The sequence below is a fragment of the Balneola sp. genome (genome assembly GCA_003712055.1).
Lineage (GTDB): Bacteria > Bacteroidota > Rhodothermia > Balneolales > Balneolaceae > RHLJ01.
Genome location: RHLJ01000003.1, coordinates 461,371 through 519,041, shown reverse-complemented (window position 1 = coordinate 519,041; position 57,671 = coordinate 461,371). Strand labels below are relative to the sequence as shown.

Below are 57,671 nucleotides of genomic sequence, written 5' to 3'. Positions count from 1 at the left end.
AATCTGAAGCAACTGTAAACATGGTTAATTGAGACCAGGTACCATCATTTGCTTGCGCAAAAATATAAGCACCGCCCTCACCGTCGTTTCTGTCAGGCGCGCCAACCATTAACAAGTTTCCGTTTGCAGATAATGATGATCCAAAGCTATCACCGATATCTCCATCTTCGGCTTTGATCATATTGCTTTGTATCCAGTTGTCTCCATCTTTGGTAAAGATGTACACAGCCCCGGGAATGTGAATATTATTAGGTTCCCCGATGAATACGTTTCCGTTTGAAATTTCAACTGCCTGTCCAAACCCTTGCATTTGCGATAGTACCCCATCTGGAGTGGTTTGTGCAAAAGCAAATTGAACAGTCAACGCAATGAAAAACGTGTAGAATAAAATTGAAATGCGTTTCATGGATTGGTTGTATTTATTTAAAAGTTTGCGGGTTGAATATACTAGAAGCTACCCAGAATAGATTATACTAGTTACAAGTGTAATTTTTTTTAAAAGTTGATAAGAAAAAACCACGTATCGATTAAGCGGTCAATTTGCGGAAACAGTTCGGGTCTTTGCCCACTCTCTTAGCGTCTGGATTTTATGTTCAAAGGTTTGTGACAATGGGTAGGTGCTCCTGATTTCCTCTTCTATATCTTCCTGGGTAATTTCAGTTTTATTGGAGAATGAAGAATAAAGAGCCCCAATAAGTACTTGTTCCAGTTCTGCGCCACTAAATCCTTCGGTAAGCTCTGCTAATCTTTCTAGATTTAAGAGGTTCAGAGCCATTTCCCTTCTTTTCATATGTATATCCAGAATAGATTTTCTGGCTTCATAGTCAGGCAAATCCACAAAAAAGATTTCATCAAACCTGCCCTTTCTTAAAAACTCGGGCGGTAATTTTTCTACATCATTTGCGGTAGCGATTACAAAAACGTCTCCTTTGCGCTCCTGCATCCAGGAAAGGAAGCTGCCAATTACACGCTGAGATAGCCCGCCATCGGCATCACCTCCGCTTGCAAAAGCTTTTTCTATTTCATCAATCCACAAGATAAGCGGGGACATTTTCTCTGAAATCTCCATCGCCTTATTGAACTTGCTCTCCGTTTCCCCAATATATTTACTGTATAATTTTGCAGGATCCATTTTCAATAAAGGTAATCCCCATTCTTTAGAGACTGCTTTTGCACACAAGCTTTTTCCGGTTCCGGGCACACCCAATAAAAGGATGCCTTTTGGAAATATTAACCCTGCTTTTTTCGCCTGATCCGGTTTTTCCACAAAAATCTGACGTTTTTTTAGCCAATCCTTTAACCCGTCAAGAGCAGCGATATCACCAAAGCTCTCCTCAGCAGTATAATATTCCAGAAGGCCTTCTTTCTCGATTAGCTTCTTTTTAGAATCTATGACAACCTGAATATCATCCTTAGTAAGTGTACCATCTTCAACCATAATCATGGTCAATATTTTCTTGGCTTCAAAAAGAGTGAGGCCCCTCAGGTTCATAATGAGTTTGTCCAAATCAGGCTTAGAAATATTTATCTCGATGCGTTCTTTTCGTTTTAAATCTGTATAGATCTGCTTTAATAGCACAACAAAGTCGTCTTCAGAAGGAAGGGGCAATTTGATGGAAGCTACATGTGAACGAAGGGGATCTTCTAATTGGGCATCTTTTCCGGTAAAGAATAAAGCGCTTCGGTCATTTTCGAGCCGATCAACCAGACTGATTAAGTGAGTATTTACTTTTATATCATCAAGAAAAGGTTTGAAGCCCCTCAATAAATAAATCCCTTCTGAAGTGGAACCACTGATATGTGACAATAAATTGAACACGTCTTCGGTATCCGGGTGAACGTCCCGCTCTGTATAATTAAATAGCCCCCGGTGTACAGACCATATATAAAAGGGTATCTGAATCAGGTCTGAAATCTCTTTGGCGATTGCTTCAGCACGGTCATCATCAATGGTTTCAATATTAATGACGTGATAATGGGACTTAAGAAGAACGGATATCTCGTTCAGTATTTGATCATTCATTTTGCGTGGAAAAATTTTCGATGCTTTACATATAAATGCTCCAGGCTTGGGATATCAAAAGCTAATAAGAATGCCCAAAAGAATAATTCCAACCATTAGAATAGGAGTGCATCCAGAGCCACTCGATCCTGTCAATTCAATTTCTTTCCAGCTATAGTTCTCTTTGAATGCAGTTTCGCCTAGGAGAAACTGTTTAAAGATATCTTTTACTTGGTGAGCCATTAGAGATTGAGAAACCGATTGAAAATGCTTTCCATCTATTTGATACTCAACAATTAGTTTATCCGGTAACTCTCCGGCACATTGTATGAATCCATTGTTAGTATCCAGAATTACAAAGCTGCCGTTTTTGTCCTCTATATCATCAATAGCATGATTGATCTGTTCATTAGTGGGGTCGGAAAATTTTTTTCCGTGGCTTGCTGATAATTTCAAAATTTGTAGGTTTTTTCGAAAGAAACAGAATAAACTTTTTCCTTCCAATAAATACTATAAAACCTTTCTCATGTCATCCGGGGGTAGACCCGGGATCTGTAAAAGATTTCTCTTGGTTGTTACTCCTTGCTTTTTCAAAGTCTGTCTTATCACAGATCCCGCAACATGTGCTGAACTTGATTCAGTATCAAGTGCGGGATGACGTAAAAGGAGATAAAGAAGAGATGTGGTTACCCGGAACTTCTTACCTCTTTATTCCTTGTTGAATATTCTTACTTGAGAAAATAGATCGGCTACAAACTCCCAGCCAATCTAACAAACACATCCATAGCATCGGGGTTTCGGCTGGCATCCCGGTTCATGTGTTTTGAAACATCTAATCCCATCAAGGCTTTTTTGACCGGTACTTCCATTTTTTTGCCACTTAACGTGTATGGGATGTCATCAACCTGGATGATCTGATCGGGAACATGGCGTGGCGAGCACTCTTCTATTAATCTTTGTTTAATAGTTTCGGATAAAGCCTCCAAAACAAAACCGTCCTCAACTACCACAAACAAAGGCATGATGTCCGATCCATCTTTCTTTTCCAGATTTACAATAAGGGAGTCTGCCAATCCAGTAATACGATCCAGCACAGAGTAAATTTCCGCAGTTCCAATTCGAATGCCTTTTCGGTTCAGGGTGGCATCTGATCGGCCAAAAATCTGGAGGCTTCCATCTTCATCTAATTGTATCCAGTCTCCATGGCACCATTTACCCGGATAAGACTCAAAGTAACTGCTGGTATATCTGGTATAATTTTCATCTCCCCAGAAATGAACAGGCATCGAAGGCATCGGATTAGCAATAACCATTTCACCAAGAGAATTCACCACTTTCTGACCTTCTTCATCAACACTTGTTAAAGCGCACCCCAAAGCCCGCCCCTGGATACGACCTCGCTTAACAGCTTTGGAAGGAATTCCGCCAACAAAAGCAGTACACACATCTGTACCTCCGCTCATACTGCATAACCAAACATCCTTTTTTATATGTTCATATACCCAATCAAAAGCTTCAGGAGGTAGAGGAGCTCCTGTAGAGCCAATAGACCTAAGCGCGGAGAGGTCGAAGTCTCTACCAGGGCTAAGTCCTTTCTTCATACAGGCAATAAGAAACGGGGCACTGGTTCCGAAATGATGAATTGGAAGCTCGGAAGTAATTTTCCAAAGCGCATTTAAATCCGGTGTTCCCGGGCTTCCGTCAAAAAGTACCGGAACCGCTCCGGCCAGTAGAGAGGCCTGAAGGAAGTTCCACATCATCCAGCCAGTGGTGGTAAACCAGAAAAAGTGCTCACCGGGCTTTACATCATTGTGGAAATGCATGTATTTCAAGTGCTCAAGTAATACTCCGCCATGGGAATGGGTAATAGCCTTTGGTTTTCCCGTAGTTCCTGAGGAGTAAAGCACCCAGATTGGGTGATTAAATTCGACAGGTGTAAATGAGAGTTCCTGGAATGGTGTAGCTATAACTTCTTTCCATAGTACTGAGTTTGCCAGTTTAGCATCCCCATTCAAAGTGGGAATCAAAACCACGGTTTCTATGGATGAGATAGCCTCAGAAATTTGTTGTGCCTCAGAAAGCCTGTCGATTCGTTTTCCTCCATATTGATAGCCATCGCAAGTAAAAAAGAGCTTAGGTTCAATCTGGGAAAACCGGTCAATAACGGTATTCACCCCAAAATCAGGAGAGCAACATGACCAAATTGCACCCAGCGAGTTAACCGCTAAAAAGCAGATAATAGCTTCAGGGGTATTGGGGAGATATCCCGCAACCCGATCTCCTTTTTTAATTCCCTGCTCCACAAGGTAGGCTTGAGTAGCAGAAACATATCGTTTAAGACCTCCCCACGTAAGGGTGCCAATTTCATTTTCCTCATTTGTAAAAATTAGCGCTGGCCTTGAATCAGAACTATTTCGGAAGATATGTTCAGCATAATTAAGGGTAGCTCCATTAAACCATTTAGCCCCGGGCATATCGTGGCTATCAATCACAGATTCATATTCGGAATGGGAGATTATGTCAAAGTACTGCCAGAGAGATTCCCAGAAGTCAGCGTAGCTATAATTAGACCAGTTCCAGAATTCTTCATAATCAGCGAATTTGAGGCCGAAATGCTTTTCAACCCATCGCTGATAGTTCATTAACCCGCTATTGTTGGTGAACTCCTGACTTGGTTCCCACAGTATCTCGGATTGATTACCCATTCAACGTGCACAATAATGTTAAAGCTTTTTCCGCATTGCCCGCTTCGATTTCAATTTTTGCGAGGCGGTGAACCTCATTCCTTAATTCTTCTCCTTCGAACTTGGTATAAGCCATCGCAACCGTCCGAAATGTCCTGGCTTCAATAATGCTTTCCTGTGATGGTAATTGTTCAATATTTCCGAGTCTACCCAAGTTGTTTGCTGATAACACTTCACTTTCCCGGACATGTTTAGGCAGTTGATCTACACCAATCCCTTTTGTTAAAAGAGGTTTGGGAATTTCAAACAGTGAATCGGTATTTGCTCTGGTATACCAGTTGGCACCCATCCTACCAACCAGATCCAGCTTAGCGTTGTCCAGTTTTCCTTCTTCGTTTAAAAACTCGGTATTAAGATGAATGCGTTGTATGCGCGCCAGCACTAAATTACCTGCCCCACCTTCTGAACCCAATTCAATCACCTGATCAACGGTACATTCAAAAGAAACCGGACTTTCTTTCACTCGTGGTGGTTTGATGGTTTCGGAAGCAACCTCCGTAAAACCAGCTTTCAAAAATTCATTTACACCCTTTCCATATTCCGTACTTGAAAGCGACATTTGCTCTACCATGGGATAGTTCACAATATTGATGCAAACCTCGGGTACTTCCTTAATATTCTCATAGGTGTGCTTAGTGGTACCATCTCTCCCTCTTCTTGACGGCGAAAAAACCAGAATCGGAGGGTTATTAGAAAAGGCATTGAAGAAGCTGTATGGACTGAGGTTTACATTCCCCTCTATGTCAACAGTGCTTGCAAAACATATGGGGCGAGGTCCGATAGCAGCGGTTAAGATTCCCTGTCTTTCAGGAATGCTTATGTCATAAGGATCAAATGACTTTACCGAACCCATTATTTAGCAGGTAATAGTTTAGATCGGACTTCACCAAAGCCAACACGAATACCATCTTTTTCGGCATATCCTTTCATAATAACCGTATCACCGTCCTTAAGGAATTTTCGTTCTTCACCATTATTCAGAGTAACAGATTTTGATCCCGCCCAGGACAATTCAAGCATTGAGCCAAAGGAGGAGGGATCTTGTCCGGAAATAGTTCCTGAAGCCATAACATCCCCAACCGCTACATTGCAACCATTTACGGTATGATGTGCCAACTGCTGAGCCATATTCCAATACATGTACTTGAAATTGGAGTTAGATACCGAGGTTGGACTGTCAGCATTTTCAGAGCGGATTTGCACCTCGAGGTTGATATCGTAATTCTTTTGTCCTGAATACTCCAGGTAAGGAAGCACTTTCGGATCCTGGTCGGGGCCATCTACCCGAAAAGTGTCAAGAGCTTCCAGAGGAACTATCCATGGAGAAACTGATGAGGCGAAGTTTTTACCAAGGAATGGACCTAAAGGGACATATTCCCATTTTTGAATATCTCTTGCTGACCAGTCATTAAATAGCACCATCCCAAAAATATAATCTTCAGCCTGATCGGTTGAAATGGAATCACCTATGTCTGAGTTTTTCCCGATCACAAATCCCATTTCCAGTTCAAAATCCATACGCTGAGAAGGGCCATAAACGGGTGCGCCTTCAGGAGGTTTAGTTTGACCTTTTGGTCGATGAATATCTACACCTGAAACAACAATTGAAGAAGCCCTACCGTGGTACCCAACGGGTAAGTGTTTCCAGTTTGGTAGAAGTGCATTCTCCGGATCCCGGAACATTTTCCCAACATTGGTAGCGTGCTCTATGCTCGAATAAAAGTCTGTGTAGTCTCCCACTCTAATGGGAAGATGCATCGTTACTTCTTCCATTGGGATAAAGGGAAAGGACTTGAACAGTGGCGAAGATTCATCACATAAATGTTCTCTTAAAATAGCACGAACACCGTTAGTAACCTCTTTTCCTTGATCGATGAAATCATTCAGATACTCATTAACTAAAGTATCACTGTCCAAATTTAGAGACCGAAATAGTCGAAGTGAATAGGCAGAATTCAGGCTCAATACATAATTTCCAACAGCTACTCCAACCCGTTTAGAAAGGTCACTGGTTGAGAATATTCCAAAAGGGAGATTATGAATTGAAAAATCTGAGTCTTCCGGGATTTTAATCCAGGGTTTAAGCGCTTCTGACATTCTTTTAAATACTTAGAAAATTAGTGTTCTAACCAAGACTGATAGTATGTACCGTCATCAATATCGAGAGCATTTTGTGTGACCATTAATGGTTTGAAGGTATCAACCATAACTGCCCATTCTTTGGTTTCCTTTTTGCCAATACTTCCTTCATAAGCACCAGGATGTGGTCCATGAGGTATTCCGGCAGGGTGTAAAGAAATAAAGCCTTGTTCCACATGTTTCCTGCTCATGAAATCACCATCAACATAATAAATTACTTCATCCGAATCGATGTTGGAGTGATTGTAAGGAGCTGGGATAGATTGTGGATGATAGTCATATAGTCTTGGCACAAAAGAGCAAACTACAAAAGCCGAAGTCTCGAAGGTTTGATGTACTGGAGGTGGTTGATGAACGCGACCTGTAATCGGTTCAAAATTCTTAATAGAGAATCCATATGGGAAATTGTATCCATCCCATCCAATTACATCAAAAGGATGAGAAGCATAAGTTAGTTGATGGATCATATCTCCTTTTTTGATTTTCATCAAAAACTCACCAGTCTCATCATGGGTTTCCAACTCAGTGGGGAGTTTTAAGTCCCGCTCGCAGTATGGTGAATGCTCCAGGTATTGGCCAAACCAGTTTCGGTATCTTTTTGGAGAATAAATAGGCACCCTTGATTCGGTAATGAAATGTCGGTTTTCCTCGCTATCAAATCGGATTTGATAAATTATTCCTCTTGGAATGAGCATGTAATCACCGGGCTCAAAATCGATGTTGCCGATAAAAGTACGCAATGTACCGCTTCCTCTATGGATGAAAATGAGTTCATCGGCGTCGGTATTTTTATAGTAATACTCCGTCAAAGATTGTTTTGGGGCTGCCAGGTGAAGTGTTACATCGCTGTTGGTGAGTATAGCCTCCCTGCTTTCCAGATAGTCATCTTTTGGGGTAATATCCAGGCCTTTAAGCATCATGGATTTCATGTTATTTGGAACAGCAACTTTCGGGGCAACATCAATAGGAGCGCCTACTTCCTGTACCATAGTTGGCCGATGGACGTGGTAGGAAAGGGTAGACATCCCGTCAAAACCGATGGTACCAAAAAGTTGTTCGTAATATAAATTCCCATCAGGTTTCCTGAATTGGGTATGCCTTTTTTGAGGAATTTTCCCAAGACGATGATAAATAGGCATGGTGCTAAAATGTTGGTTTGGCGTTGCTGAATGATAGACAATTCCAGCTTTTATCGCTGTTAAAAAAGTTGTTATGACAACTAGTTTTTCCGATTGATAGTTCTTCTTTTTTTAGGTCATCCCGGGCCCAGACCCGGGATCTGTAATACGAGAAGCGCTGATCTAAATAAAATTTCATCACCGTTGATTTCTTTACAGATCCCGCAACCTGTGCTGAACTTGATTCAGTATCAAGTGCGGGATGACTAATAAATACCCTAGTTACCAAGTAAATATCTATATTCACGGAAATTTGATAAGAAAATGAGCGAAAGCGTTAAACCTCCCAAAAAGAAAAAACTAGGATCGGTAAAACGGGGCATCTCAGATATGTTCCGCACCAGCTATCGAACTCATATGGATTTGAGCGGGATAGCGGATAACAAATCCAATATCATGATCAGTATCAATGGGATAATTATTTCCATTGTGATTGCCTCCATATCTCCTAAGATAGATTCTAACCCATGGCTGCTCATCCCCACAGCAATATTGCTGATGACCTGTCTGGGCTCTATGGTTTATGCAGTGTTATCTGCTCGGCCAAGGGTTAGTAAAGAGGTAGTTACCCTTGAAGATGTCCGAGCCAATAGGGCTAATATCCTTTTCTTTGGAAATTTCTACACCATGGAGCGTGAAGAGTATGTGGAAGGAATGGAGGAGTTGATGCAGGATAGCAAGCGGCTTTATGATAATATGGCTCGAGATGTGCATGGACTGGGAGTTGTGCTTGCCAAGAAATACAAACTCCTTAGAGCTTCTTATAACATATTCATGTTTGGGCTTATCCTTTCGGTACTAAGCTTTATCGTAGTTTTCGCGCTGGTAACTTCTTAATCCCGTTCCTTAGCATAAGCTTCTGTGATGCGCTGATTCATCAATCTTCGATAATTGGTGAATTCATATTCGCTCACAGTAAATGAGGATTTAAATTCTCCATCAAAGCATTCAATAAGCAATTTGTTGGGTCGTTCGGTTGGAGTAACGGTAACTCTGATAGCACCTAGTTTGTAAGAGTCTATAGGCTCTGCCATGATGAAATAAAGTTCGTTTAGCAACGTCAAAGATAGTATTTTTACCGGGTAAGAATTCTACAAGAGAAAGAATCTTCATGAAGAAAAAAACTATTATCACCGCTGTAATAACTGCCTTTATAGGAGTTTTTCTTTTTAATGCACTAAGAAGTACAGCTCCCATCGAAATTGATAATGCCCCCGCCTGGAGGACATTAGCTACTGCGCAAGAAGAAGCCAGGGAAACTGGAAAATTAATCTTAGTAGATGTTTATGAAGTAGGCTGTAAATATTGCCGGGCTATGGAAAGAGAAGTGTACCCTGATTCAACAGTGCGAGCGGTGCTTGATGCAGGATATATTCCTGCTAAAGTAGATGGCAATTCTGAGGAGCTTATCACCTTTAACGGACAGCAGGTAATGGCGAGGGAATGGGCCCAAGGCCAGGGGATTTATGTATTTCCTGGAACGCTAATTCTGGATGCAGATGGAAACCAGGTTAAGCAGCGAACAGGTTTTATGAATGTGGACGAGCTTCGTCAATTTTTATACTAATGAGCTTTCAAAACGAAGCTATTCTCTTAATCCATTGTGAAGACAAACCGGGCATTATCGCTGCGGTAACCCAATATATTTTAGATCACAAAGGAAATATTCTGGATTTGGACCAGCACACAGATTCTGAAAAGCAGAAGTTTTATATGAGGGTATCCTGGGATTTGGAGCATTTTGATCTTGAGAGAGAAGAGATCAGATCGAGTTTTAACAAAGAAATAGGTGACCCATTTGAAATGAAATGGGAATTATATTTCGCAGATCAAACACCTCGAGTAGCGTTATTTGTATCCCGGCAGCAGCATTGTTTATTCGATATCCTTGCCAGATGGCAAAGCGGGGAATGGAAAGTTGAAATCCCGCTAATTATCAGCAATCACGAGCAAGCCAGTGAAACGGCAGAGAAGTTTGGTATTCAGTTTTATCATCTTCCAATATCAAAAGAAAACAAGGCCGAACAAGAAGCAGTCCAGCTAGAACTTTTAAAAGAAAATGGTATTGATTTGGTGGTTCTGGCCAGGTATATGCAAATCCTTTCAGGTAATTTTATTGATCAATTCAGAAACAGGATTATCAATATCCATCACTCCTTTTTACCAGCTTTTCCGGGTGCCAGGCCTTACCACTCTGCTCATGAACGAGGGGTGAAAATTATTGGGGCCACCAGTCACTATGTAACCGAAGATTTGGATGAAGGTCCGATTATTGAACAGGAAATAGTACATGTTACCCACAGAGATGACGTGCCAAGTTTAGTAAGAAAAGGTCGTGATCTGGAAACGATTGTGCTTTCCCGCGCTGTTTGGAAACATATTGAAAGAAAGACATTGGTAACGGACAACCGAACTATTATTTTCAACTAAATTTTTTATTAGTCATTTCGACCGAAAGGGAGAAATCTAATGGTTGCAGTGAAAGAAAGATTTTAGTTTTCCCGCTCCGCTCGAAATGACAATACCCTAAAAACCGTATCACCGCTATGAAAAAAATACTACTCCCACTACTACTCTTAGGACTCATCGTAAATCAAAGCCAGGCTCAGTATTCCTATGAATTATATGTTGAAGGTATTCAGACTCCCTGGGGGATGGACTGGCTACCTAATGGAGATATGCTGGTTACTGACCGGAGTGGAGAGCTCTACCTGGTTAAGGATGGTGAACTACAAGACGAAACAATTGCAGGTTTACCCGATGATATATTAGCTCAACGCCAGGGAGGGCTACTAGACGTGAGAGTCCACCCAAACTATGCGGATAATGGATGGATTTATTTGGCCTATTCTTTCAGTGAAGGCAGAAATGCGAGTACAAAAATCGTACGGGCTAGGCTAGATGGTAACGCACTTACTGATATGGAAACTATTTACAAAGCAGATCCTAATTCAAATCGCGGAGTTCATTATGGGGGTAGGATCGAGTTTGATAATGATGGGTATTTATTCTTCACAATTGGCGATCGTGGCTATCGAGATGATTTACCCCAGGACCTTTCCAAAGATGGGGGAAAAGTTTATCGGTTAATGGATAATGGAACAGTGCCATCCGATAATCCTTTTGTAGGATCAGACAATTCGGTAGAAGCTACCTATTCTTATGGTCACAGAAATCCACAAGGAATGGCAATGAACCCAGCTACCGGGGTAATCTGGACGCATGAACACGGTCCAAGAGGAGGAGATGAATTGAACATTATACATCCAGGAAAAAATTATGGGTGGCCAATTCTAAGCTATGGGATAAACTATAGCGGATCTTCTTTTGCAGAAGGAACAGAACGAGAAGGGATGGAGTCTCCAATTAACTACTGGGTTCCTTCTATTGCTCCATCCGGAATGGCCTTTGTAACCAGTGATAATTACCCGGAATGGAAAGGACATCTTTTAGTCGGTTCTCTAAAGTTCAACAATGTAGAGCTTCTTAAACTGGACGGCGATTCGGTAACCGGAATAGAAAAAGTTCTGGAGGGAATCGGAAGAGTTCGAAGCGTTGAAGAAGGCCCTGATGGCAATATCTATATAGGAGTTGTAGGCCAGGGAATTTTTAAGGTAGTTGCTGATTAGTATTAATCGGCTTCTGCTCCTTTTCTTGTAAAAACTTTTTTAAACAGTATGATTTTGTAGTAGGAAATATATCTTTGTTCTGTATACATAGATAATATATGTATATCGAATCTTAAAGTATTTCCTATGTTTTCAAAATCCCTTGTAGCAGCTTCATCAAAGCCATTAATACTGTGCATTCTTAAAAGAGAGAAGAGCTACGGCTATGCAATCACACAAAAAGTAAAAGAGCTATCTGGTGGTGCAATGGAATGGTCAGATGGAATGCTTTATCCAATTCTGAAGAGATTGGAAAAGGACGGCCTTATACAATCAGAGTGGGTTCTTTCAGAAGAAGGCCGACATAGGAAATACTATTCCATAACTGAAAAGGGAATAGAAGAAATAGCCATAGAACGTGAGCATTGGTTTAGTGCACATGCCACAATGGGCAAACTTTGGGGATTGAAACCAGAACTCAATATTTCTTAAAGAGGGCGCATGAAATTCGATTTAGAAGCAAAAATTGCAGCCTGGAAAAAAAAGCTTAAAGCTAACAGGGTCTTCGATGATGGAGATATAAAAGAATATGAAGAGCACCTTAGAGATGAGGTCAATTTTCTGGTCGATAATGGAATGGATGAAGAAGAGGCATTTTATAAATCCGTAAAGAATTTTGGTGAGCCTAAAAATTTAGCAAGGGAATTTAAAAGCGTTGTACAAATCAAAAACCCTGTAAAGAGAAGATTACATTTAGCGGAGTTATCCTTTTTAAGCCTGCTGCCGAATTACCTCAAATTGTCGGCTAGAAGCATGTTGAGGAATAAATTCTACACAACGATAAATATAATAAGCGTGGCTCTTGGGCTTATCGTAAGTGTGATTATTCTACAGTACTATTTTTATGAGACAAATCAGGATACCTATGTCGAAGATTATGATAGGGTTTATCGAATTAATGCAGGAAGGGTAAATGATAGTGGAGAAAGGACACTAAAGACGGCGATAAATTTTCCAGCTTTAGCAGGAACATTACGAGAAGAAAGTGAATCGGTTGAAGAGGTTGCTCAGCTAGTTGGAAATGGTACCATATTTAGAAAAGACGAAGCTGTATTCCAGGAGAATGGGATATTTTATACTGATGGCTCTTCCGTCTTATGCGTGTTTTCAGTTGAGCTAATTATCGGGTCGTCAGAAGACCTGGATAAACCTAATACAATCTTTTTATCAGAGGAGCTGGCTGAGAAGTATTTTAATAATGAGAATGCAATAGGTCAGGCTATAGAAGTAATTGATGTAGTAGGTAATTGGGAGTTGTTTGAAGTGAAAGGGGTTTATAAGGAGTTTCCTGAAATTTCTCATATACAACCAACTGCATTGCTAAACAATACGGATATAGTTCAAAAGTTGGTAGATAGCGGAAGCTTTGGTCCTATTCCTTATGACGATATCGTTTGGAGATTGAGGAATAATTATACCTACGCAAAACTAAAACCAGAGAACAATGCTGGTCTTCTTGAGGAAGAACTGAATGCTATTATAGACAGATACCGTGCTGGATTTGATGCCAGGCAGGGAATAAATACGATTCTATGGCATCAACCTATTTCAACCATTCATACCACTCCCGACATTTTGAATGAGCCAAAGCAAGTAGCGGATACTCAGTCTCTTAAATTCATTTTTTGGATAGGAATAGCAGCCCTATTGATTGGTTGGATTAACTACGTGAATTTATCGACGGCTCAATCAATTAAGAGGGCTAAAGAAGTAGGAATTAGAAAGGTGATGGGTTCCTCGAAATCACAATTGATTATTCAATTTATTCTGGAATCAATTCTAGTGAATTTAATAGCCATATTTATATCTATTGGGCTATTGATGGTACTAAGTCAGCGCTTTGAGGACTTAATCGGGTTAAATGTATTTGATTATGTTCTGGAGTTTAAACCTTATTGGGCCGCTTTTTTAATGGCATTATTTATTGGGATACTTTTTTCAGGTTTCTATCCCGCCCTTATATTTTCGAGGTTTAAACCCATTTCAACACTAAAGGGAGCATTCAAAAATTCTAAAAGTGGTATAGCGTTAAGGAAATCTTTGGTCCTGCTACAATTCTCATTATCACTCTTCCTGATCATTTGTATTTACGTTGTCTTTAATCAAATTCACTACATAAAAAACCTGGATAAGGGATTGGATCTTGAGAATACCTATGTAATCAATGCGCCAACTTTTGTTGAAGGAAATTCACTTTCAAGATTCGAAGTTTTTAAAAGAGATTTAGAGGCTATTCCCGGAATTAGTAATGTCACAAATTCATCCATAATCCCCGGGAACTCGGCGCTTCCATCAATGATGGCCGAAAAGCTTGTCAAAGAGGCTAACGAGGAACGCATAAGATTAAATTATGCACGAGCAGATCACGCATACTTCGATCACTACAAAATTACACTTTCGGAAGGCAGGTATTTTGAAGAAGAAAGGGGAACAGAAGACCAGGCTGTTGTAGTAAATGAAAAAGCTCTTGAGTTACTTGGTTTTAATAGTGTAAGTGATGCAGTGAATAAAAGAATCGTTACTAGTATTGGGGACACCTTAGAAATAATAGGAGTAACCCAGAACTATGCCCAACAAAGTATGCAAATGGAATACATTCCCTTGATGCTCCAACTTCCTGTAGAGTCGGGGTATATAGCGGGAATGGGGGCCACATCACTTAAGATTGATTCAGGAAATCTTTCTGGCATTACCGAACAAATTGAAGGCGTATTTAATACCCACTTCCCGGGCGATATATTCAACGGCTTTTTCCTTGAAGACCAATTTAACCAGGCATATGCCCTGGAAGACCGATTTCAGAGAATTTTTGGTGGCTTTACTATAATCTCCATTCTAATAACCATTCTGGGACTAATTGGTCTTTCTTCCTATATGAGTAGACAAAGAAAAAAAGAAATAGGGATTAGAAAAGTTCTGGGGTCTTCTGAAATTCAGATAGTAAAACTGCTACTGAATGATTATTTCAAGCTTATCATATTTTCGTGTGTGCTAAGTATACCGGTTGCAATATGGTGGTTTAAAGTTTGGCTGGATAAGTTCCCGTTCAAATATGCACCAGGGGTTTTAGCCTTTCTTATACCAATCACCATTCTCTTAGCGATAACAGTTATTTCTGTTAGCAAACAGTCGATACAGGCAGCAATTGTGAACCCTGTGAATAGCCTGAAAGAGGACTAATGAATCCCTGATAAGTTTACTCTATAATTTTTAATAAAGCCTATTCAGACGACTGATATACTCTATTTCGCTTACAGTATCATCCTCATCTATGAAAATGATGATTTCTCCTTCTTTTGGATCGGTCACACAAACAACATCTTTATGTTTGCTTGTTTTATTAAAGATGGACTTAAAGCGAATATGAGGCCTTCGAACCCACGTTTTTCGCTCAAGTTTTTGAAGTGCATCGATAGCAAATATTAGATCTGGTTCCTGCTCTCGAACCAAAGCTACTATGGTATCAACCCGGTCGAAATAGTCCTTTTTGTTTGTATCAGTCACTAAACTCCCAAACTCCAGCCTTCTCGGTATTCTCGTTTCACGAACTGGTTTGCCGGGTCAAAATTAATGATGCGCATATTTGGTCCATCCCAACGTAACTGAATACCACGACCCGGATAGCGATGACGCTCCCTTCCTTCGCTGTCGGTATACACTTCACGATAATCATGACTTCGAATAGCGAGGTTCCCCATAAGAATACTTTCGGTTAAAGGCCCGGCAATATCGAATGAAGAACTCAAAGTTGTATTTCCATATCCGGCAATACATCCGTTTACCCACTGCAGATAATGGCCTTCAGGAACACGGTCGATGGTTTGAGGAACTACCGTTTGTTCCGTTAGAGAAGTAGGCAACAAACGCGGATCATAACCATATTCGCTACACATCATTTTCCCTTTAGTCCCAACCAGGATAGCCCCGCTATTTCCATCACCCATAACTTCGCTAGGGCCGAGCTCTTCGGGCCGAGCCGGCTTAATACCACCATCCATCCAATGTAAGGTTACTGGGGGCTTGCCATCCCGTTCCGGGAAACGGAGAATGATATGTGATGAAGGAGGACAGCTTTCCGGGAAGTACCCTCTCCGGAAAGCCCCGGTATATACACTTCCAACACTGCATTCAACGGCTTCCGGGTATCCAAGGCCTAGTACAGTAAATGGTGCTTCCATTAAATGGCAGGCCATATCACCTAAAGCACCGGTTCCATAATCCCACCAGCCTCGCCAGTTAAATGGAACCAGGTTGTCTACATAGTTTTTTTCCGGGGCGGTACCCAGCCAAAGATCCCAATCCAGTCCGGCAGGAATTTCAGCCTTCTCGGTTGACCAAGGCACACCTTGTGGCCAAACCGGTCGGTTTGTCCAAACGTATACTGTATCCACTTCCCCAATCTCACCGGCCTGGTACCAGTCTATAAGTTGGCGAACACCATCCCCAGAAGAGCCCTGATTTCCCATCTGAGTCACTACTTTGTACTTCTCGGCAGCTTCGGTAAGCATCCGAGCTTCGTAAATATCATGCGTCAACGGTTTTTGTACATACACATGCTTGCCAAGCTGCATGGCTGCCATCGCCTGCACTGCGTGCATATGATCTGGGGTTGAAACACTAACTGCATCAATGTTTTCCCGCTCCTTATCCAGCATCTCCCGGTAGTCTTTGTAATAAGGGGCATCGGGGTAATCTTCCCGTGCACCCTGTGCTTGTCGATCGTCTACATCACACAGGTAAGCAATTTTAACCTGCTCATGTTGAGCAAAGGCCCTTAGATCACCTCTTCCTTTCCCCCCTGAGCCAATACCTGCAATATACAATGTATCGCTAGGGGCTACATAGCCGCTACCTCCCAGCACATGTCGGGGAATTATGGTAAATGCCGTGGCTGCTAGGCCGGTTTTTTTGATGAAGTCCTTTCTGCTCAGCGAGTTATTGGACGAAGAGTTGTTGTTATCAGGCATAGTAGGTTGGCTTGGCTAGATAGTTAGTTGGATCGGAATTAACTCAAAAAGAAAGAGAATGACCAATGGAAAAAAATGGAGCTAAGAATATTTAGTACAGAATTAAGAATAGCGATTTAGGGCACTCCTCAACTTCCTCCCTCTCTATTCCTTGTTGAATATTCTTACTCCAAGAAGAGGTAACAAGATAAAATATGATAACAGACAGTCACCCTACTTTCTCCATGTCAAAATACCCAGCGATCAGGGTAGCGATACTGCTGGGGTTTGGAATAGGGGTGGGCAATAATTTGGATGCTACGCTTTGGTTAGTATCAGTTATTCTCCTCGCGGTAATAGCAATTCGGTCATGGTTAGATCGAAAAAACAGGATTTGGTTGAGAGCGGAAGTAACCAGGCTAACAACACTTCTCTTTTTATTTTCTATTGTTCTTGTAGGTACTTTTCTGATCAATTTTAGCAAATCATCCAAGGTATCAGAAATAGAAAAAGTGCTGGAAGTTTCAGCATGGGAACAGGTTGAGATAAATGCAGTAGTGGAAAATGAATGGAGAAATTCGGCAGGTAAGCAACGAGCAGATATAACGGTGATTCAAACTTTTATAAGTGAGATAAAAGCTCAACAAAGTTTTAAAGCCAGATTATTACTTAATAATCCTGAAAATATTCAACCAGGAGATACCATTACATTTTCTGCAACACTTATTCCGGTTGGGGAAAAGAGAAACCCATATCAGTTCGATTATAAAAAGTACCTGCTTGATCAGGAAATTCGAATACAAGTCAGGTTAGATAGCCTAATATCTACTACAATTAATTCGGACAAAGCCAACTGGTATTGGTGGAGAGCTCACGCACTTAGATTGATAGAATATAACTTTAGTGCCGATACAGCCCCTATTGCTAAAGCATTACTACTGGGCTATAAGCAGGATTTAGAGGGAGAGACAAGGAAAGCGTTTGCAAGATCAGGCTTGTCTCATATCATGGCCGTTTCAGGGTTACATGTTGGCTTTATTGTAGCTCCATTCTGGATCATCATCCCTTTTTTTTGGACCAATAAACAAGGGAGGTTAATAGGGCTTATACTCTTAGGAATTATTCTTTTTTGTTACTCTGGATTGACTGGATTTTCGACATCGGTGATGAGGGCTTCTATTATGGCTGTTCTGTTTACTTTCGGTAAGCTTTATAACAAAGCTCCTAACTCTATTAACCTCACCGGGGTGGCCGCAATAATAGTACTAGTGATTGATCCGCTTCAACTTTTTGAGATCGGATTTCAGCTTTCCTTTAGCGCTGTGCTGGTAATTCTTTTGGTATTACCCGTAGTACAAAGAGCCCTTCCTTATTGGCTTAGGGTTAGATGGTATGCGGTACCATTAATGACCATCATAGTTTCTTTTATAGTCCAGCTTGGACTATATCCTTTACAGGTTTACTACTTTGGCGAGGTATCTTTGATAGGGCCTTTCGCTAATGCTCTTTTTGTTCCATTATTAGGACTAACAGTGCCTCTTTCTTTGCTTTGCGTATTAATATCATCGGCATTCCCAATACTTGGTTTTTGGCTAAATATCCCATCCGATTTTTTTCTTAGGATTATGAATGAATTCGTTCTGTATTCATCGGGACAATCATGGGTTTGGACGCATATGGATTTACAAAGCCTGTTGCTATTTCCGCTATGGATATCCGCAATGTTGGTTATAGCTTGTTGGAGGATGCCTAAGTTAAAGTGGAAGTGGTTGATACTTTCTTTGTTGCTAGTTAGTGTGGTTAAACTGGAATCAATTTTTAATGAGCTAAAACCGAAAGACTTAGTAGTAACAGTATTTGATGTCGGACAGGGAGACGCATCCCTGATTGAAACTCCAAATGGTAAAACAGTATTGATTGACACAGGAGTTTGGAACCCGGGGTACAATAGCGGAGAGTCGGTAATTCTTCCTCACCTGAAGGCTAAGGGAATCGACAAACTTGATGCAGTTATCCTGAGCCATCCGCACTCCGATCATATAGGTGGGATCGTCTCTTTATTGAATACAGTAGAAGTAGAAGTGATTTATAATTCAGGGTATGAATATGATTCAGGATTGTATCGGAGGTACATAGAAAATGCCTCCAAGGAAAAGGTAAAAGTGGAACAAGTAAAGAGTGGGGAATACCTGGAAATCGATCCTTCAGTTTTGTTCCTGGTTCTCGGTCCTGAGCCAATAAGCTTTGGTGGTGATCCTAACGAACACTCAGTAGTAGTAAATCTTATTCATGGAAGTACAGAGTTTTTGTTTACTGGTGATGCAGGTAAAGAGCAGGAAGAGAGGTTGATAAAAAATTATGGGGAGTTCCTGGATATCGATTTTCTAAAAGTTGGCCATCACGGAAGCAGAACTAGCTCTGGCGAAGGATTTCTTAATTACGTTACTCCTGAAATAGCGGTCACATCTTTAGGAGAACAAAACAGGTTTGGGCATCCACATTATGAAGCGGTATCCAGGCTAATGGAAACAGGAAGCGAGTTATACTTTACCAGCAGAGATAAAGCACTGGTTTTTAAATCCGATGGCAGGAACATTCAAAGAGTTGAATGGGATAAGTAAGTGGGTTAAGTTCTTTTTAATACTGTCATCCTGAGCATACTTGCGAAGGATCAAACCTACTTTTAGTTTAACCCGATTAGATTCTTCGGCAGAAGCTTCAGAATGACTTAAGAAAAAACATGCATGCACTAATCATCGCGGGTGGAGTGCCGCCTACCAAAAAACTGATAGAAAAGGAAATCGAAAAAGCTGACCTCACCATTGGTGCAGATAGTGGCGGGCATACCTTTTTGGGCTACGGCTTTACTCCTGATATCGTAATTGGTGATATGGACAGCTTTGTATACACCCGGCACAAAGGCGTAAATATTCTCGAAGATCCCGACCAGGAATCCAACGACCTGGAAAAAGCTTTGAGCTATGCCTTAACAAAGGGAGCCAAAACCTGTGTTATTCTGGGAGCCCTCGGAAAGCGCATCGATCACGTTATGAAAAACTTCTCGGTGCTACAGCAATTCCAACCTAGATTTGACTCCATCTTATTCCGGGATGATTATGGAGACACTTTTTTGGTGACCTCTCCATACAAGATCGGCTTACCTGTTGGGAGTATCATCTCCTTTTTCCCGGTTCGAAATCCTGTAGAAGCATTCACTTCATCGGGAGTGCTGTATCCTCTAACCAATAGTATTCTGGAGATGGGCGGTCAGGACGGAACGTCCAATGAGATAACAAGCGCAGATGCAGAGCTTAGGTTCAAAGAGGGATATTTGGGAGTATTTGTAGGCAATGGCTCCAAGATGAAGTAGATAGGCTTTTCTTTGTCATTTCTCACTTCGCTCGATATAATTCGATAAGCGTTATTATCTAACCAAAGGAGTCTTTGCGAGGAGTTCAAAAGTGGTATGTTCAATAAGTAATCTTATCGACGAAGCAATCTCCCGGAGCGAGGCTTTATCATGGGATTGCCCGCCTTCCGAAGTCACGAAAGGAGGACAGGCTTCAGGACTAACTATCGTTACGCCCTTCGCAAAGACGATGTTTTATGAGATTCAACACTAAAATACAAAACCACTAATTATTGGCGTTTCAGTGGTTTTGTGGCTAACAATCACATTACAAATCTTCCTCTCGAATTTAGAAGAACAATTCTCTATTCTTCGAGCCATTGAATAATTTCTAATTGAACGACCATGCATCATTTACACCGTAAAAAACTCTTCTCCTTATTCGATGACAATCAAAACGGAGTGGTTTTTATCCAGGGTGCGGAAAATATGTACCGCTATAAAACCGACTATGAATTTCCCTTTCGTCAGGAGTCTAATTTCTGGTATCTAACTGGTGCAAACGAAGCAGATTGCGCATTAATCCTGGATTTGAAAAAAGAAGAGTATCATCTTTTTGTTCCTAAAAGAGATGCCCAGTATGCGGTATGGCATGGTTATGTGAAATCCAGGGAACAATACCAAGAGGAGTATAAACCTGATCATCTGCACTATCAAAATGAAGTGCTAAGTGTGTTAAGAAATCTGGCTCCGGATGTAATCTACTGTTTGAGCGACGAACAGGCAGAGTTCATCGAAGACCTGGATCGAAGCCTGGTTGTAGAAACAGATACCCTTGTTGATGCGCTCACCTATTGCCGCGTGTTGAAAACAGACTGGGAAGTAGACCAGATGAAAGAAGCGTGCCGCGTAAATGATGAAGCATATAAAGCGGTAATGAAAGCCATCAAGCCCGGGATGTACGAATACGAAATGAAAGCAGTATTCAATAAAGTACAACTCGAAAATGGCTTACTCCAGGATGCCTACAATGGAATCTTTGCTTCAGGAGTAAATGCATCCATCCTCCACTATGTGGAGAACACCAGTCAGATTAAAGATGGCGATCTTTTCCTGATGGATGCCGGATTTGAGTGTAATGGATATGCAGCAGATTACACCCGTACCTTCCCCGCAAATGGAAAATTCACCGAAATTCAGGCAGGAATTTACCAGGCAGTATTAGACGCGCAAAACAAAGTGATTGAAGCTGTAAAGCCCGGCGCCAAAATGGAAGATTTGCACATGCTGGCTTCGCGAACTATGATGGAGGGCTTGATAAAACTGGATATTATTCGTGGCAGTATTGATGAGATTATGGAAGAGGATATCTTTGCTCTGTTCTTCCCACATGGTTTAGGTCATTTTCTAGGCTTAGATACTCATGATGTGGGTGGTTACCCAAAAGGTGTGGATCGCATAGACCGCCCGGGGATTCAGTTCCTTCGTGCACGACGTGAACTCATGCCCGGAATGGTTATCACTATTGAGCCCGGAATCTATTTTGTACCAGCTGTACTGGAACCCGCTATCGAAGATGAAGAAAAGGCCAAATACCTGAATGTAGAAAAAGTAAAAGAGCTACTCAGCTTTGGAGGTGTTCGTATTGAAGATGATATCCTGGTTACGGAAGATGGATATGAGAACCTAACCAATGTGCCCAAGGAGATCGCTGAAATAGAAGCATTGATGGAGCGTTAGGCCAACTAGTTAATCAAATCATAAATAGAACATGAGATACTATATTACATTCTATCTAGTCATCTGTTTTTCCATGATCGTTAATGCCCAGGAAGCCAAAAATAGCCACTTTATAGAAGTAATTGGTGAAGCCAAACTCGAAGTGGTACCAAATCTTATTTATCTAACGGCTACAATAGACGGAAGATCTTTTAAACAGGAAGATATTTTAAAAAAGGAAAATGAATTACTTAAGGTTCTTCAAAATTCGGGGTTGGATCTTGAAGAAGATCTGTATGTCTCTGATGTACAAAGTGAGCTTGTAAAATATTGGTTCAAATCAGATAAGTTCGTTCCAACTAAAAACTATCAGATAACCGCCCATAGTTACAAACAAGCAATTGAGGTGATATTTGAACTAAGTGAACTAGAAATTTACATCTCGATAGAAAAGTTTGACCATTCAGAAATAGAAGAGTACAAGAAGAACTTAGAGATAAAAGCGATTCAAGATGCTAAAGAGAAAGCTGAGTATTTAACGGAGTCTATAGGTCAAAGTATAGGAAAGGCCATTTATATAATTGATAATAACTCGAATTTTGGCTTTGTAATGAGTGATTATGATTCCTTTGGACTCAATTCTCATAGAGAAAACATTCGGGGTTCTAGAGAAAGATACCCGGAGTTATCTTTTAAAAAGATCAGTCTTAATTCGAGAATTTTAGCAAGGTTTGAACTGGATTAGGATATAAAAGTGAAATAGTGCTCAAAAAATTTTCTATGATAATTCTTTATGTACTAGGAGCTTTTCTGCTCCTTTTCTTTGGCATTGGCTGGTGGACATCAGCTCCGGGCTATTCAGGTCCAAAAACGGATCACTTTAATGGTTCCAAATTTCTTAATGGAGAGGGCTATGAAGCGCAAAAATTCGGGGATATTATAAAATGGGCCACTACTCGAACTCCTGGAGAATGGACAGAAATAGGCGAGGATGAGGCTGGATATGGAAGTAAGCCAATAGCAAATGTTTCTGATTCAATACAGGTCATTACTTTCATCAATCATTCTACGTTTTTAGTACAGACTGATGGACTAAATATTATTACTGATCCGGTGTATGGTAAACGTGTATCGCCATTTAGTTTTGCAGGCCCTAAGCGAATGCGCCCACCAGGTATAAAGTTTGAAGACTTGCCGGAAATTCACGCGGTATTACTAAGCCACAATCATTACGACCACCTCGATATTTCTACATTAAAAAGAATTCAGCAGGTTTTTGATCCGGTATTTATCACTCCTCTAGGGATTGATTTATACCTTAATAAAAATGGAATCACTAATACAGTTCCTTTAGACTGGTGGGAAGGGACACAACTTTCTGATTCGGTAAAAGTGGACGCGGTTGAAGCTCAACACTTTTCAAGCAGAGGAATGTTTGATCGCGACAAGACACTATGGGCGGGTTTTGTGATTCAATCCCCAAAAGGAAATATCTACTTTGCTGGAGATACAGGATACAATACGTTTTTCAAAGAAATTGGAGAACGATATGCTCCAATAAAAACATCCATCATTCCAATTGGTGCTTACATTCCCCGGTGGATTATGAGCCCGGTTCATGTAGATCCCCAAGAAGCCATTCAAATCCATCAGGATGTGAATTCGGAACTAAGCATAGCTATGCATTTCGGTACCTTTCCTCTTGCCGATGATGGATACGATGATCCGATCAAGCAACTCAATGAGTTAGTGGGAGATATCCCGTTTATAATGCTTAAAGAAGGCGAGCGAATCGTTAGAGAGTAGTTGAACAAGCAGAACATTGAGCAGCAGAACTTCGAAGTTCAACTGTTCCTTATTCAGCGTTCAAAGTTCAATTCTATACAGCCTTCTTTTACTAAATAATTTGAGCTTGACAATAAGATGCTCCCACTGGGTCATCCTGAACTTGTTTCAGGATCTTGGTAAAGCCAAAAAGCAATAATTGAATGGAAGCTTAATCAACGTCTTGTCAAAAGATTCCGATGCTTTCGAGTATGAATCTAAAGCAATATTAAAGACAAAGTTCTAGCCATTCCTTAAGATCCCGAAACAAGTTCGGGATGACTCAAAAGCTGATAGATTTCTCATCTCAAGCTTACAATAAATAGCAGTTGAAGTTTTTTTTAGTAATCGTTTATTTAAGGCCTAAGGGGACTTTATTATGCCTGTACCTTTTACCAAAAAGCTACTTTTCTTTTTTGGGATTCTCATAATTCCACTGGCAAACTCCTATGCATTTCAGTCTAATTTCTCCGGCAAGATTATTGATAAAGACACGAAAGAACCGATAGCCGGGGCTAATATTTACTTTTCAGGTACTACTATTGGTGATGCTTCAGATGCTGACGGATCGTTTCTGTTTGAAGCCCCGCTGCAGGGAAGATTTAATCTGATCATTAGTTTTATAGGTTATAAGAAAATTGTACTTCCCATCCTGGTTAAGGACAAACAAAATGTGTATGAAGAGATTGAGATGGAAGCTGATATACAGCAAATGCAGGAAATTCAGGTCACGTCAAAAGATGACCGCAGATGGAGAAAAGCGTATAGAGATTTTAAGGAGTTCTTTTTAGGGCGAGATGAATTCGCCTATTTCTGTGAAATTAAGAATCCCTATTCCCTGGATTTTGAATGGAATTCAAAAGAAAACATATATACCGCCTCTTCAAGTGAACCCCTTATCATAGAGAACAAGGCCTTAGGGTATCAAATAACTGTTGAAATTGTCGATGTGTTCTTCAATCCACGAACAAACGGCGGATATTACGTTATCCTGCCAAGATTTGAAGAGATAGTCAGTCCTGATAGTTTAACAATGGCCGTTTGGAATGAAAATCGCAGGAAAACATACCTTGGCTCTTCAAGACATTTCTTTAAAAGTCTGGTAGATGGAGAAATGGATAATGCCGGATTTTCAATTGTTTCAGGGGATTCCTTAATACAACCCATAGAAGACCAGGGCTTAATGGAGCTTTATTATCCTAACAACTGGCAATTTTTAACCAGGAACTACACTCCCTTCAAAATAGACAGCCGAACATTTAAAGTAGGCTATGATGTAGAATTCGATCGAAAGGGGAGAGCCAAAAACAGGGGAACACTTAGCACGGTTGATCTTCGTGGGATCTCCGATGTGATTCTTGTTGACAGATACGGTGAGATATATAACCCCGAATACATTCAGTTTTTTGGTAAATGGGAATCAGACCGATTTGCCAGACATCTTCCCCTCGAGTATGGTTTGGCCCTTAAGGATTAACACAGCTCCTTCTGGTTTGTTTAACTCAAAAGATTTTTAAACCAGTAGGATATATTCAAATAAAGCCATTAGACCCATAATCAGGGCAGTAACCACGGCGTTCAAAAGGTATATCAGACAATGTTCCTTCATGGCTATCAGTTAAACCAATAATTCATTTTGAAAACCACACCTCGGTTTTTAATTCCGAAGTTTTCGGTTCCGTAATTGTCGTTGAAAACAAGAAAAATATCGCTCATAGGAGCGTATCTCCATTGCAAACGACTATTGATATTAAAGTTTTCAGCTTGAGTATTGTACTGGAGAAAAGTGGTCCAATTCAAATTGTTTGAAAAACTGATCTCGGATTGAGGTCCAATCAAATGGAGGGTTGCTTCCCCGTAATTATCGGGAAGCTCTACCCTGTTTCCGACATATCGTACTCCAAAATTCCCCCAGGGTTGGGTCCTGTAGTTTAGCTCTCCTCCAAATTGCAATCGGGTTCCATTATAAAACCCACCATAAGAAGAATTAACTCCGGCGCTTAGAACACCCCTTGAATCCGTTAAGTAATTGAGAGAAATAGTATTGTAGATGTAGGTTTCCGCAGGAAGGAAATCATCACCCCCAATCAAATCAGTAGGGAATAAAAGTCTAACGCGGTTATTTCTGGCGCTAATTCTCACGAAGCCATGATTAAAGGTGCTCAGTTCATAATTTAAGGTAATTACCCGGTCGATAAGCTCTCCATTAGTTTCCCAGCTCATAACCGTCCAGGTGCTGAACTCATGAGAGTTAACAAAATCGGACTCAGGTCTTATTACGAAGCCCGCCCAAGGGTTCAGATAATTAAATCCTACACGAATAAGGCTGTCTCGTTCAGCATCATATTGAAATGATCTCATGGAAAAACCAAGATCATTGATGTAGTTATCGCCTACCCTGTCCGCAGTAATTCCAAAGTACTTGTCGCCATCATTGTACATTAAGGTAGCACCTACAAAGGAGGCGTCGTTTAAACGATCTTCAGTTTGAGACCAGTGATATCTTGCATTGCCTGAAAGTCTCCCACTTTCAGAAGCGTAATGAAATTCCAGCCCCATAGTTCGGTTAAAATCTTCATTAAATGAATTAGTGCCATCAAAGCCAGACCGGTTTGTGAACAGGCCTTTAATACTACTTCTGCCAAACACGTTTTGCTGGAAAGCACCTACTGTATAGTTGTTGGCAGAGATGTCGTCAATTCCTTTAGTTTGAACATTTAAAGCCCCTACACGCAAATCGTCTGTTACATTTCCGGTTACGCGAGTACCAAAAAGGATAGGAACCAGATTGCCGTCGCTAATTCCTATTTGTCTTGAGAAAAACGGGCGAACTCCCCAAGTTCCAAAGCTGGAGAACAGGTCACTATTCTCCAGGAAGAAAACACGTCTTTCCGGGAAAAAGATGCTAAATCTGGAAAGGTTGGTTACTTGTTGATCTACATCAACTGTAGAAAAATCCGGGTTCACAGTAAGATCCATTTTTAAGGAGGAACCAAGAGGGATTTTTGCATCCAGTCCCAGATCAGCATCACCGTTATAAGAAGAAGATTCTTCAAAATCACGATTAACCGAAGAGAGCATATATGGCTGAACAGCGATACGTTGGCGACGTTTTTCCAAAGGTTGCTGTAATTTTAGGGTTCCCAGATAACCAAGATCTATTCCCGGAAAGCCCTGTGGAACATGGGTCCACGTTGAATACTCATTCCGCAGCATATCATTCCGCACAAAGTTAATGCCCCACTCATCACTTTCAGGATCAAAATTAATGGATTTGAATGGTATCGCTAGCTCCGCAACCCAGTAATCGTCATGTACTTTAACAGAGCTCGTCCAGGTATTATTCCAGTTGAAATCAGGTTGAGTTCTGGAGTTTTGAATACTAACAATGCCGTCTACTTCAGCTCCAGCGGCATTAACACCAAAGATAAAACCAGTTGTTTTCTGATTGTAAGGATCAAGAACTACTGTAAATGCATCGCTCTCCCAATGATATGACGAATTATCTCTTTTAAGGGATTTGATAACCAGGTCTTCTTTCTTCTGATAGTTAATAGCCCCGATGTACAAGTATTCATTATCGTATAAGATCCATGCTTTCGTTTGCCCGATAGCATATCCTTCGTCTTTAGGCCATTTATTTAAAAAATCTGAGGTAATAACAGCATTATTCCATGCCTCTTCATCGAGATTACCATCAATTCGAATGGTTATAGGGGATTTTTGAGCCTCAAGAATAAACTCTTCGATAATGGGCTGCTCCTGGGCTGAGGTATTTTGGAATGCCAGAAGAAGAACAAGAATGGAGATTAAGCGCTTCATAGAATCTTATTTAGTTCCTGATTTCGGGCATAGATAAAGACTCTATTCTTATGTATTGGGGCTCAACGGTATACGACGGAAAAAAACCCACAAAGCTCATTCGCAGAAAATTCAATTACATTCGCAGTGCCAAATACGACCCTTGCAGTACTTGGCGGGGAGTGTGCAGAAATGCTAAAGTTTTCGTTCACATCCTTTTACAAGGTTGCGTACTTTATCCTGTTCCATGGAAGGTTTTTTAAAAAAATATCAGTCTACTGGCACAAGGGTAATGTGGCACATACTCTTTTGGATTTCCATAATCGCAACATACACGGTTATTTATGGAAATTTTGAAGAGAGCTACGACGTAGAATTCTTCTGGGCAATGGCCTATCTGCCCTTGAAGATGATGGCAACGTATTTCACACTTTATTTCATTATTCCAAGGTATTTTCTGCAAAAGAAATATGTTACTGCCACGATATTATCTACCCTCGCGATACTGGTAGCAGCGTTCATCCAGCGCTTTTTAGATTATTATGTGTTCTATCCCATTTATAATTATGAGTGGTTGTCGGGTGGGGCCTGGAATGTGGCGAAAAGCTTAAAAACCACCCTGTCTATTTATCCGGTTGTAGCACTGGCTGCATTCATAAAAATTACTAAGTACTTTTATAGTGAGGAGAGTAAATCGCAAGAGCTTCAGCAGCAAAAACTTCAGGCAGAGCTCAACTTTCTGAAAGGACAAATCCACCCTCATTTTTTGTTTAATACGCTCAATAACCTGTATGCACTCACTTTAAAGAAATCTGAGTCTTCTCCGGAAGTGGTGTTAAAGCTCTCTGAATTATTGAGCTTCATGCTGTATGAATGTAATTCAAGAACGGTTTCGCTTAGCAAGGAAATTAAGCTGATTGAGAATTATATTGCTCTAGAGAAGATCAGGTATGACGATCGATTGACTGTTACTTATGATACCGAAGGGGATGTTTCTCAAAGCGAAATTCCACCGATGCTCCTTCTGCCATTTGTTGAGAATGCCTTTAAACACGGCACTAGTGACTCCCTCGAAGAGGTATGGGTAGAAATAAAAGTAGCGATCCGAAACCAAGGCCTATCCCTTTCCGTGAGAAACAGCAATGGTCACGATGATCAGAAAGAGGAATTTGAATACCAAAAAGGAATTGGGTTGACCAATGTGAAGCGACGCCTTGAGTTGTTATACAATGGTCACTTTAACCTTGAAATCGAAGACGATAGTGATACTTATTCTGTTCATCTTGAAATAGAATTGGACGAACTACTAAATACCCAATAAGCGTGAACTTGACTTGTTTTATCATTGATGATGAGCCACTAGCTATCGAGGTTATCGAGTCTCATATATCTAAGATTGACGGGATTGATGTTGCAGCAACTTTTCAAAATGCGGTTAAAGCCTTTCAGGCACTCAGAGACAATTCAGTAGACGTTCTTTTTCTTGATATACAGATGCCTCGTTTAACCGGGCTCGAGTTTCTGCGATCACTCAAAAACCCTCCTAAAGTAATTTTTACTACCGCTTATCGGGAATATGCACTGGAAGGTTTTGAATTAGATGTAGTTGATTATCTCTTAAAACCAATCTCATTTGAGCGCTTTTTGAAAGCAGTAAACAAAGTGTTTGATTCTGCACCTCCCCATTCAGCTGTTCCTTTTCCTCCGGTCGAATTTCATAAGGAAAAGCGATTCGTTTTTGTGCCTTCCGATAAGAAGAACGTTAAAATTTGTCTGGATGAGATGCTTTTTATAGAGAGTAAAAGAGATTTTATTCTCATTAAAACCCAGCAAAAGGAAGTTAATACTTACCAAACCATTACTTACATGGAGGAGCGCTTACCAGGCGATGAGTTTGTTCGGGTTCACAGATCGTTTATTGTAAACCTAAAAAAAATCGAGAGCTGGAACCAAAATGAAATTGAGGTTTCAGGAGAGACTATCCCCATTGGCAGAACTTATAAACGAGAAGCGCTGAAAAAGCTGGAAGAGCATACGAAAGTTCTGTAGGCAATTAAGAATTAGGCGTAATCACGAGCTAATAGTCCTATTCTTAATTGAACAATTACCAATTGAATAATTCTTAATTGACAAATTTTGTACATTCCACACGTTAGCAAAATGAGCTATCGAATGTCTGAACACTACCGCGCTCTTACCAGAAAATATCGACCAAATAGTTTTGAGGATATTGTATCTCAGGATCATGTAAGTAGTACTCTACTTAATGCTATAAAACAAAAGCGCCTTTCTCATGCCTACATGTTTTGCGGTCCACGAGGAGTTGGTAAAACTACTATGGCCAGAGTATTGGCAAGGGTAATTAATGAGATTGATACCAGTGTTGATGGAGAAGCTTTAAACCAGACACTCAATATCATAGAGATGGATGCCGCTTCCAACAATAAAGTGGAAGATGTTCATCATCTTAGAGAAAGTGTTCGCATCCCGCCGCAAAATGGTCGTTATAAAGTGTTTATTGTGGATGAGGTTCATATGCTTTCAAAGGCTGCGTTTAATGCGCTGCTTAAAACATTGGAAGAGCCTCCTGAGCACGCCATTTTTATATTTGCAACAACAGAGCCCCACAAGGTACTCCCCACTATTCTTTCCAGGGTTCAGCGGTTTGATTTCAAAAGAATTTCAGTAGAGGAGATAGTAGCTCGTCTCCGAAAAATATCATTGGATGAGCAAATTGCTATTGATGAGGAATCACTCCATGTAATAGCTAAGAAAGCGGATGGAGCACTGAGAGACGCATTGGGATTGATGGATCAGGCAATTGCTTTTTGTGGTGATACCATCACTCATAACGAACTATTACTGGCACTAAATGTGGTTGGCACAGATCGACTATTCCAATTCATGGACTGTGTAAAAGAGCATGACGCAAATGCGGGCCTCGATTTAATCAATACCTTGCTTCAAGAAGGATATGACATCCAGGAATTTTTGATTGGGCTAACCGAGCATCTTCGAAACCTGTACATCGCTCACCATAGTCCTCAACTCTATTTGGTTGAAGCATCTGACGAAACCAGAAAAAAATATCAGGCTACAGCTCCGGGATTTTCAAGAGACGACTTAATGCGAATGATGCATATTGTAAGTGAAGCTCAAATAAAGCTAAAGGATGCAAGCCAGCCCAGAGTACAATTTGAGATAACATTGCTGAAGCTCATTCATATGGAGCGCTCCGAAAGTCTCAAGCAGCTTTTATCAGACCTTGAAGAGGTAAAAAAAAAATTTAAGAGCGGAGCAAGTAGTAGTTCAAGCTCAATAAAACAGGAAGCTCATCAACAAATAATTGAGTCGCAAAAGCCTGTTCAGGAAGCACTAAACGGAATCCATAAAGAAGAGGAAGCTCCGGAAAATCCCATTGTTCAGGAGAAGCCTGTTTCATATTCACCTAAGCCAGATGAGCAGGAACCAGTACCTGTTCTTGATGAATATGATTTAGGGCAGCCAGCCTTAGTAACCGAAGTGACTCAAAAAGCTAAGGTACTTCATTTTAAAAATGGAAATGGAGCGATTGAAAAAAAGGAACAGTCACCAGTACCGGCTCAAGAAACAGTAGTTAAGCTTACACTTGAAAAAGTACATGAAATTTGGAGTGACTTTCTAAGCTCTCTCGAAAACAATGTTCCGAAAACACTGGAGCTACAGGTTCAGAGAGTAACTCTTTCATCATTATCGGGTAATGAGCTCACAATAGAATGCGAAAATGCTTTTGCGGCAAAAATGATGAACGAGCAAGCTCATGACCTTTGTGTGAAATTAAAAGAACATGTAGGAACTATGCTTCGTTTTAAAACGGTAGTTAAGAAAGGAGAAGTTCAAAAAACTTCTTCATTAAGCAATTATGATCGATTTAAAGAAATACAGCAAAAAGACCCTATAGTCAGGGAATTGGTAACTCGACTTGGGGCTGAGCTAGAATTTTAAACAATTCAAATATGGCAGATTTTAACATGGCCGATATGTTCGGCAAAATTCAAGAAATGCAGGCTAAAGTACAGGAAACACAGGCAAAGCTCGGTGAAGTAGTTGTGGAAGCAGAAGCTGGTGGTGGAATGGTTAAAGTAAAGGCAAATGGTTTACGGCAAGTGCTCTCCATTCAACTCGATCAGGATGTGATTGATCCAAGTGATAAAGAAATCCTGGAAGATTTGGTTGTAGCAGGAGTAAACAAAGCTCTTGAAAAAGCGGATGAAGCTGCAAAATCTCAAATGCAGGAGGCTTATAAAGGTATGATCCCTGGTGGCGGTTTACCGGGCATGGATCTCTCTAAATTTGGTCTCTAGGAAATTCAAAATGAAAAATTAAAGATTCAAAATGGCTTCAACCAATCTTTAATTTTGAATTTTTAATCCTTAATTCTTTTCATGCAGCTTACATCAGAATATTTAGAACGGGCTATTGAGCAGCTTTCCAAGCTTCCGGGTACAGGACGAAAATCAGCACAGCGAATTGCCATTCACCTGCTGAAGCAAAATGACGAATACGCTTTCAAACTTGCCAACGCAATTGTTGATTTAAAGAATAAGGTTACGCGCTGTTCAACCTGTGGCAATGTAAGTGATTCTGACCCATGCAAGATTTGTGACAACCCAAAAAGGGAAAACGGTCAGATTTGTGTAGTTGAGGAATTCAATGATGTATACATCATTGAAAAAACAAACGAGTTTCGAGGTCGCTATCATGTGCTTGGAGGAGTTATTTCTCCCATGGACAATATTGGTCCAGACCAGCTACGAATACAAGAGCTATTAAAGCGAGTAGGTGGAGAAGAACAAATTACCGAGGTAATATTGGCATTAAACCCTGACGCAGAAGGAGAGGCGACTTCATACTACATTAACAAACTACTCATGCCCTATGAAGTGCAGGTAACACGAATAGCTTACGGAATACCGATGGGAACGGAACTCGAATTTATCGATGAGGCCACATTAAGTCGCGCATTTACCAGTCGAAGCAGTTTTTAACCGCAGAAAGCGCAAAGGATAATATGATCGGAAATGAAATATAAGAAACACCTTTTTCTTCCCTTTTATGGTCATCCTGAACTCGTTTCAGGATCTTTTGGTGCTAATCCGTTGATAAAAAGCTTTGCCCTATCAACGAATAAAGCTTTACAGATCCCGGGACCTGTGCTGAACTGGATTCAGTATCAAGTCCGGGATGACTTTACTGGGGTATTGAGGAGCTAACCGGTCTTCATATGGCACAAGTTTTAACATATTTGAAACTATCAGAATGTAAATTAGCACTGCTAATAAATTTCAATGTTACTCTCTTAAAGGAAGGATTTAGGAGAGTAGTAAATAAACTATAACTCTGCGGAGCTCTGCGCGCTTTGCGGTAATAAGTAAAAAATGAAAAAAATAACCCTGTTCATCCTAACTACTTTCCTTGTTCATGCAATGTCTTACGCTCAATTAAGAGATTATTGGCAACAGGAGGTCGATTATACCATGCAAATAGATGTAGACACTGAGAAACATCAACTCAAGGGGTCCCAAACACTGGTTTATACCAACAACTCTCCCGATGAATTAACCCGGGTATATTATCACCTGTACTTCAATGCTTTCCAACCAGGAAGTATGATGGATGTAAGATCCCGGACTATTGCCGATCCGGATGGTCGTGTCGGAGACAGGATTGTTAATCTTCCTGAAGATGAGATTGGATATCACAATATCCTTTCACTAACCCAAAATGGTAGAGCGGTTGAATTTGAAGTTGATGGAACCATTTTAGTCGTAGAACTGCACACTCCTATTGCCTCAGGAGCTTCTGTTACTTTTGAAATGGAATTTGAAAGCCAGGTTCCTCGCCAGGTACGTCGTTCAGGTTGGATGAATGCTGAAGGGGTAGAGTTCTCGATGAGCCAGTGGTACCCAAAAATGGCGGCCTATGACTATAGAGGCTGGCACCCAAATCCTTATATCGGAAGGGAATTTCATGGTACTTTTGGTGATTTCGATGTCAAAATTACTATTGATAACGATTATGTAATTGGGGGATCGGGCATTCTTCAAAACCCTAATGAAATTGGCCATGGATATGAAGATGAAGGTGTTACTGTTAGACACAATTCCGATCGAATTACCTATCACTTTGTAGCCGAAGATGTGCTGGATTTCTTCTGGGGTGCAGACCCTGACTTTATTCACACTCAGGCACAGGTTCCTAACGGACCAAAGCTGCACTTTTTCTATCAGCAGCCAGTAATTGATATTGAAGCTTCTGATGAAGAAAATGCTCAGTACAAGAAAAACTGGGAGGAGCTTCCTGAGTTGACCGTTAAAGCATTTGAATACGCCAACAAGCATTTTGGTGAATATCCTTATCCTCAATTTTCTACAGTACAGGGAGGCGATGGAGGAATGGAATATCCAATGGGTACGCTCATTACAGGTGGTAGAAATCTTGGAAGTTTAGTTGGAGTAACAGTTCATGAGATGTACCACAGCTGGTATCAAAATGTGTTAGCAACAAATGAAGCGTTATATGCCTGGATGGATGAAGGCTTCACAGTTTTCGCTTCTTCTGAAACGATGGCGCACTTATTTGAGCGAGAAGGAAACCCACATGCAAATTCCTACCGAAGCTATAGATTTCTTGCTACTTCGGGGAATGAAGAGCCACTTACCACCCATGCTGATCACTTTAACATTAACCAGGCGTATGGGATAGCATCATACTCCAAAGGCTCTGTGTTCTTAAATCAGCTCAGCTATATCATTGGTGATGAGGCTTTTAGGAAAGGGATGTTGACTTATCACGACCAATGGAAGCTCAAAAACCCAACAGACTTAGACTTTATCAGGGTAATGGAAAAAGAATCAGGAATGATTCTGGACTGGTATTATGAGTACTTCGTTCAAACTACCAAGACCGTGGATTACGAGATTACATCTGTTACTGGTGATGAAACCAATACTAAGGTGGAATTAACCAGAAAAGGGTTAATGCCTATGCCAATGGATATTATGGTTGAGTATAATGACGGATCAAAAGAAATGTTCTATATCCCTCTTAGATTGATGAGAGGAGAAAAACCGTTGGAAAATGAAATGGAAAGAACCACAATAGAAGATTGGCCGTGGGTAAATCCATCGTATACATTTGATATCCCTACTTCAAATTTCAATATCAAACGAATTGTAATAGATCCGTCCGAACGATTAGCGGATGTAGATCTAAGCAACAATTCTTATGAACGAGAATCTGAGGACTAAAACTAATTACTAGAAGCCGGGGGGTTCTCCGGCTTTCTTTTTTAATACAGCCTAACCAACTATGTCTAGCAAAGACTATGCTGCTCTTTCTATAGAAGCACACAAGAAAGCAAAGGGTAAAATATCAATAGAACCAAAACTTCCCTTAGAAACAAAAGATGATTTAAGCATTGCATATACCCCTGGGGTAGCTCAGCCCTGTAGGGAAATAGCAGAGGACGTAGAAAAAGCGTACGATTATACGGCAAAAGGAAACCTGGTAGCCGTTGTAAGTGATGGCTCAGCCGTGCTTGGCCTCGGAAATATCGGTCCTGAAGCAGCACTACCAGTAATGGAAGGAAAAGCTGTTCTCTTCAAAAAATTTGCAAATGTAGATGCTGTTCCTATTGTATTGGATACTCAGGATACGGAGGAAATTATCACTGCGGTTAAAAGAATCTCACCCACATTTGGAGGTATAAATCTCGAGGATATTTCTGCACCTCGTTGTTTCGAAATTGAAGATCGGCTAAAGGAAGAGTTATCTATACCTGTGTTCCATGATGATCAACACGGAACAGCCATTGTAACCGTTGCGGGGATGATCAACGCGTGTAAGCTCACGAATCGAAATATGAAGGACCTCACGGTTGTAATTAATGGAGCGGGAGCTGCTGGGGTTGCAATCGTAAAGTTGCTATTCAAAGCTGGAGTAAGTGAGGTTATGATGTGTGATAGTAAAGGCATTATTCATGATGGCCGCACAGACCTGAATCCAGTAAAGATGGAGATGAACAAACTAACGAACTGCAATAACAGAACGGGCAACCTGAAAGAAGCCGTGGTCGACGCAGATGTGTTTATTGGGGTATCTGCTCCGGGAGTGTTAACCCAGGAAATGATTAAAACGATGGCTCCGGATCCAATCATCTTTGCTATGGCAAACCCTATTCCTGAAATTATGCCGGATGAGGCTAAGCAAGCGGGAGCTCATATTGTTGCTACTGGCCGGTCAGACTTTCCTAATCAGATTAATAATGTACTGGCTTTTCCAGGACTATTCAGAGGCGCCCTGGATGCAAGAATTAGTAAACTTTCAACGGAAATGTTCTTGAAAGTAGCTGAAGCAATAGCATCTTCCGTCGAAAATCTTTCCGAGGAAAAGATTATTCCAAGTCCGTTTGAAGGGCATGTGCCAGAAAAAGTAGCAGAAGCAGTAAGGAGCTTTGCTGACTAGAATAAACTCGTTTGCTCCCGGTCTTTTTTCTGAGCCTGCTCTATTCTGGGTTCTTCTGGAATAGGTTCATCACTTAGCATTTCAGGCATGAAACGTTTTTCATAAATACGACGAGCAATTCCATGTAGTGCCTTTTCTCCTCTGGGGGTGATGCTTAAGAAGCCTTCATCATCTTCATGAAGAAATCCAAAAGTGCGCAAATCATTAACAATTAGATAGGCGAGTTTCTCTGTGATCCGGGAGCTTTTTTCAATGTATTCGCGATGAGGGGGTTCATCTTCACTAATGAATACATTTCCTAGAATAACGAGCTCAATATCTGTCAATGGAAAACCCTCACTTCCTTTGGTTAACAATTCATCCCAGATTTTCTGAGAGTAGAACTGTCCAAACCACCACTTCCCTTCTTTCATCAATTCCTGGGAAATTGAGCAAGAAATATATTCTCCAGCCGGAGCTTTTCTTGGTTCCCCTCTGCTACGGTACATATTCACCATAGTAGCCAGGTCCAGCATATCTATATTGGGAGGGTATCGGAAATGAAAGTTGGTACGCTTTTGCATAAGGGCTACTTATTCAGTCAGCCTTAAAATACTTTTCAAAACCCGACCAAGCAACCTTAGCCTTTGGCTGCAATCAAATCAATAGCGTCTCCAAGAGTGAACTTTTCCGGATCTGTATCTTTGGGCAGTCCAATGTTCTTTTTACCGTGTTTGATATAGGGGCCGTATCGTCCATCCATTACTTTAATGGGAAGTTCAGTATCAGGATGCTTACCAAGATCTTTAAGCTCAGAGCTTTTTCGAGGAGCAGTTTTTTGGTTTAGGAGTTCTATAGCTTCGCCCAACTGTATCTCAAGAACATTACCAGTCTTGGGAATGGATTTGAACTTTCCATCATGAACTACAAAAGGTCCAAAACGACCCACTCCTGCTTTAACCACCTTACCGTCTTCAGGGTGTTCTCCAAGTGTTCTTGGAAGCTGAAGTAATTTTATTGCAGTTTCGAAATCCATGTCCTCAGGAGTCATTCCCTTTAATAAAGAAACTCTCTTGGGCTTTTTATTTTCCTCAGTTACTTCGCCAAGCTGAACATAAGGACCATATCTGCCAGAAAGTAAAAATACAGGAAGGCCTTCTTCTGGATGAACTCCTAGAGGTTTGTCCTCCTCCTCCGAAAGCTTTATAAGTTGCTCCAATTTTTCAACGGTGATGTCGCTTGGGTCAAGATCAAGGGGTAGAGAAGTAGATACTTCTTCGCCATCTTTTTGCATCTTTGCATAAGGGCCAAATCGACCTACCGCAACCTGTATACCTTGGAGTCCATCGAGAGGTAAGTCGAGTAGCTTTGCCTTTTGAGGATCAATTTTGTCTTCTTGTTTCTCCACCTTGGCCTTTAACCCGTTTTCTCCTTTATAGTAATCATCAAGGTATTTTACCGGGTCTTCTGTACCGTTTGCAACACCGTCTAGTTTATCCTCAAGAGCAGAAGTAAAGGCACTATTTACTAAATCAGGGAAGTGCTCTTCCAATAGTGAAGTAACTGCAAAAGCAGTGAACGTTGGTACTAATGCTTTTCCATCAAGTCGGGCATAACCTCGATCCTGGATGGTAGAAATTACAGCGGCATAGGTACTAGGACGACCGACTCCACTTTTTTCAAGCTCTTTTACTAGTGTTGCCTCGGTGAAGCGGGCTGGTGGTTTGGTTTCGTGAGAATTGAACTTTAAATCTTGTAGTTCAGTAGAGTCATTTTCCTTTAACTCAGGCAGGAAATTTTCCTGGTTTTCTAGAGCCGCCTCAGGATCATCACTCCCTTCAACATAGGCTCTGAAAAATCCTGGGAAGAGGATTTTTTTGCCGCTTGCGCGGAAATCGGCCGAAGTATCATTGTTTGTTGCAGTAATGGTAACACCGGTAAACTCAAGCTCAGCTTCAGCCATCTGAGTAGCGATGGTTCGCTTCCAGATCATATCGTACAGCTTAAGCTCTCGATCTTTGAGTCCGGACTTTTCAGGAAGTATGAATCTCGAACCAGAAGGACGAATAGCTTCATGAGCCTCTTGAGCCGTTTTACCTTTAGCGGTATAATTTCGAACTCGTTCAAATAAATATTCTTCACCGTACTGCTCCAGGATTCCCTCACGAGCAGCTTCAATAGCCTGAGAAGATAAACGCGTTGAGTCTGTCCTCATGTAGGTGATGAAGCCTTTTTCATACAGCTTTTGGGCGACACTCATGGTGTCTCTGGCAGACATCCCTAGCTTTCTATTCGCCTCCTGCTGAAGCGTAGAAGTAATAAACGGAGCAGATGGATTTCGTTTTTGAGTATTTACTTCAACATTGGTAACAGTCCAATTAGCTGATTTTAAATCATCAACAAGAGTGCTCGCTTTATCTTCATCCAGAAGAACCACAGAATCCGGCTTCTTTAGTTTTCCGGTGTTTTCATCAAAGTCTTTGCCACTTGCAATTCGGGTACCGTTAAGGTGTGTCAGGTCTGCTTTAAACTCATCGTTCTCCCCTGACTTCTGAAGCATTGCCTGAAGATCATAATAGGTTCCGCTTCTGAATTTCATGCGTTCCCTTTCCCGTTCCACTAAAAATTCTACAGCTACCGATTGAACTCTGCCTGCCGAAAGACCCGGAGAGATTTTTTTCCATAACAGCGGAGAAACGGTATATCCAGCAAGACGATCCAGAATCCGGCGCGTTTCTTGTGCAAATACCAGATTCATATCGATGTCCCGGGTATTTTCTAATGCATTTTGAACAGCCTCTTTAGTGATTTCTCTGAAGACCATTCGCTTTACAGGAACTTTCGGTTTTAAGACCTCCAGTAAATGCCAGGAAATAGCTTCCCCCTCACGATCCTCGTCCGTAGCAAGAATTAGCTCATCTACTCCTTTAAGTTTGTCCTTAAGTCGTTTGACGATTTTTTTCTTATCCGGTGGGGTAACATAAATAGCATAATATCGATCGTCTGGATTGATCCCCAATGTTGCCCACGATTCCTTCTTATACTTTGCGGGGATAAGTTTGGCAGATGCAGGTAAGTCGCGTATATGTCCCATAGAAGAGTCAACCTCATAACCTTTTGGGAGGTATTTGCTGATCGTTTTAGTCTTTGTGGGAGACTCTACAATTACGAGACTTTTCATAGGCAAACAGGGTATTATAAGCCGCTTACTAAAGCTTTCAGCTCTTCGGCATGGGCTTTTGTATCAATTTTTTCAACGGTTGCCAAAATAGTACCATCTGTATCAATAACAAAGGCTGATCGTGAAGGTCCCTCATAAGTCTTGCCATACATCTTCTTTTCAATAATAGAATTAGTGGCTTCCGAGAATTTATAATCGGGATCTGAGGCCAACGTAAAATTTATTCCATGTTTTTTGGCATAGTTCATATGCCCACGGCATCCATCTTTACTGATAGCGATTACGTTAAATCCATTTTCATTGAACCAGTCTATATGGTTAGCTAAATCTACTACCTGGTTATCACAGCTTGGGGTGTTGTTCTTCATATATACCGAAACGATGGTCTTTTTATCCAACAAGTCGCTAAAGAGGACTTCTTTTTCCTCGCCGTTCTGAACCACTTTAAAAGAAAAGGTGATGTCGATTTTTTCTCCTGTCTTGATCATAGTCGTGTTTAATTAGGTTAGTCTGCAACTCTTGATTGTGCCTGGTGCAGTATTGGAAAGTTGCAGGAGTTTGCAATGAAGCATTTCTTGTTTGCCTCGTGATGGATGGAATCTAGTTTGGCTCTCATTCGTTCCTCTAAAACAGTGACTGAAGGGTGAAGTGTTACGCGGGTAAATTTTCCACTTCCACCTTTCTCCTCAGTCATAATTCCGGAAGCTTTATCTTTATATCCCGTTACTATAATTCCCTCTACCGAGCAGAGGTGTAAGAACCAAAGCATATGGCATGATGATAACGAGGCAAGAAATAGCTCTTCGGGATTATATTTTGAACTATCTCCACGAAACGAAGGGTCAGAGGAGCTTTCGATAACCGGCTTACCTCCAGCCTGAATGTTGTGAGAACGCTCATAATCCCGGTAAGAAGCAGTTCCGGACCCTGTATTTCCTGTCCAGGTAATTGTTGCTTGATAGTTATGAGATTTCATATTTATTTATGTGGGTTATAACTAGCTAATAAGGATATGCGAGATTTCTCAAAATACAATTATATGGAACTCTACGATATGTTAACTCACATCAATCCATATAAATATCCGGAGCGGATTACTGAGGTTGAGAATGAACTTGCCTTGAGAAAGCAGCGAGGCGAAGTTCCTGACCGATTGATCCCGGAGATTACATTTAGAAGAGAAGATCTTATCCAAATACTTAAAAGTTTTGGGGTCTTATTGTACGTCCTTTTTCTCTCTTTCTTAGCTTATGTGTTTTTGAATAGCATATTTGAAGATGGTCAATTCAAAAACGTCAATGATTTCTTTTTTGCATTCAATACTTTGATCGCAATACTGGCAATTATAGAGCTGAAGTTTTTGGGTAAGGTGAAGTATCTGAAGTATATCTTACTGGTATACCTGCTTACATCTTTGACCACGTTTGCACTTATTATTGGTGTAGATAAGCTGGCCTTGCCATAGCGACCAGTCTTAACTAAGAATACAGAAATGTTAAGCTAGGTAGTCATGCTGAACTTGTTTCAGCATCTTTGTAAAGCTTCTAAGAAGGATTGATAAGAGAATAGTTAATCAGCGCTTTTCCTTAAGATCCCGAAACAAGTTCGGGATGACCATTATAGTTTTATTAAGTAACATAAAACTCGCTCAAGAGAAACTTCCCAATTGCAGCTACCATCAGGGAATGTTTGATTTCTCCATTTCCAATCATGCCTAGAAATTGTTCCAAAGGAAGCACATGAACATTAATACGTTCGTTTCCATCCAGTTTTTGAGTAGAGGTCTTGTTACAGTTTCGAGCCAGATAGGTATGTGTGTAATTTGTTTGCATAGCAGGATTGGAACTAACATTACCAAGATAAATCCATTCATCAGAGGAATAGCCCGTTTCTTCGGCAAGTTCTCGCATGCACGTTGTTTTGGGATCTTCATTACCATCACAAACACCACCCGGCAGTTCAAGTGTTGGCTTTTCGATGCCATACCGGTATTGCTCAACCAAAACGATATCGTTCTCAGGAGTAAGGGCAATTACATTAATCCAGTCAGGAGCTTCAAGAACAGAGAAAGTAGCTTTATGATTTTCTGAAGGGATGACCATATCCCGCTTTAATACCTTGAATATATTCGTCGTATATTCGACACGCTCGCTGGTAGTATTCCAGGCTTCAATGGTATAATTAAATGAGGAGTCAGCCATGTCCGATTCAATGAGATTAATTCATTCCAGTTTTTCTTCCCCCGAGGAACTTGATAAAGCTACGGAAAAAGCCTGCGATCTAATGGAAGAAATTTATGAAGGCGGGATGTACCCGAAGATGATTGTACATAGAGAGTATTCTGAGTACAATCCGAATATAAAAGGAGAGCTCGCACAACCGAAAGCATTTCGCTGGTATTTAAAAAGGGAAATAAAACGCCTGATAGATAAAAAAGCGGATATCGAGATAAAAGCCTCTCGACCAATAATTGCCCTCAACGATCCAAAGCTAATGGATCATGCCGATGAGGAAGAATGGGATTTCACAAAAAAGAAGATGTTTCTCTTTTCTCCTGAACGAACAGATATCTCCCTGGATCGGCTTTCCCACTATACCGGAACAGACCCGTGTGATTTCCAGCGGTATATTTTGTTTACCAACTACGCGATGCACGTTGAAGTTTTTTTAGAGAAGTACCCTGATTGTATTAAGCCAGCAAGAGATGGGGTTCAGATGCCCGCATACCATCACAAGCTTGCGGATAATAAAGGGCTCACGTTAATAAATATTGGAGTAGGCCCGTCAAATGCAAAAACGATTACCGATCATGTATGTGTACTTCGTCCTGATGCAATGATTATGGTAGGCCACTGTGGAGGTTTGCGAAATCATCAGGAGATTGGTGATTTTGTACTGGCCAGTAGTTATTTCAGAGATGATCGTATTCTCGATGACCTGTTTCCTGTTGGCAATCCGGTCATCCCAAACTATTTACTAAATCTATATCTCAAAGAAGCGCTTGATGCTCATAATCTAAACCATCGTATCGGGACGGTATTTACTACAGGAAATAGGAATTGGGAGTTTTCAGTGAAGCATACGGTTCGGCAAATCCATCAAAGTCGAAGCCTTGCTATAGATATGGAATCAGCAACAGTAGCGACTAATGGATTTAGATACCGGGTACCTCATGCTACGCTACTTTGCGTAAGTGATAAACCCCTTCATGGTAAGCCAAAGCTCTCAGAAGCTGCACAAACTTTTTATCAAAACTCGAAGGAGCTTCACCTTCAAATCGTAATTGAAACGATTGATCTGGTTAAGGCCAATTATCCAAATGGGTTGCCTAACTCAAGTATAAGGGCTTTCAATGAGCCATTGATGGAAGGTGGAGAATAATTTCGTAAAACAGATAATATTTACTGTTTTTCAATAAATATTTATTGATTTAAGAAATTCTAAGCCTTATTGTTGAGGAGAATTTAATCCTCAATACTATGAAACTTAAAAAAGATTGGTCGTTGGCCTATTTTCTATACTACATGTTCAGAATAAGCTTTTGGATTTTCGCTATAAATATATCCCTACAAGTTTTGATACTTCCCTTTATAGGGATAAAAGAAAGCTCTTCGTTTACAATGTCAGGTGTTCCAGTAGTACTTACTGTTGATGCTCTTTCAGGTTCTCCTGATTTAGAAGAAAATGATATTAGTATTTCTATAAGTGAGAATATTCAAAGCAGAATTTTTGTAGCAACTCAAAGTAAAAACAATCTTTGGGCTTTGTTCTATTACAATATGGTTATGATTTTTGACTGGCTAGTTATCCTGATCATATTATATTTTATTTCCAAAGTGCTAAAAAATGTTGCACAGGGCTCTCCTTTCAGTAAGAAAAATGCTCGTTATTTATTTACAGTAGGTTTGTTAATGTTGCTAGGTTCACTCCTTCATATGCTAAGTATATACCTACCCATGCCTTTGCTGGAAGGATTAGTTTTAAGTGATGGTATTAGAGTAAAATCAATAATGATAAAGGAGGGAAACTTTATGATTGGAGGTTTTATGAGCTTAGTACTTGGATATGTTTTCAAAGAGGGCAATAGGATGTATGAAGAACAAAAACTGACGGTGTAATTAATGGCTATTGTAGTAAATCTTGATGTAATGTTAGCCAAGCGAAAAATGAGTCTAACCGAGTTATCCGAGAAAGTTGGACTGACCATGAGCAATCTCTCTATCCTTAAAACCGGGAAGGCTAAAGCGATTCGTTTTTCAACGCTGGAAGCAATTTGCGATGTGTTAGATTGCCAGCCCGGAGATATTCTTGAATTCAATAAGGATTAAGGGCAAATAAATTTTTTTTGTAAGGGTTTCGATTTAATTAGGTCTCACAAGTAAAAAAACACTTGAGACTATGAATTTTACAATAGAAACTTTCACCCCAGAAGATTTTTTAAATCGAACAGTTAAAGAAATGAGGCCGGATGAACAGCCTCGAGAAAAGCTGATGCAAAGCGGAACCATATCCCTTTCTGATGCAGAATTGTTAGCCATTCTATTAAGAACGGGAACAAAGAAACTAAATGTCATCGAAACAGCTCGCGCCTTGCTCGATCACTTCGGAGGGTTGCACAATCTGGTAAAAAGAGAGTGGAAAGAATTGCGAGTGATTCCAGGTATTGCCCGGGTAAAGGCGATAACACTTGAAGCCGCATTTGAGCTGGCTCGAAGAATCCAGGTAGCTGATTTGGGAGAAGAAATTCAGGTGCAAACTCCAGAAGATGTAGCCGCATTCTTTGGACCTAAAATTCGCCACTTGGCCAAGGAAGTATTTATGGTGGCTTTCCTAAATAACCGAAAAGTGATTACCGGTTTTCAGAAAATCAGCTCTGGGGGAAGCAATGCAACCATTGTAGAACCTTCCGAAATCATGAGGCAGGCAATCATAAATCAAGCAAGTTCCATTATTCTTGTTCATAACCATCCTTCCGGTCATGACAGGGCTTCACAAGCTGATATTAATCTTACAAAGAGGATCATAGAGTCAGGGAAGTTACTGGGAATTCCTGTTGATGATCATATTATTATTGCTGGTTATAAATACGTCTCATTACGTACCCTGGGGCATTTCAATTAAGAATTGCACAATTATTCAATTAGCAATGAAGGAGAATATTATTCTTATCAAGACCTATGATTTTGCGGTTCGAACAGTAGGCTTATATAACCATCTTTGTAAAACGAGGAGAAATTTTGAGATAGCTAAGCAAGTGCTCAGGAGTGGTACCTCAATTGGTGCTAACTCTGAAGAGGCAGTTGGGGCACAATCAAAGAAAGATTTTATTCATAAACTCAGCATTGCATATAAAGAAGCCAGAGAAACAAAATATTGGTTAAGGTTGCTGCGAGATACGCAATGCCTAGAACTTAGAATTGCAGAATCGATGTTGAAAGACATAGAAGAGATTTTGGCAATACTGGGTAAAATCAAAATTACATCATATAAGAATTCATAATTGAATAATTGTACAATTCTTAATTGATACAAGCGTATCTTTACGCCCAATCCGAAAGCGAATAAAGAATGAAAGAATATCTCGAGCAGCTAGTTAAAGATTCACTTGCTCAGTTTGAATTAGAAGAAATTCCTGAAATCCATCTCGAAGCTCCTAAGGTTGCCAGCCATGGAGATGCATCAACGAATATTGCGATGATGCTAGCCAAACCGCTCCGAAATAATCCGAGAGCAATAGCACAGCAGTTGGTAGAGGGAATAACTTATGATGTAGGAAAAATATCCTCTATTGAAATTGCTGGCCCCGGTTTTATCAATTTTAGATATGCCAATAATTACCTGTACGATCAATTAAAATCAATTATCGAGCAGGGAGCTGACTTCGGGAAAACCAATTCAAATGAAGGGAAAAAAGTACAGATCGAATTTGTGAGCGCTAATCCAACCGGACCTCTTACCGTTGGTCATGGAAGAAATGCGGTTCTTGGTGATACTATTGCCCGGTTAATGGAATGGACCGGAGCAGAAGTAGATCGCGAATATTATTTCAATGATGCTGGTCGACAAATGCGCGTATTAGGGCAAAGTGTTAAGGCTAGATATCTTCAAGAATTAGGAAGGGAAGCAGAATTTCCTGAAGGAGGTTATGAAGGGGAGTACATCGTCGATATTGCAAAAGAACTTATTAAAGAGAAGGGTGATGTTTTATCTACCGCTGATGATTGGATTCCTTTTAAAGAAAGAGCTGAGGAAGAAATTTTTGCGGATATAAGTGGCACGCTCAAGAGAATGAATATCCATATGGACTCTTATTTCAATGAGCATAGTTTATACGAAAGTGGAGATATTGAATCGGTAGTTTCAAAATTAAGGGAGAAAGGACTCGCTTATGATGCCGAAGGTGCGACCTGGTTTAAAACTACCGAGTTTGGGAAGGAGAAAGACACCGTTTTAATAAAAAGCACAGGAGAACCGACCTACAGGTTACCAGATATAGCATATCATGCCAACAAACTAGATCGTGGCTATGATGTATGTATAGATATTTTCGGCGCAGATCATATTGCTACTTACCCTGATGTACTTTCCGGGTTAACAGCACTCGGTTATGACTCTTCGAAGATTGATGTAGTTGTATACCAGTTTGTAACGATTGTGAAAGATGGACAGCCTTTTAAAATGAGTACAAGAAAGGCCAATTTTGTAACCCTTGATGAATTGATGGAAGAAGTAGGTTCTGATGTTACCCGCTTCTTTTTCCTGATGCGTTCTCCAAACACTCATTTAGAATTTGATATTGCCCAGGCTAAAGAAGCGGGAGAAAAAAACCCGGTATTCTACCTCCAATATGCCCATGCTCGTATTTGTAGTATTCTTAGGAAAGCCAAAGAAGAGTATTCTTTTTCAGGGGATGCTAACCTGAAGCTACTAACTCACGAAGCAGAAATTTCACTTCTTAAAACCGTATTCAAGTTCCCCGAAGCAATAAAGAGTGCAGCCGATGCAAAAGAGCCTCATCGTGTTATTAATTTTCTGAACGATGTTGCTTCAGCATTCACCACCTTCTACCATGACTGTAGAATTATTGGGGTAGAAAAAGAATTAGCGCAAGCAAGAATAGCGTTAGCTAGTGTTACTGCTCAAGTCCTCAAAAATGGACTAACTATTTTAGGGATTACAGCTCCGGAGAGGATGTGATTGAAAAGAACCAGGCACATATTGATCTTATTTTTAATTTTCACTTCTTGTGATTTAGGGCTTGAGAATGAACAAGATCTTTCCGAAGGTTGTCCTGGTTTTCTCACGGTTGCTGAACAGATGCCAGTTCTGATAGGAGGCATTGCATCATTAACAAGTCAAATTAACTATCCACCCTTGGCAAGAAGAGCAGGAATTGAAGGTAGAGTGACCGTTCAATTTGTTGTAAATAAAGAAGGAGAAGTAACAGAACCGCGAGTGATTAGAGGAATAGGAGGTGGAGCAGATGAAGAAGCTTTGAGGGTAGTAAAACTGGCAAAATTTAGTCCAGGAATGAATAACGGAGAACTGGTTTGTGTTCAATACTCCCTACCAATAGTGTTTAGATTACCAGATTGACCTCTTATTTAATCAATACCATCGATCTGGTTTCGACAAAACTTCCAGCTTCTATACGATAATAATACACCCCACTTGAAAGAGATGAAGCGTTAAACGGAATCTGATGGTACCCAGCCGTAAGTTGCTCATCTACTATTAGGGCTACTCGTTGACCAAGTGCATTGAATACCTCAATACGTACAGGTACCGACTCAGCTAAACTAAATTGAATGGTAGTAGTTGGGTTAAAGGGATTTGGAAAGTTTTGAGCAACAGAATAGGTATATGGAGAATCGGTATTCTCAGTATTAGGCTCATCGGTGCGGTTTATAGAAATTCTGAATCTTCCGCTGGTCAATGTTGACAGAGTAAAGGAATATTCAGAAAATGCTCTCATATCCAGCTCCACATCATGAGAATCATCATGTAGTGTAAACTGCCAGTTTTCGGGGATCGATTTACTAAGTGCCCAGTTAATCGTATAGAGCCCTTTTTCAGAAACAGATAGATTAATGGGTATTTCATCAACCTCAGCTAATGAAGATCTGCCTTCGAAAACATTGATCCCATTTTCACTTTCAAAAGAAAGTTCGCTCGAAGCTCCATTTAAAGATTTTAAGCGGAGCATATCCCAATTATCAATTCCTGAACCAGCCACTTCATTGAAGATTAGGTGAGCTTGGTTGTCCAAAACCGTTTTCGTGTCATCCTTTAGTTCAAAACGGATGTATTGGGGAATTGGAGCTGAAATCTGTTTCCCAAAATAAGTTGGTTGACTAGATGACTTTTGTGATTGCCTAAATCGTAGTACCGGACTGGTATCAGTAGCTTGCACAAAAAATCCCTGCATAGGAGCTATGTATCTGCCGGCATCACCAACCTGAGATGAAGAGCTATAATACATATAAGCCTGAGTCTCGGGGTCCCATGTAGCATAACTGGTACTGATATTTGTCGAATTGGAAACAATGTTATGCCAGTCTAAACTCCCTGCAAAAGGGTTACCGACAAGATTATAACTTAGAGAGTCATGAGAACCGCGTGTGAGGTCTAGTATTACAGAGTCTGGCTCAGTTCCGTTGAATTTCAATCCCTGTGGTAGAATATCTCCTCCTCCGAATTCCGAACTATACATATAGAAAGGGTACCCTTCACCGGAAGTAAAGGTGCTGTCATTTCCTATATATCCGGAAAATGACTGATCCTGGCTATCGAATAAAAACAGGTTTGATTGGTTTTGTGAAACGCTTATTTCTGCCCATGCGCCACCCTGTGTGTGAAAACTATCTTGAAGAACACTAAACATAGAACTTCCAAAAGGAGAAGAGATTAATCGCCACCCGGAATTGGTGCTATGAAAGGTTCGGGTATAATTCAGAGAACCCTTGATACTTCCGTTTTCTTTCTCCAGTAAAGCTGTTTTTAAAGAATCGCTCAATAAGGTAACGGAATAGTTATCCGTTGAAAGTGAGCCATTAGCAAGGTAAAGGCGCGAGTAAATATTTAGGTCAGAACCCATATTTACAGAGTCACCATCTGAGTTAATAGTCAATTCACCTAACTGTTCACTACTTGCTTTAAAAGCTAATGAATCTGAGTCCGCGTCCCAGTTCAGAATAGAAAGTGTTGAAGAAGTATCACCAGAAAAGCCGGCGCCTCCTGACTCATAATACACTCCTCCATATAAACTCAGATCATTTTCATTAAGGATTAGCTCAGCCGATGAGCCGTCAAAAGTTATACCTCGGGTGCCAGCTGTTTGGTCTAGTGTAATGGCGTGATTCAGTACAGCTCTTTGTAAACTTGTTGAAGGAACTACTCCATTTTCCCAGGTAGAACTATTTGACCAGTTACCAGAGGCGATCGTTTCAATGGAAATTTCAGGTTCAGCATCACTAACCAAAATGGATATTTGTTGACTTCCAGAATTAAGACTTCCTTCATGGCTTATAGATACCGTGTAAGTTCCTGAAGAAGGATTTTCGATATAAACCTGCTCTATATTATCAACATCATTATCTCCGGTTGTAGCCAAATTATCTGGATTTGATTGATCCAGGGTCCAGGGTTGGTGGCTACTCAGGTCCGGGTCGGTAACAGAAAGGTCGATATCATTCACCAATAAAATATCAGTTGGGTCATCTAATGAACTAGGAGATATTCCCTGGGGATCGGTCCAGGCTACGGTTACGATTAATGGTCGATCAGACGAATGAGTGATGGATAATTGAATCGTATTTCCATCAGTTAATAAGGTATCTTTTAATATTGTGCCCGATGGGTTTTCACTATTTGAAGACAGGAAGCGAACAGCACGCTCAGTATTCATAAGACCCCAGCCGGTTTTAAAGTCCGGGCCAGTATTCTCAACATCATCTGCCGTATGCGCAAGTAATGCTCTTAAGGATGCTGAAGTTAAGGTATCTGAATTGAGATCTTGATAATGCTGCCTGATCAAAGCGACAGACCCTGCTACAACGGCTGTAGCAGCCGAAGTTCCTGAACCCGTTGAATAAGCATCGTCAGCTGAAGAGGTGGATGTGTAAACGCCAGTTGGGGCAACAATATCAGGCTTTATTCTGCCGTCATCAGTTGGTCCAAATCCAGACCCTGATATTGGACTCACAGAACTTAAATCATCAAAACTATTCGAGGAGCTTTCAACAGCCCCTACAACAAGGACATTTTTTGCAAGTGAAGCAGCATTAACAGATTCAAAGCCAGTTGAGCCCCCATCTAACTCTCTTACTGAAGTCGAATCCTGCACGCAATTAAAATCGGAATCATATTTCCAGTGCTTCAATGGCTGTGAATCAGGGCCATCTCCCCGTTCATTACCAGCAGCTTTTATGATCAGGTAATTGGGATAAAGATATGCGACACTATCCCATTGTTCGGCTTGTGAATCATAGTACCCAAATTGGTATGCTTTTACAGAGTCAGCTGATTCAATAGTAAACCACATCCATTCAGGATCAGACCCACAAAGACTAGAGTTTGTTGTCCAGCCCGCAGTTTCACTATAGGGATGAGCCGAGGTTAGCAATCCACTTGCTGCTTCGGTTGCCATCTCTGAAATATCACTATTCCAGTTCCAGGCCTCAACAGTAGCAGAACCAGCCATTCCTCGTGCATCACTTTCGATCCCCGAGGCTACCATTGTGCCAACCATTTGGGTGGCATGAGCATTATTTGTTCCGGATTCTGAATCTTCAAAGGTAACTCTTCCGCTATATTCCTGATGAGTCAATCTGGGTTGGTTTTCATCCCAATATCCAAGTACTTGTCCATCACCCGATAAATCCAGCCCAGCAATTCCATCACTCCAGATTTCATCATTGTGTATAGCTTGAGCAGCGGCCAGATTTGCTGATTGTGGAGCCGAGGGTAGGAGCATTAGAGGGCTAAGTTCACCTATTGCTTCATCTTCACTCGAAACAGGCACGTTACTTGAGTTCGAGCAGCTAATTAGCAATGTCCCTATAACTAATACTAGAATTCGCATCTGGTGGAGAAAAGTCCAAAAAGATAATGCGAATTATAGAGAAGAAATAACCCTAATTATTTGGAGTGAGTTTTGAAAAACAAACAATTCCACGGTTAATTTGGTCAGAAACTTTAAAGCCGGCTTGTTTAAACAATTCGTTGCTTTCTTTGACGGTCCAGAATTTAATGCCTCCCAAACCAATAGATTCCTGAAGCAGTCTCCCATACCAGGCATCGCTTTTGATCAAATGCATCATGAAGAAAACGCCATCAGCCTTAATAACTCGTCGGGCTTCATAAAGTACTTTAAGGGGTTCATCCAACTCATTTAATGTGCCGCCCATAACAATTCCATCAAAGGCCTTGCTGAAAAAAGGGAGTTCTTTTCCATTAGCCCGAACCAAAAACATATCGGTTTCATCTGCTTCAGCTTTTAAACGTGCCTCTTCTAGCATTTGAGAAGAGAAATCTAGCGCTACAATGTGGGCTTCTTTTTGAGCTGCTTTTAGTGCTCGGGCGTATAGAGCTGTGGAACATCCAAGATCAAGATATAATCCATTTGCCCTTGGCGAAGTCCAGTCTATTAATAATTCGTGTTCTTTTTCAATGGGGAAGTCCTCACCTGAAAGAAGGGATAGAGATCGCTTTCGCCAAATATCTTCGTAGAGCGAAGCAGTTACTTTAAAATGATTGGTGGTTTGAGCAATGGTAGTAAAGCCTGGTCCCTTGCCCATAATATCTATGATATTGTTCTTTACCTGATATTCATCTCCCTCTTGAGAACAAATGGTTCCATTAAATGGCATCGCTAATTCGGAAATGTCCTCAGGTACATGAATGGTCGCTCTCTCATCAACCGGTGATCTTAGTTCTAAATTCATATCCTTCTTTTTAAAATTGACAGCTACTTACGCCACGAATTCTATGGTGTTTCACTACTTTTGTAGCACTAAAGAAATCTGTGCACCCTTATGAACACTTAACATCTCCGAAGCATTTCCTTTATTGATACCCACCTCTAACATCCCGGAACTTCCTATAAAGGCCACAGGTTCGCCAGGCTCCACATCACCAAAAGTATTTACCAGGTGATCGATGATTGTATTCCCTACATAAATCTTCACTTTTCTTCTTCCTACCATATCTTCAAGTAATTGCTCAGAAATATTGGTAATTAAGTTACCAAAGCGGTCAATATGGATTACCCAGCCTTGCAATCCATCTTTGTCACCTAGTGGAACAGCCCAGTGGTAGGTTACAAGGTCTTTAATAGGATCTCCTAGGTCTTTTAAAGAAACTCCATTGCTTATATGTGCTGCGATAGGAGCGAATATATCTCTTCCATGGAAAGTTCTTGAGCGCTCTTTACGCCAGTACTTTTGCTTATTGAGCTTATAAGCTTTGAATTTGAATTCATCGTAAAGAAGGGAGAAGATGCCGTTATCAGGGCCGACGAAGTACTGATCTTCTATCTTTAAAACGATAGGATGTCGCTCGGTTCCAACTCCGGGATCCACAACAACAAGGTGTACAGTTCCTGGAGGGAAAAGAAAAGCAGCATTGCGAGTAACCCACGCTCCAGCCATAATATCTTGCGGAGGAATGTTATGAGAAACATCGATTAGGCGAACATCCGGAGCAATTCCTAAAATGACCGCCTTCATGGCGCTTACATAATGGTCTTGTAGTCCAAAATCAGTAGTGAGGGTAATTACCTGGCTCATCAGGCATAGCTGTTCAGCATCACGGGCATTACCAGCATCAGAATATCTTCGTTTTCATCGTCACTGGATGGCTTAACAATTCCAGCTCTATTTGGAGAGGAAAATTCAAAACTTACCTCCTCATCATCAATGTTGCTAAGCACATCTCCGAGGTATTTAGCGTTGAAGCCAATTTCCATGCTTTCATTGTTGTATTCGCAATCAATGGTTTCTTTTGCTTCGCTGCTCATATCTAAATCTTCGGCACGAATAGTCAACTTATCAGTATCTAGCTGGAGGCGAATTTGCCGGGTAGTAGAACTGGAGAAAATAGATACCCTTCTTACGGTTGAAAGCATCTGCTCTTTGCTGATGGTCAAAAACTTATCATTATCACGAGGAATAACGGAATCGTAGTTAGGATACTGCTCATTAATGAGGCGAGTGATTAGAATGGTATTACCACTTTTGAAACGAGCATGGTCCTGCGTCACTGTTACATCACAGCTTTCTCCGGAAATAGTTTTCTGAATGAGGCTAAGAGCTTTATCAGGAATGATGAAATTAGCATCAGAATCGGCTTTAATTTCTTTATTCGAGTACTTAACTAATCGATGCCCATCAGTAGCCACAAATCTGCTTCCCTCCGTTCCGATCTCAAAATAAACCCCCATCATAGCAGGACGAAGATCGTCACTGGAAACAGCGAAAAGAGTCTTGTTAATTGCTTTATGAATTAACTCGGAGCTGGAAGCAATGTTTATTCCGCCCTCTAAGCTTGGAACCTCGGGGAATTCTTCAGACTCATCACCAACAAGCTTATAATTACCTTTATCCGTTTTGAAATTGATGTTTTTGCGCTCATCAACTTCAAAGAATACTGTGATATTTGGTAATTGACGGAGCGTCTCAAGTAAGCGCCGGGCAGGAATAGCGACAGCGCCATCCTCTTCAATATCAGCCTCGATGTATTCGATGATAGAAATCTCAAGATCGGTTGCCGTAAGCTTTAGTTTACCATCCTCACTTTCAAAAAGAATAGTTTCTAAAATAGGTAAGGTCGCTTTTGACGGAACGGCACCGATAACTGCCGATAAGCCTTTGTTAAGTTCGCTACTTGATACAGAAAATTTCATGAAATGTGTTTTTAATGTGTTCAGGACAATTTTTTCCCCAATATTGCCCTTTCGAAATAGTGTGCTTATACTAAGAAATCCTTGTTCTCTCTGCAACCAGATAGAACAGCAAAATACTATTCAAATAACCCTGTTTTCTTATCGTTAGAGCGCTACTGTATTATTTTTAAATTGAAGCCTAGTATTATTTGATGAGAAGTATTGTCTCGGCGCTACTTATTCTTTTATTCCTTTCTTCCCAGGGGTTTGGTCAATCTACCTTAGCTAAGTATGGAAATGATTTCCTGAGCACAGGAGCCGGAGCCAGGGGATTAGGTATGGGTGGAGCTCATTCTGCTTTGGCTAATGATGTTACAGCGGGGTATTGGAATGTAGCCGGGCTTTCTAACCTGGAAAGACCTGAAATCATTTATATGCACTCCGAGCGCTTTGGTGGGATCGTTGGGTATGACTATGGCTCATTTGCCATGCCATTATCTTCGGGAAGCGGAGTGATTGGTGTTAGCTTTTTTCGACAGGGAGTAGATAATATCGCAAATACACTAAATGCATGGGATAATACCAGGGGAACTAATGGCGGGCCCAGGGAAGATGCCGAGTCTTACATCACTCGCTTTAGCGCTGCTGATATGGCTGTCTTTATTTCTTATGCCAAAAAACGAGATGAACGACTTTCCTATGGGGTTTCTGCAAAGATTATTCACCAGCGTTTAGGTCCATTTGCAAATGCATGGGGCTATAGTTTAGATGTTGGTGCTCAATTGAAAACAGATTTGGTAGACTTAGGGGCTTCGATTCAGGATGTGACTACCATGCAAAAGATGTGGACAGTGAACGAAGAGGAATTTAATGGCTCCAACGGGCAGTCTTTTCAGGAAACATTTGGGGATTCTATTCCCTCTGGTCAAAATGAGTATGTACTTCCTTCAGTGCGTATTGGAGCCTCGAAATCCTTTTCCATAAATGATTTTGATATTGTAGGAGCAGCCGATTTAAACCTGCTTTTCGAAAATCGTCAGGCTTATTATTTGAATATCTCCAGGATGAGCATTGAGCCCCATATTGGTGGAGAGGTTACCTACAAGAAAAGAATCTCTGCCAGAGCAGGATTAACGGATTTTATAGACGATCCGGAATCCGGGTTTTCAGTTTCTCCTACCCTTGGTCTTGGTTTCAGAGTTTCTTCATTCTACATCGACTATGGCTTCGCAAGCTTCGCCGGAGTTTCAAGTAACCTTGGATATACCCATCGCATTTCTTTAAAGTTTGATTTGAAGAGATCTTAATACTTCTTTTTCAAGAGGTCATCCCGGACTTGACACTGAATCGAGTTCAGCACAGGTTCAGGGATCTGTAGTGGTAGATAGATCGAATAACCAGACTTCTAAAACAAAACCACTCCTCACAGATGCTGAAACAAATTCAGCATGACTAATGAGTTTTTGTCTTATTTTGATCGAAAAATTGAAGAAAAACATTCTTTTCATTTGTAGCCAAAACAAGTTACGTAGTCCTACAGCAGAACAAATATACTCTACAAGGGAAGATTTGAACGTATTATCAGCAGGGTTAAATAATGATGCCGAAAACCCTGTTTCAGTCGATCTACTAACATGGGCAGATTCGATTTATGTAATGGAAAAAGCACATTTGAATCGACTGAGAAAAAAGTTTGGAGAATACTTAAAGAATCAAAAGCTTGTAAGCTTAGATATACCTGATATTTACGAATTCATGGAACCTTCACTGATTGAAGAACTGGCAAAAAAGCTTCGTAGATTTATTGGAAACCCAAATGATTGATCTAATTGTTTAAAAATTGCGAATCATTCTACTAGGTCCTACTGCCTCTGGTAAAACCAGTTTATCGATTCTCTTAGCAGAGGAACTAGGCACTTCCATCATCTCGGTAGATTCCAGACAGTGTTATAAATATCTAGACATCGGTACAGCAAAACCAACAAGTGAAGAAATGGAGAGAGTTTCACATTTCAATATTTCAAACCTGGAACTGGAAGAAGAGGACAGTGCAGTAAAATTTCTTGAAAGAGCTGGGGAATGGGAACAAGAAGTTCTGGACACATCAGAGCATGTAATTTATGCAGGGGGAAGTACCCTTCATCTTACAGGATTAATCCAGCCATTTGATAACGCACCTGATTCTAATGCAAAAAACATAGAAGCATTAAACCAACGAATTGGAGAAGAAGGCATAGAGGGTTTATTTAATCAGCTTAACGAAGTTGATCCGGATTACATCCCAAGAATGGATGGAATGAACCGACAACGAATCATTCGCGCATTGGATGTATGGATGCAAACAGGAAAGCCTTTTAGCTCTTTTCATCAGGAGGCTAGTATACAGCCAGATTCAAAAACCATCGTTTTTGGGCTTGAGTGGGAAAGAGAAAAGCTTTATGAACGAATCAACCAAAGAGTAGATGAAATGATTGAACAAGGTTTGGTTGAAGAAGTTCAATCGATATTGGATAAAGGACATTCTAAAAAACTACAGTCTCTGCAAACCGTGGGCTATAGAGAGGTTATCAGTTATCTGGAAGGGGATTTTACCAGAGAAGAGATGATCGAAAAAATCAAAACCAATACCCGGCGCTATGCAAAGCGTCAGCTTACCTGGTTTAGGCGATGGGATTTCATCAATTGGTCAAATGCCGAGAAATACTCTGCAAAAGAGCATATAGACCAAGTGTTTAAGGGGTTAGAAAGCAAGTAAGGTTTGTAAAAAGCGTGACTGTTCATTTCAAATCCTCTTAAAAACCGTTTTCTTTAAGGGCTTATTTCAACGCAATGTTAAATCAATGAAACTATCGGTACTACTTCTTCTGGGGATTTTAATCTCTGCCACTACTTTTGCTCAAACCCCTTCTATTAACGAAAAAACGGAAGGCCTAACTGTAACCGAGGGTTATTTCGACTACTACTTTGATGAAGCGAAAGACCAGCTTTGGCTAAAAATTGATAAGCTGGATACTGAATTTTTATATGCCAATTATCTTTCTGCTGGAGTTGGCTCGAATGATATCGGGTTAGATCGAAGTCAACAAGGAGGAGAGCGTATTGTTTACTTTGAAAAGCGAGGGCCTAAAGTATATCTCATTCAGCCAAACCTCGATTACATTGCACGATCAGATAACGAACTTGAAAAAAAGTCGGTCCGTGAAGCATTTGCGTCTTCTATTCTCCACGCTTTTCCGGTAGCAGCTGAAGAAGATGGTGAATATCTCATTGATTTAACTCCTTTCCTCATTCGTGATGCCCATAATGTAATAGGCAGACTTAGAGGACGGGGAGAAGGAAATTACAGTCTCGACAAGTCTCGTTCATCCCTTTATAAAGAAGGAACATTCAATTTCCCCAAAAATAGTGAATTTGAAACTCGCTTAACCTTTAGCGGAAGCAATCCCGGTGGGCAAGTTCGATCTGTAGTCCCATCTCCTACCTCAATTACTGTTCGCCAACATCATTCGTTTGTTGAATTACCCGATGATAATTATACCCCAAGAAAGTATGATCCTCGAGGAGGTTACTATCCTACTTCATTTATGGATTATGCTTCTCCTATAAACGAACCGATGGAAATTCGATTTATAAATCGTCATCGACTTGAAAAGAAGGACCCTTCTGCTGATGTAAGCGAAGCCGTTGAGCCCATCATTTACTATTTGGATAATGGTACTCCTGAGCCAGTCCGCAGTGCGTTGCTTGATGGGGCTCGTTGGTGGAATGAAGCCTTTGAGGCCGCTGGTTATAAAGATGCTTTCCAGGTTAGGATTCTTCCTGATGATGCCCATCCATTAGATATCCGGTATAATGTCATTAACTGGGTGCATCGCTCTACTCGGGGATGGTCTTATGGTGGATCAGTGGTAGATCCAAGGACAGGTGAAATTATAAAAGGGAATGTTCTCCTTGGTTCGCTAAGAGTTCGTCAGGATTACATGATTGCTACTGGTTTGCTTGCTCCTTTTGAAGAAGGGACTGAGAACGATCCCAGGATGTTGGACATGGCTTTAGCGAGGATTCGTCAGCTTTCCGCGCATGAGATCGGTCATACTCTTGGGATCTATCATAATTTTACCTCTAGTGTTAATAATCGCGCTTCCGTAATGGATTATCCTCATCCTAAAGTGGATATCGTAAATGGAGAGCTGGATTTAAGTGATGCCTATGACGTAGGTATTGGAGATTGGGATAAAGTTACGATCGAGTTTGGCTACCAGGATTTCCCTGAGGGTACCAACGAAGAAGAAGCTCTAAATGAAATTTTAGAAGATGCGCATGACAGGGGCCTGAAATATATATCCGATAGTGATGCGCGCCCTCAGGGAGGGGCTCATCCATTTGCTCACCTTTGGGAATATGGAAACGACCCCGTTTCACAATTGTCTCATATCCTCGAAGTGAGAGAAATAGCGCTTAGCAATTTTGGAGAAGCCAATATTCCTATGGGTACACCAATGACCTATCTCGAAGATGTTTTGGTGCCGATTTACTTATTTCATCGATATCAGCTTGAAGGAACTGTTAAACTAATTGGAGGTCTTGACTACTCCTATAAGCTTCGTGGTGATAACCAGCCTAACCCACAGATTGTAGAAGCCAGAATGCAGCGACGAGCTTTACAGGAAATGTTGTCTGCAATTGATCCTGAGGTACTGGCGCTTCCAGAGAATGTGCTGGATATGATCCCGACCCGTCCACCTGGAATACCA

General features: G+C 40.8%; 54 protein-coding genes (2 of these 54 only partly in view). 34 read left to right on the top strand and 20 right to left on the bottom strand.

Annotated features, from left to right (window positions below; genetic code table 11):
• The 3 genes from ED557_09675 to ED557_09665 form a co-directional block, all read right to left on the bottom strand.
• Positions 1-406, bottom strand: partial view of a choice-of-anchor B family protein gene (locus ED557_09675; protein RNC84029.1) — the 5' end (the start) only. Its footprint begins 1,973 nt before the window's first position; the window shows 406 of its 2,379 coding nt (coding positions 1-406); its start codon is at positions 404-406; the stop codon falls past the left edge of the window.
• A gap of 129 nt (positions 407-535) precedes the next feature.
• On the bottom strand, positions 536-2,023 hold the full coding sequence (locus ED557_09670; GenBank protein ID RNC84028.1) for an AAA family ATPase: 1,488 nt from the start codon (positions 2,021-2,023) through the stop codon (positions 536-538).
• Between the two features lie 54 nt (positions 2,024-2,077).
• A complete protein-coding gene (locus tag ED557_09665) occupies positions 2,078-2,458 on the bottom strand; it encodes a hypothetical protein (GenBank protein RNC84027.1) in 381 nt (126 codons plus the stop codon).
• Between ED557_09665 and ED557_09660 the strand changes: the two genes are divergently transcribed.
• Positions 2,443-2,724 (top strand): hypothetical protein, encoded by a 282-nt coding sequence (locus ED557_09660; protein ID RNC84026.1) that lies wholly within the window; start codon positions 2,443-2,445, stop codon positions 2,722-2,724. The genes ED557_09665 and ED557_09660 overlap by 16 nt on opposite strands.
• A gap of 27 nt (positions 2,725-2,751) precedes the next feature.
• Here the strand turns inward: ED557_09660 and ED557_09655 are convergent, their stop codons facing one another.
• From ED557_09655 to ED557_09640, 4 genes are read right to left on the bottom strand one after another with little or no spacing between them, the layout of a single operon-like run.
• Positions 2,752-4,707 (bottom strand): acetoacetate--CoA ligase, encoded by a 1,956-nt coding sequence (locus ED557_09655; protein ID RNC84025.1) that lies wholly within the window; start codon positions 4,705-4,707, stop codon positions 2,752-2,754.
• Positions 4,700-5,599 (bottom strand): flavin reductase family protein, encoded by a 900-nt coding sequence (locus ED557_09650; GenBank protein ID RNC84024.1) that lies wholly within the window; start codon positions 5,597-5,599, stop codon positions 4,700-4,702. The genes ED557_09655 and ED557_09650 overlap by 8 nt, the downstream gene beginning before the upstream one ends.
• Positions 5,599-6,843, bottom strand: coding sequence for a fumarylacetoacetase (gene fahA, locus ED557_09645; GenBank protein RNC84023.1), 1,245 nt, complete (start codon positions 6,841-6,843; stop codon positions 5,599-5,601). The genes ED557_09650 and fahA overlap by 1 nt, the downstream gene beginning before the upstream one ends.
• A gap of 20 nt (positions 6,844-6,863) precedes the next feature.
• Positions 6,864-8,024, bottom strand: coding sequence for a homogentisate 1,2-dioxygenase (locus ED557_09640; protein RNC84022.1), 1,161 nt, complete (start codon positions 8,022-8,024; stop codon positions 6,864-6,866).
• 303 nt (positions 8,025-8,327) lie between these two features.
• Between ED557_09640 and ED557_09635 the strand changes: the two genes are divergently transcribed.
• Positions 8,328-8,900 (top strand): hypothetical protein, encoded by a 573-nt coding sequence (locus ED557_09635; protein ID RNC84021.1) that lies wholly within the window; start codon positions 8,328-8,330, stop codon positions 8,898-8,900.
• Here ED557_09635 and ED557_09630 read toward each other — a convergent pair.
• Positions 8,897-9,097, bottom strand: a complete 201-nt coding sequence (locus ED557_09630; protein RNC84020.1) for a hypothetical protein — start codon at positions 9,095-9,097, stop codon at positions 8,897-8,899. The two genes, ED557_09635 and ED557_09630, sit on opposite strands and share 4 nt — an antisense overlap.
• A gap of 77 nt (positions 9,098-9,174) precedes the next feature.
• Here ED557_09630 and ED557_09625 point away from each other — a divergent pair, with 77 nt between their 5' ends.
• From ED557_09625 to ED557_09605, 5 genes are all read left to right on the top strand, one after another.
• A complete protein-coding gene (locus ED557_09625; GenBank protein ID RNC84019.1) occupies positions 9,175-9,630 on the top strand; it encodes a thioredoxin family protein in 456 nt (151 codons plus the stop codon).
• Positions 9,630-10,493 (top strand): formyltetrahydrofolate deformylase, encoded by an 864-nt coding sequence (gene purU / locus ED557_09620; GenBank protein RNC84018.1) that lies wholly within the window; start codon positions 9,630-9,632, stop codon positions 10,491-10,493. The genes ED557_09625 and purU overlap by 1 nt, the downstream gene beginning before the upstream one ends.
• A gap of 116 nt (positions 10,494-10,609) precedes the next feature.
• Positions 10,610-11,692: a PQQ-dependent sugar dehydrogenase gene (locus tag ED557_09615; GenBank protein ID RNC84017.1), complete on the top strand. Its 1,083-nt coding sequence runs from the start codon at positions 10,610-10,612 to the stop codon at positions 11,690-11,692.
• A gap of 126 nt (positions 11,693-11,818) precedes the next feature.
• Positions 11,819-12,163 carry a PadR family transcriptional regulator gene (locus ED557_09610; protein ID RNC84016.1) on the top strand — a complete coding sequence of 115 codons (345 nt, stop codon included), beginning with the start codon at positions 11,819-11,821 and terminating at the stop codon, positions 12,161-12,163.
• A gap of 9 nt (positions 12,164-12,172) precedes the next feature.
• Positions 12,173-14,911: an ABC transporter permease gene (locus tag ED557_09605; protein ID RNC84015.1), complete on the top strand. Its 2,739-nt coding sequence runs from the start codon at positions 12,173-12,175 to the stop codon at positions 14,909-14,911.
• A gap of 30 nt (positions 14,912-14,941) precedes the next feature.
• Here the strand turns inward: ED557_09605 and ED557_09600 are convergent, their stop codons facing one another.
• A complete protein-coding gene (locus ED557_09600; GenBank protein RNC84014.1) occupies positions 14,942-15,235 on the bottom strand; it encodes a hypothetical protein in 294 nt (97 codons plus the stop codon).
• Positions 15,235-16,698: a gfo/Idh/MocA family oxidoreductase gene (locus tag ED557_09595; protein RNC84013.1), complete on the bottom strand. Its 1,464-nt coding sequence runs from the start codon at positions 16,696-16,698 to the stop codon at positions 15,235-15,237. The genes ED557_09600 and ED557_09595 overlap by 1 nt, the downstream gene beginning before the upstream one ends.
• 194 nt (positions 16,699-16,892) lie before the next feature.
• Between ED557_09595 and ED557_09590 the strand changes: the two genes are divergently transcribed.
• The 6 genes from ED557_09590 (at position 16,893) to ED557_09565 (ending at position 25,046) form a co-directional block, all read left to right on the top strand.
• On the top strand, positions 16,893-19,298 hold the full coding sequence (locus tag ED557_09590; GenBank protein ID RNC84012.1) for a DNA internalization-related competence protein ComEC/Rec2: 2,406 nt from the start codon (positions 16,893-16,895) through the stop codon (positions 19,296-19,298).
• Between the two features lie 119 nt (positions 19,299-19,417).
• Positions 19,418-20,047: a thiamine diphosphokinase gene (locus ED557_09585; protein ID RNC84011.1), complete on the top strand. Its 630-nt coding sequence runs from the start codon at positions 19,418-19,420 to the stop codon at positions 20,045-20,047.
• Positions 20,048-20,431: 384 nt separating this feature from the next.
• Positions 20,432-21,766, top strand: a complete 1,335-nt coding sequence (locus ED557_09580; protein ID RNC84010.1) for an aminopeptidase P family protein — start codon at positions 20,432-20,434, stop codon at positions 21,764-21,766.
• A 31-nt stretch (positions 21,767-21,797) separates the two neighbouring features.
• A complete protein-coding gene (locus ED557_09575; GenBank protein RNC84009.1) occupies positions 21,798-22,490 on the top strand; it encodes an SIMPL domain-containing protein in 693 nt (230 codons plus the stop codon).
• A 35-nt stretch (positions 22,491-22,525) separates the two neighbouring features.
• Positions 22,526-23,551, top strand: coding sequence for a twin-arginine translocation pathway signal (locus ED557_09570; GenBank protein ID RNC84008.1), 1,026 nt, complete (start codon positions 22,526-22,528; stop codon positions 23,549-23,551).
• Positions 23,552-23,948: 397 nt separating this feature from the next.
• Positions 23,949-25,046 carry a carboxypeptidase-like regulatory domain-containing protein gene (locus ED557_09565; GenBank protein ID RNC84007.1) on the top strand — a complete coding sequence of 366 codons (1,098 nt, stop codon included), beginning with the start codon at positions 23,949-23,951 and terminating at the stop codon, positions 25,044-25,046.
• A gap of 137 nt (positions 25,047-25,183) precedes the next feature.
• Here the strand turns inward: ED557_09565 and ED557_09560 are convergent, their stop codons facing one another.
• Positions 25,184-27,391, bottom strand: a complete 2,208-nt coding sequence (locus ED557_09560; GenBank protein RNC84006.1) for a hypothetical protein — start codon at positions 27,389-27,391, stop codon at positions 25,184-25,186.
• A gap of 226 nt (positions 27,392-27,617) precedes the next feature.
• Between ED557_09560 and ED557_09555 the strand changes: the two genes are divergently transcribed.
• The 9 genes from ED557_09555 (at position 27,618) to ED557_09515 (ending at position 35,875) form a co-directional block, all read left to right on the top strand.
• Positions 27,618-28,691, top strand: a complete 1,074-nt coding sequence (locus ED557_09555) for a sensor histidine kinase (protein ID RNC84005.1) — start codon at positions 27,618-27,620, stop codon at positions 28,689-28,691.
• Between the two features lie 2 nt (positions 28,692-28,693).
• Positions 28,694-29,419, top strand: a complete 726-nt coding sequence (locus ED557_09550; GenBank protein ID RNC84004.1) for a DNA-binding response regulator — start codon at positions 28,694-28,696, stop codon at positions 29,417-29,419.
• A 123-nt stretch (positions 29,420-29,542) separates the two neighbouring features.
• Positions 29,543-31,354, top strand: coding sequence for a DNA polymerase III subunit gamma/tau (gene dnaX, locus ED557_09545; GenBank protein ID RNC84003.1), 1,812 nt, complete (start codon positions 29,543-29,545; stop codon positions 31,352-31,354).
• 11 nt (positions 31,355-31,365) lie between these two features.
• The gene (locus ED557_09540; GenBank protein ID RNC84002.1) at positions 31,366-31,713 is read left to right on the top strand and encodes a YbaB/EbfC family nucleoid-associated protein; all 348 of its coding nucleotides are present in this window, start codon (positions 31,366-31,368) and stop codon (positions 31,711-31,713) included.
• An 81-nt stretch (positions 31,714-31,794) separates the two neighbouring features.
• Entirely contained in the window at positions 31,795-32,397 is a 603-nt protein-coding gene (recR, locus tag ED557_09535; GenBank protein ID RNC84001.1) for a recombination protein RecR, read from the top strand.
• A gap of 33 nt (positions 32,398-32,430) precedes the next feature.
• Positions 32,431-32,622, top strand: a complete 192-nt coding sequence (locus ED557_09530; GenBank protein RNC84000.1) for a hypothetical protein — start codon at positions 32,431-32,433, stop codon at positions 32,620-32,622.
• A gap of 11 nt (positions 32,623-32,633) precedes the next feature.
• Positions 32,634-32,747 (top strand): hypothetical protein, encoded by a 114-nt coding sequence (locus ED557_09525; GenBank protein RNC83999.1) that lies wholly within the window; start codon positions 32,634-32,636, stop codon positions 32,745-32,747.
• A 40-nt stretch (positions 32,748-32,787) separates the two neighbouring features.
• A complete protein-coding gene (locus tag ED557_09520) occupies positions 32,788-34,659 on the top strand; it encodes a M1 family peptidase (protein ID RNC83998.1) in 1,872 nt (623 codons plus the stop codon).
• A 61-nt stretch (positions 34,660-34,720) separates the two neighbouring features.
• Entirely contained in the window at positions 34,721-35,875 is a 1,155-nt protein-coding gene (locus tag ED557_09515) for an NADP-dependent malic enzyme (GenBank protein RNC83997.1), read from the top strand.
• Here the strand turns inward: ED557_09515 and ED557_09510 are convergent.
• From ED557_09510 to ED557_09495, 4 genes are read right to left on the bottom strand one after another with little or no spacing between them, the layout of a single operon-like run.
• A complete protein-coding gene (locus ED557_09510) occupies positions 35,872-36,438 on the bottom strand; it encodes a hypothetical protein (GenBank protein RNC83996.1) in 567 nt (188 codons plus the stop codon). The two genes, ED557_09515 and ED557_09510, sit on opposite strands and share 4 nt — an antisense overlap.
• Positions 36,439-36,494: 56 nt before the next feature.
• The gene (topA, locus tag ED557_09505; protein RNC83995.1) at positions 36,495-39,035 is read right to left on the bottom strand and encodes a type I DNA topoisomerase; all 2,541 of its coding nucleotides are present in this window, start codon (positions 39,033-39,035) and stop codon (positions 36,495-36,497) included.
• A gap of 14 nt (positions 39,036-39,049) precedes the next feature.
• Positions 39,050-39,523, bottom strand: a complete 474-nt coding sequence (locus tag ED557_09500; GenBank protein ID RNC83994.1) for a DUF899 domain-containing protein — start codon at positions 39,521-39,523, stop codon at positions 39,050-39,052.
• A 17-nt stretch (positions 39,524-39,540) separates the two neighbouring features.
• Complete coding sequence (locus ED557_09495; protein RNC83993.1) at positions 39,541-40,011, bottom strand: OsmC family peroxiredoxin; 471 nt, start codon at positions 40,009-40,011, stop codon at positions 39,541-39,543.
• A gap of 36 nt (positions 40,012-40,047) precedes the next feature.
• Between ED557_09495 and ED557_09490 the strand changes: the two genes are divergently transcribed.
• Positions 40,048-40,500, top strand: a complete 453-nt coding sequence (locus ED557_09490; GenBank protein ID RNC83992.1) for a hypothetical protein — start codon at positions 40,048-40,050, stop codon at positions 40,498-40,500.
• A 163-nt stretch (positions 40,501-40,663) separates the two neighbouring features.
• Here the strand turns inward: ED557_09490 and ED557_09485 are convergent, their stop codons facing one another.
• Positions 40,664-41,236 carry an NUDIX hydrolase gene (locus ED557_09485; GenBank protein ID RNC83991.1) on the bottom strand — a complete coding sequence of 191 codons (573 nt, stop codon included), beginning with the start codon at positions 41,234-41,236 and terminating at the stop codon, positions 40,664-40,666.
• Here ED557_09485 and ED557_09480 point away from each other — a divergent pair.
• The 7 genes from ED557_09480 to ED557_09450 all read left to right on the top strand — a co-directional run bounded on the left by ED557_09480 (position 41,235) and on the right by ED557_09450 (position 46,631).
• Positions 41,235-42,416 (top strand): AMP nucleosidase, encoded by a 1,182-nt coding sequence (locus tag ED557_09480; protein RNC83990.1) that lies wholly within the window; start codon positions 41,235-41,237, stop codon positions 42,414-42,416. The two genes, ED557_09485 and ED557_09480, sit on opposite strands and share 2 nt — an antisense overlap.
• Positions 42,417-42,514: 98 nt before the next feature.
• A complete protein-coding gene (locus ED557_09475; protein ID RNC83989.1) occupies positions 42,515-43,153 on the top strand; it encodes a DUF2975 domain-containing protein in 639 nt (212 codons plus the stop codon).
• Between the two features lie 3 nt (positions 43,154-43,156).
• Entirely contained in the window at positions 43,157-43,363 is a 207-nt protein-coding gene (locus tag ED557_09470; protein RNC83988.1) for a transcriptional regulator, read from the top strand.
• Positions 43,364-43,433: 70 nt separating this feature from the next.
• Positions 43,434-44,156 (top strand): JAB domain-containing protein, encoded by a 723-nt coding sequence (locus ED557_09465; GenBank protein ID RNC83987.1) that lies wholly within the window; start codon positions 43,434-43,436, stop codon positions 44,154-44,156.
• A 25-nt stretch (positions 44,157-44,181) separates the two neighbouring features.
• Positions 44,182-44,535 (top strand): four helix bundle protein, encoded by a 354-nt coding sequence (locus tag ED557_09460; GenBank protein ID RNC83986.1) that lies wholly within the window; start codon positions 44,182-44,184, stop codon positions 44,533-44,535.
• Positions 44,536-44,603: 68 nt separating this feature from the next.
• Positions 44,604-46,232: an arginine--tRNA ligase gene (locus ED557_09455; GenBank protein RNC83985.1), complete on the top strand. Its 1,629-nt coding sequence runs from the start codon at positions 44,604-44,606 to the stop codon at positions 46,230-46,232.
• 120 nt (positions 46,233-46,352) lie between these two features.
• A complete protein-coding gene (locus tag ED557_09450) occupies positions 46,353-46,631 on the top strand; it encodes an energy transducer TonB (protein RNC84049.1) in 279 nt (92 codons plus the stop codon).
• Positions 46,632-46,635: 4 nt separating this feature from the next.
• Here ED557_09450 and ED557_09445 read toward each other — a convergent pair whose 3' ends face one another.
• The 4 genes from ED557_09445 to dnaN are packed head-to-tail and all read right to left on the bottom strand — an operon-like array spanning position 46,636 to position 52,938.
• On the bottom strand, positions 46,636-50,118 hold the full coding sequence (locus ED557_09445; GenBank protein ID RNC83984.1) for a T9SS C-terminal target domain-containing protein: 3,483 nt from the start codon (positions 50,116-50,118) through the stop codon (positions 46,636-46,638).
• 52 nt (positions 50,119-50,170) lie between these two features.
• Complete coding sequence (locus ED557_09440) at positions 50,171-50,980, bottom strand: methyltransferase domain-containing protein (GenBank protein RNC83983.1); 810 nt, start codon at positions 50,978-50,980, stop codon at positions 50,171-50,173.
• A 54-nt stretch (positions 50,981-51,034) separates the two neighbouring features.
• Positions 51,035-51,823 (bottom strand): hypothetical protein, encoded by a 789-nt coding sequence (locus ED557_09435; GenBank protein RNC83982.1) that lies wholly within the window; start codon positions 51,821-51,823, stop codon positions 51,035-51,037.
• On the bottom strand, positions 51,823-52,938 hold the full coding sequence (dnaN, locus tag ED557_09430) for a DNA polymerase III subunit beta (GenBank protein RNC83981.1): 1,116 nt from the start codon (positions 52,936-52,938) through the stop codon (positions 51,823-51,825). Before dnaN ends, ED557_09435 begins: the two co-directional genes overlap by 1 nt.
• A 191-nt stretch (positions 52,939-53,129) precedes the next feature.
• Between dnaN and ED557_09425 the strand changes: the two genes are divergently transcribed.
• The 4 genes from ED557_09425 to ED557_09410 form a co-directional block, all read left to right on the top strand.
• Complete coding sequence (locus ED557_09425) at positions 53,130-54,224, top strand: hypothetical protein (protein RNC83980.1); 1,095 nt, start codon at positions 53,130-53,132, stop codon at positions 54,222-54,224.
• 148 nt (positions 54,225-54,372) lie between these two features.
• A complete protein-coding gene (locus ED557_09420; GenBank protein RNC83979.1) occupies positions 54,373-54,741 on the top strand; it encodes a protein tyrosine phosphatase in 369 nt (122 codons plus the stop codon).
• Between the two features lie 16 nt (positions 54,742-54,757).
• On the top strand, positions 54,758-55,672 hold the full coding sequence (gene miaA, locus ED557_09415) for a tRNA (adenosine(37)-N6)-dimethylallyltransferase MiaA (GenBank protein ID RNC83978.1): 915 nt from the start codon (positions 54,758-54,760) through the stop codon (positions 55,670-55,672).
• A gap of 85 nt (positions 55,673-55,757) precedes the next feature.
• Positions 55,758-57,671 carry the 5' portion of a DUF5117 domain-containing protein gene (locus tag ED557_09410; GenBank protein RNC83977.1) on the top strand. It continues 498 nt past the right edge of the window, so the window shows 1,914 of its 2,412 coding nt (coding positions 1-1,914); the start codon lies at positions 55,758-55,760; its stop codon lies off the right edge, out of view.

Excerpts from the sequence above, each read along its gene's own strand:
- ED557_09670 (RNC84028.1), bottom strand. The coding sequence starts at position 2,023 with ATGAATGATCAAATACTGAACGAGATATCCGTTCTTCTTAAGTCCCAT.
- ED557_09655 (RNC84025.1), bottom strand. The coding sequence starts at position 4,707 with ATGGGTAATCAATCCGAGATACTGTGGGAACCAAGTCAGGAGTTCACC.
- ED557_09650 (RNC84024.1), bottom strand. The coding sequence starts at position 5,599 with ATGGGTTCGGTAAAGTCATTTGATCCTTATGACATAAGCATTCCTGAA.
- fahA (RNC84023.1), bottom strand. The coding sequence starts at position 6,843 with ATGTCAGAAGCGCTTAAACCCTGGATTAAAATCCCGGAAGACTCAGAT.
- ED557_09640 (RNC84022.1), bottom strand. The coding sequence starts at position 8,024 with ATGCCTATTTATCATCGTCTTGGGAAAATTCCTCAAAAAAGGCATACC.
- ED557_09635 (RNC84021.1), top strand. The coding sequence starts at position 8,328 with ATGAGCGAAAGCGTTAAACCTCCCAAAAAGAAAAAACTAGGATCGGTA.
- ED557_09630 (RNC84020.1), bottom strand. The coding sequence starts at position 9,097 with ATGGCAGAGCCTATAGACTCTTACAAACTAGGTGCTATCAGAGTTACC.
- ED557_09625 (RNC84019.1), top strand. The coding sequence starts at position 9,175 with ATGAAGAAAAAAACTATTATCACCGCTGTAATAACTGCCTTTATAGGA.
- purU (RNC84018.1), top strand. The coding sequence starts at position 9,630 with ATGAGCTTTCAAAACGAAGCTATTCTCTTAATCCATTGTGAAGACAAA.
- ED557_09615 (RNC84017.1), top strand. The coding sequence starts at position 10,610 with ATGAAAAAAATACTACTCCCACTACTACTCTTAGGACTCATCGTAAAT.
- ED557_09610 (RNC84016.1), top strand. The coding sequence starts at position 11,819 with ATGTTTTCAAAATCCCTTGTAGCAGCTTCATCAAAGCCATTAATACTG.
- ED557_09605 (RNC84015.1), top strand. The coding sequence starts at position 12,173 with ATGAAATTCGATTTAGAAGCAAAAATTGCAGCCTGGAAAAAAAAGCTT.
- ED557_09595 (RNC84013.1), bottom strand. The coding sequence starts at position 16,698 with ATGCCTGATAACAACAACTCTTCGTCCAATAACTCGCTGAGCAGAAAG.
- ED557_09590 (RNC84012.1), top strand. The coding sequence starts at position 16,893 with ATGATAACAGACAGTCACCCTACTTTCTCCATGTCAAAATACCCAGCG.
- ED557_09585 (RNC84011.1), top strand. The coding sequence starts at position 19,418 with ATGCATGCACTAATCATCGCGGGTGGAGTGCCGCCTACCAAAAAACTG.
- ED557_09580 (RNC84010.1), top strand. The coding sequence starts at position 20,432 with ATGCATCATTTACACCGTAAAAAACTCTTCTCCTTATTCGATGACAAT.
- ED557_09575 (RNC84009.1), top strand. The coding sequence starts at position 21,798 with ATGAGATACTATATTACATTCTATCTAGTCATCTGTTTTTCCATGATC.
- ED557_09570 (RNC84008.1), top strand. The coding sequence starts at position 22,526 with ATGATAATTCTTTATGTACTAGGAGCTTTTCTGCTCCTTTTCTTTGGC.
- ED557_09565 (RNC84007.1), top strand. The coding sequence starts at position 23,949 with ATGCCTGTACCTTTTACCAAAAAGCTACTTTTCTTTTTTGGGATTCTC.
- ED557_09560 (RNC84006.1), bottom strand. The coding sequence starts at position 27,391 with ATGAAGCGCTTAATCTCCATTCTTGTTCTTCTTCTGGCATTCCAAAAT.
- ED557_09555 (RNC84005.1), top strand. The coding sequence starts at position 27,618 with ATGGAAGGTTTTTTAAAAAAATATCAGTCTACTGGCACAAGGGTAATG.
- dnaX (RNC84003.1), top strand. The coding sequence starts at position 29,543 with ATGTCTGAACACTACCGCGCTCTTACCAGAAAATATCGACCAAATAGT.
- ED557_09540 (RNC84002.1), top strand. The coding sequence starts at position 31,366 with ATGGCAGATTTTAACATGGCCGATATGTTCGGCAAAATTCAAGAAATG.
- recR (RNC84001.1), top strand. The coding sequence starts at position 31,795 with ATGCAGCTTACATCAGAATATTTAGAACGGGCTATTGAGCAGCTTTCC.
- ED557_09530 (RNC84000.1), top strand. The coding sequence starts at position 32,431 with ATGAAATATAAGAAACACCTTTTTCTTCCCTTTTATGGTCATCCTGAA.
- ED557_09525 (RNC83999.1), top strand. The coding sequence starts at position 32,634 with ATGGCACAAGTTTTAACATATTTGAAACTATCAGAATGTAAATTAGCA.
- ED557_09520 (RNC83998.1), top strand. The coding sequence starts at position 32,788 with ATGAAAAAAATAACCCTGTTCATCCTAACTACTTTCCTTGTTCATGCA.
- ED557_09515 (RNC83997.1), top strand. The coding sequence starts at position 34,721 with ATGTCTAGCAAAGACTATGCTGCTCTTTCTATAGAAGCACACAAGAAA.
- ED557_09510 (RNC83996.1), bottom strand. The coding sequence starts at position 36,438 with ATGCAAAAGCGTACCAACTTTCATTTCCGATACCCTCCCAATATAGAT.
- topA (RNC83995.1), bottom strand. The coding sequence starts at position 39,035 with ATGAAAAGTCTCGTAATTGTAGAGTCTCCCACAAAGACTAAAACGATC.
- ED557_09500 (RNC83994.1), bottom strand. The coding sequence starts at position 39,523 with ATGATCAAGACAGGAGAAAAAATCGACATCACCTTTTCTTTTAAAGTG.
- ED557_09495 (RNC83993.1), bottom strand. The coding sequence starts at position 40,011 with ATGAAATCTCATAACTATCAAGCAACAATTACCTGGACAGGAAATACA.
- ED557_09490 (RNC83992.1), top strand. The coding sequence starts at position 40,048 with ATGCGAGATTTCTCAAAATACAATTATATGGAACTCTACGATATGTTA.
- ED557_09480 (RNC83990.1), top strand. The coding sequence starts at position 41,235 with ATGTCCGATTCAATGAGATTAATTCATTCCAGTTTTTCTTCCCCCGAG.
- ED557_09485 (RNC83991.1), bottom strand. The coding sequence starts at position 41,236 with ATGGCTGACTCCTCATTTAATTATACCATTGAAGCCTGGAATACTACC.
- ED557_09475 (RNC83989.1), top strand. The coding sequence starts at position 42,515 with ATGAAACTTAAAAAAGATTGGTCGTTGGCCTATTTTCTATACTACATG.
- ED557_09470 (RNC83988.1), top strand. The coding sequence starts at position 43,157 with ATGGCTATTGTAGTAAATCTTGATGTAATGTTAGCCAAGCGAAAAATG.
- ED557_09465 (RNC83987.1), top strand. The coding sequence starts at position 43,434 with ATGAATTTTACAATAGAAACTTTCACCCCAGAAGATTTTTTAAATCGA.
- ED557_09460 (RNC83986.1), top strand. The coding sequence starts at position 44,182 with ATGAAGGAGAATATTATTCTTATCAAGACCTATGATTTTGCGGTTCGA.
- ED557_09455 (RNC83985.1), top strand. The coding sequence starts at position 44,604 with ATGAAAGAATATCTCGAGCAGCTAGTTAAAGATTCACTTGCTCAGTTT.
- ED557_09450 (RNC84049.1), top strand. The coding sequence starts at position 46,353 with ATGCCAGTTCTGATAGGAGGCATTGCATCATTAACAAGTCAAATTAAC.
- ED557_09445 (RNC83984.1), bottom strand. The coding sequence starts at position 50,118 with ATGCGAATTCTAGTATTAGTTATAGGGACATTGCTAATTAGCTGCTCG.
- ED557_09440 (RNC83983.1), bottom strand. The coding sequence starts at position 50,980 with ATGAATTTAGAACTAAGATCACCGGTTGATGAGAGAGCGACCATTCAT.
- ED557_09435 (RNC83982.1), bottom strand. The coding sequence starts at position 51,823 with ATGAGCCAGGTAATTACCCTCACTACTGATTTTGGACTACAAGACCAT.
- dnaN (RNC83981.1), bottom strand. The coding sequence starts at position 52,938 with ATGAAATTTTCTGTATCAAGTAGCGAACTTAACAAAGGCTTATCGGCA.
- ED557_09425 (RNC83980.1), top strand. The coding sequence starts at position 53,130 with ATGAGAAGTATTGTCTCGGCGCTACTTATTCTTTTATTCCTTTCTTCC.
- ED557_09420 (RNC83979.1), top strand. The coding sequence starts at position 54,373 with ATGAGTTTTTGTCTTATTTTGATCGAAAAATTGAAGAAAAACATTCTT.